This window comes from Nostoc sp. ChiVER01 (assembly GCF_034531155.1).
Classification (GTDB): Bacteria; Cyanobacteriota; Cyanobacteriia; order Cyanobacteriales; family Nostocaceae; genus Nostoc.
Genome location: NZ_JAVRBS010000007.1, coordinates 120,449 through 178,119, shown reverse-complemented (window position 1 = coordinate 178,119; position 57,671 = coordinate 120,449). Strand labels below are relative to the sequence as shown.

Sequence of the window (57,671 nt, the reverse complement as noted above, 5' to 3'; positions counted from 1 at the left end):
GCCCTTTTAAGGTGGCGTTGATTCGAGAAGCTCGGCAGCTACTGTAACTGTCTTAAGAAGTTAAGTTTGCCAGTAAAGTTGGGTGTCATTTCAGAGTGTCAATCGATGGGAGAATGGACGAAGCAGACTAATTCCCCTAGCACTCTAACAGATTGAAAAATTGTTACATAATAATATAGGAAAACCAGGTGAAAACCTGTTAACCAAATACTTTAGCAATCAGAACTAGCAGCGATGGCACCTGAAGAAGAAGGTATAGCTGTTAACAATGTTTTTATTGAAGGTGGCGAAATTGGAAGCCTGATGCGATCACTCGATTGGTCGCAGACTGCTTTAGGTTATGTGGCTGATTGGCCCCAGAGCTTACGGAGTGCTATTAGCATCTTACTAGCTTCTAAAGCTCAGATTTGCCTCTTTTGGGGTTCGGAATTAATCACGATTTATAACGATGCCTATCGCCCTGCCCTTGCCTCAAAACATCCTTGGGCGCTCGGTCGCCCTGCTCATGAAGCGTGGAGCGAAGCCTGGAATGTTGTAGAACCTTTACTTAAGGGAGTTGTTGCCACAGGAATTGCATTTTGGGCGCAAGATCATTTATTTTTCTTAAATCGACACGGTTACATTGAGGAAACTTACTTCGATGTCTCCTATGACCCCGTGCGAGACGAGAGCGGGAAAGTTGGCGGAGTCTTTTGTATTGTTAGTGAAACAACAGGACGAGTGCTGGGCGATCGCCGTTTACAAACTCTGAGCTTACTAAGTAGAGAAACGGCTCAAGCAAAGACCACAGAAGCGGCTTGCCTGTCTGCAATTCAAGCTTTAGCAACTAATTCTCATGACATCCCGTTTGCTATGCTGTATCAGGTTGAGCCAGATGGCAGAAGTGCAAAGCTAGTTGGAACTACTCTAAGCGAGGAAACAGGAACAATTCTATCGAGAGTAAATTTAACTCAACAGAGCGATGCATGGAAACTCGCACAAGTTTATCATACCGGGGAAGCAGCAATCGTAGATGATTTGACAAATCAGTTTGAAGCTCTGCCCACAGGAGCTTGCGACAAACCCCCCTCAGTTGCTTGGGTCGTGCCGCTCATCCCACCTGGACAAAAACAAATTTTTGGATTACTAGTATTGGGCATCAATCCTTACCGGGCTTTTGAGGAGGATTACCGAAAGTTTTTCGATTTGCTGGTAGGCAACATGACGATCGCGATCGCTAATGCCCGTGCTTATGAAGAAGAACACAAGCGACTGGAGGCACTAGCAGAACTAGATCGAGCTAAAACGACCTTCTTCAACAACATCAGCCACGAATTTCGCACTCCCCTAACGCTGATGCTGTCGCCACTGAAAGAGACGTTAACTGAATTAGAATTAGACGGAATTCTTCCAGCCAAAGCCCAAGCGCAATTAGAGATGGTACAGCGCAATGGTACACGGCTGCTCAAACTAGTCAATACGCTGTTAGATTTCTCGCGCATTGAAGCCGGACGCACCATAGCTAATTATGAGCCAATTGATTTAGCCACCTATACCGCAGAACTGGCAAGTATTTTCCGGTCTGCTGCTGATTCGGCGGGATTGCAATTAATTGTGGATTGTCCTCCCCTAGCAGAACCCGTTTACGTAGACCGCGAAATGTGGGAGAAGATTGTGTTAAATCTGCTCTCCAATGCATTGAAGTTTACCTTCGTTGGAGAGATTGCGGTTTCTTTGCGCCCGGTTGACATGATGGTATCACTGATAGTGCGCGATACTGGTACTGGAATTCCGGCAGATGAGGTTCCTCGATTATTTGAGCGGTTTTATCGAGTTAAAGGTGTCAAAGGTCGCACCTTTGAGGGTACGGGCATTGGGCTGTCGCTAGTGCAAGAATTAGTCCAGATGCATAGTGGGACAATCACCGTTGACAGCACCTTCGGTCAAGGCAGTACATTTACTGTTCAATTGCCAACTGGAACGGCTCACTTACCCCTAAATTGCCTTAATACTAGTCAAAGCAATGTTTCTACTGCTTCTGGAGCAATGTCTTATGTTGAGGAAGCTTTAGGGTGGCTGCCGAAAGAAACTCTTGAAGAGGAAGAATTCTCCCCTGTTTCTTCTGCCCGGATTTTATTGGTGGATGACAACACCGATATGCGGAATTATTTGCGACGGATTCTTAGCGAATATTATAAAGTGGACGTGGCAATTGATGGTGAAAGCGCTCTAGCTGCCGCGTATAACGATCCGCCTGATTTAATCCTCAGCGATGTCATGATGCCAGGAATGGATGGCATTGAGTTGCTGCGGCAGTTGCGGGCTAATTTAAGAACGCGCGAAATTCCCATTCTGCTACTGTCTGCCCGGGCTGGAGAAGAATCGGCAGTGGAAGGATTGGAGTTTGGGGCAGATGATTACTTGGTGAAGCCATTCAGCCGACGGGAATTACTGGCACGGGTTGCTGCCAATTTAGAGTTGGGACGAGTGCGCCTTGCTTCCAGTCAGGAACGTTTTCGTTTTCTGGCTGAATCCATTCCCCAAATGGTGTGGACAGCCGATGCAATTGGTCGGGTAGATTATTACAGCCCTCGCTGCCTTGACTACACTGGGATGACGCTAGAGCAAATCCAGGGGTTCGGTTGGCAGAACCTTATCCACCCAGAGGAACGAGAACACACCATCTCGACGTGGACTCAAGCCGTTCAAATGGGCACAAGCTACGAAGTTGAACATCGCTTGAGACAGGCAGATGGAACCTATCGTTGGCATCTCTCCTGTGCTTTACCAATGCTGAATGAAAACAGTCAAATTATTCGCTGGTATGGCACTTGCACAGATATCAGTGAGCAAAAACTTGCAGAATCAGCCTTACGCCGATCTGAAGAACGCTATCGAACGCTGTTTGAGTCCATTGACGAAGGATTTTGCGTGATCGAAATGCTGTTTGATGAAAACGACACGCCAAACGATTACCGCTTTTTAGAAATCAATGCGTCCTTTGAGAAACAAACAGGACTCAAAGACGTAGAAGGCAAAAAAATACGCGATCTAATTCCGAATCATGACAAGCATTGGTTTGAAATTTACGGCAAAGTCGCCATAACGGGCGAACCCGTTCGCTTTGAGAATAGGGCTGTTGCCCTACAACGTTGGTTCGACGTTTATGCATTCCGCATTGGGCAACCGCAGCAGCGACAAGTCGCCGTCCTTTTCAAGGATATCAGCAATGCCTATGAGCAAGCTACGCAACGCCAAATGGCCGAAGCCGCCCTGCGAGAAAGTGAAGAGTTAAAGCAACGAATTTTGGACAGCAGTCATGATTGCATCAAAGTTTTAACGTTAAATGGGCAGGTACTCTACTTGAATAAAGGCGGGCTGCATCTTCTAGAAATTGATGAGCCTGCGTCCTTTCTTAACGCCGAGTGGATTAGTTTTTGGGAAGGCGAAGACCGAGAAAAGGCCAAAGCGGCGATCGCTACAGCCAAAATAGGTAATGTTGGTCAATTTCAAGGCTACTGTCCCACAGCAAAGGGCAAGCCGAAGTGGTGGGATGTAATTATTACTTCCGTCCGAAATGCATCAGGAATTATTGCACAACTTTTAGTCATCTCACGCGATATTACAAAGCAAAAACAAGCAGAAGCAGAACGCGAACAACTTTTTTTGCGTGAGCAAGCTGCACGTGAACAAGCTCAGACAGCGAATCGAATTAAAGATGAGTTTTTGGCAGTGTTGTCACATGAATTGCGATCGCCCCTCAATCCTATTTTGGGTTGGACTAGGTTGCTTCGCAATGGAACATTAAATGCCGCAAGAACGGCTATTGCTTTGGAAACAATCGAGCGCAATGCCAAACTCCAGGCACAATTAATTGAAGATTTGTTAGATATCTCTCGCATTTTGTCTGGCAAACTCAATTTAGAAATGGCTCCTGTTAACTTGGTATCGACAATTGAAGCGGCTATTGAAACTGTGCGTTTAGCAGCAGAAGCTAAGTCAATTCAAATTGAAAGAGTATTCGACCCAAATATTGGGCAGATTTTGGGAGATTCTGCTCGTTTACAGCAAGTATTTTGGAATTTGCTTACTAACGCTGTAAAATTTAGTTCCACTGGTGGACGGGTTGAAATTCGCTTAGAGTGCCAAGACTCGCAGGCTCAAATTACTGTTAGCGACATGGGTAAAGGTATTAATCCTGACTTTTTACCCTACGTGTTTGAATCCTTTCGTCAGGCGGATGCGACAACAACTAGGAAGTTTGGCGGATTAGGGTTGGGGCTAGCGATCGTCCGTCATCTAGTTGAACTGCATGGAGGTACTGTTCAAGTAGACAGTCCTGGAGAAGGACAGGGAGCCACCTTTAATGTCAGGTTTCCTTTGATGAAAACACTAGGTTCTAGCCAGAAAGCAGAAGAAGACTATTCATTATTGACTTTTAACACCTCACCTCTGACAGGAATACGGTTACTAATTGTTGATGATGATGAAGATATCCGTGATTTTTTGGGCTTTGTTCTTGAGCAGGCGGGAGGAGAGGTTTGTATTGTGACATCGGCAATAGAAGCACTGCAAGCGGTAGAGCAATCACCACCAGATATTTTGTTGAGTGACATTGGAATGCCAGAGATGGATGGCTATATGCTGATTCGACAAATTCGAGCCATGCCACCCGAACAAGGTGGGCGAATTTTGGCTTTAGCTTTGTCGGCTTACGCTGGAGAAGTTAATCGCCAACAAGCTCTAGCCGCCGGATTTCAGGAGCACGTTCCTAAGCCAATAGACCCAGACACATTAATTACAGTCATTCTAGATATAATCGCCAAGAGAAATTAAACCAATTCGCAATTCGCAATTGCATTTTGTAACAGGGATTTAGACCCCGACACTTTCACGCGCTGCTTGATAGAAGTAGGGGACTTAAACCCCTGAACCTCGTTAAATTTTTATTGGAGCAAAGTGACTATGACTGCTGCTGTCTTTCTAGAAAATGTCTACAAGTTTTACAACAATATACCTGTAGTAAATGATCTGTCATTCCAAATTGAAGCGGGGGAAATATTTGCTTTACTTGGCCCAAACGGTGCGGGTAAATCCACCACAATTCGGATGCTAACTACACTAACTAAACCCTCCAAAGGACGGATAGAAGTAGGCGGATATGATGTGATGAGCCAAGCAATGCTGGCAAAACAGAGTATTGGCGTAGTCTTGCAGCAAGTAAGTGTGGATAACGATTTAAGCGTTTGGGAAAATATGGAACTGCATGGGAGGCTACATCACATTAGCAACCCACAGCGACAAAAACTAATTAATCAATGGCTAGAGTATGTTGAGTTAGCAGAAAAACGTAATGATTTGGTAAAAACTCTGTCTGGGGGTATGAAACGAAGGTTGCAGATTGCCAGAGCTTTATTGCATCAACCGCAAATTCTGTTTTTGGATGAACCGACGGTAGGACTAGACCCCCAAACTAGGCGACGGCTTTGGGAAATTATTCGAGATTTGAATAAGCAGGGAATGACGATGTTACTAACGACCCATTATATGGATGAGGTCGAATTTTTGTGCGATGCTTTTGGTTCTACCAAGCCAGGACGCATCGGTATTATGGATAGTGGTAAGCTAATTTCTTTAGGAACTTTACAACAACTGCGTTCTGCTCACGGTGAAGGTTTGGTGATGAAACAATTAGGTGTATCTGAAGTGGGAAGTGATGGTGCTCGTAGTTGGGAATATTTGTTTTTCCCATCTTTGTCAGCAGCAAATATCTACTTGAATGAACAGCCTGATAAAACCGGAATGATGGTGCGTCCCTCTAACCTGGAAGATATTTTTGTGGAATTAACGGGACGCCAGTTAGATTAATCTCATCCTCCTAACTGTCGCAGCATGGCTTCTACTCTGTTGACGCCATCTGAGTCATTACGCCGCTTGTATAAATCACGGGCTTTCTGAAGCAAGCTGTTTGCTTGTTTGGTTTGTCGGCGCTGTTTATACATTGAACCCATTAACTCATAAGTCTGAGCGTTGTTCTTATCCAATTCGATCGCTTGTTGGTATGCCCAGCTAGCAGCATTATAGTCTCCCATTCGAGATTGCGTCACAGCCAATCCTAAATAGGCGTTAACGTTATTACGGTTCAGCTGTATGGCCCGACGGTAGCCTTCTTTTGCCCCACGGGTGTCGCCCAAATTCGCTTTGATGTAACCCACCGCGTAGTAAAAATCACTATTGTTAGGATTGATGGCGATCGCACGACGATAAGCTGTTAATGCTGCCTGGTAATTTCCCTGTTGTGCGTATAAATAACCAATACCTGAATGAATTTTAGCGTTTTTGGCATCTAGCCTAGCTGCTTGCTGATAAACTGCGATCGCACCACCATAATCGCCCGTATCCACTAACCTCCGTCCTTCTTCTAGTAGTTGCTTTAACTCTGGGTTTTTGCCTTGCGCCACTAATACCTGAGCCTGAGCTACTGAAGGTATAGTTAAAGAAAAACATCCTAATAACAACACACTCAGCACAATTGATGTTGGCTTGTACACAGTAAATTTCCTGAAATTTTTGAGGACTTTTTTCTTGTACATTAAAACAAAAATATGGACTTTTGAAAACTGTATTTCTTCGTATTGATTAAGATGTTAATAATTCATTGATTCTTTCCTTTACATTAGTCGCCACCTACATTACAGGGTTTTTACTGAATGAGGAAGTGTAAGATATCAAGTTTAGATGAAGTTACTTACATATAAATTCGTAGACTAGCAAAATAACACTTTTTTCTCAGTAGTTATACGTGCCACTTATAAAAATTTAACAGGCATCTGGCTTAATTTTAGAAAGCGAGCTACCAATTTTAGAAAATTTAAGATTTATTTCTGTTTATTGTTTTCTGGAACAAATGGCTGACTCTGTATCCAATTATTCACATTTTTATACTACCCTGTAGGAAGTCGCAATTTAGGCATTTATATCCTTTTCTAGACATTACACGGTAAGATAAATTTAACAAGCTAAATATTTTTTTAAATGCTAGTTTTTAGCCAGAGAGTAAGAGTACAAATATGTTCACAATCTAAAATTATGTGAGAGCATATTTATTAAGCTTGTATGAATACAAACTAGTTTTGTATATAAATTTTAATAATAAGTATCAACCTATATACAATCTGGGAGGCTAATTTATGATTATAACTACCACTGATGTAATTCAAGGAGCCGTTATTGAGTCCTATTTAGGCGTTGTGACAGCAGAAGTAGTCTACGGTAGCAATTTCTTGCGGGATTTTCTGGCGGGTATTCGAGATATTATTGGTGGACGCACTGGTAGCTATGAGCGTCTATTTGAGCAGGGTCAACGCAAGGCATTAGAAGAATTAGAACAACGAGCACAACGTTTAGGAGCAAATGCTGTGATTGGTATTGAAATTGATACTGGCACAATCAATCTTGACCAGTCAGGAGTTCTTTTATTGATTACTGCCACAGGTACTGCTGTGAGGATGCGTTAATTTTTGATTCTTCTTAACTTTTGACGATTGTTACAAAGTTTTGTCTTAAGTCTAATTGCTTACAAAATTAAAGCTAGTTTCTCATAATAGTTAATAATTAATTGTGTTTTAATATAAAAATTTAATGAAAATTTCTTTTCTAAAAAATTATTTAGATATTAAAATTTTTATATTAAAGTTTATTATGATCTGCTTTTTCTGACTAAAGATATACTTATAAAATCTTTCTATTGATAGATATAAAAGTAGATGATTTAGCTATTTAATTTTAAGCATAAACATGAATATACCTGAGAGTAAGCTTTGCTGAAACAGCACTGGAGAACATAAGTTATGTCATACGTAAATCGGACAGGTAATGACGTTATTCCTACTGAGTCTGTGGTAGCAGGCCGAGTAAGTGAGTATCATGATCTTGTTCGCTGGGGGCCGATTATTTCTGGTTTGTTGGTTGCTTTAGCTACTCAATTAATTTTGAGCGCTATAATTGGTGCTTTTGCAGCAGGCGCAGTTGAAGGTTCAGGCGCACCCAGAACAATCGCCCCTAACGCTGCGGGTAATGCGGGGCTTTGGTCAACTATCGCTTTACTAATTTCCCTATTTACTGGTGGTTGGGTTACAGCTCGTGCTTGTGGGCCAATGAACCGCAATACAGCTCTTCTTAACGGTGCAATTCTTTGGGCAACGACTTTAGCAGTTAGTTCATGGCTATTAGCAAGCGGAGTATCTGGTGCTTTTGGTGTTGCTGCTTCTAACGCTGGGGAAGTTATAAATCAGGTACAACAACAAGGTGGTGTTAATGTACCACAAGCAAATATCAGTGCCCAACAAGCTCGTGATGCAGCAGCTAATTTACGTTCGGGATTGTGGTGGTTTGTGTTTGGTTCTTTGTTGGGTTTAATAGCTTCAATGATTGGAGCCGCAACTGGTGCTCGTAGTCCTCGGGCTAACAATTACAATGCTTAAATAATTGTTTGATAAACAAAATAGTATCAACTGTAAAAGCACCTTAAAAAAGGTGCTTTTTGTTTTTATAGTGGTTCCTACATACTGGAGTTTAGACTAAAAGCGATATGAGAGAACGCAAACCAAATGGAATTAGAGGTTAAAAATATTATCTTGTCAGCCTCAAAGCATCCGCGACCTTGAACAATTATTGTGTAGTATGCTTGCAGAGAGAATAATACAATAATGATAATCATGAAAAAAGGGGTGTCTGATTGAATACAGCCCCCTTTTGGCAGAAAGTGAGAAAAGAACTACCATTACTCACCTGCCAACATGAAAAATGCCAGACTTGAAGAGTTTCGTCAAGTAGCTTACAAATATTTAGGTAGAGCTAAAGATGCGACGTTTGAATTAACAGATGCCATATTGCTGACTCGCAATGTTTATTCCTTAGCAGATTTATCCTTATCACCAGTATTTAGACGCAAGTGGTCAAGTATTTATGAAGCGCTACAAGATAGTAGACCACAGCGACAGAAATTGATGCAGCTATATATCAAACAGATACCCCTCAAGGGACGACCCTTGTTAGCAGGAGATCACACAAACTGGTCACGCCCGGATGCAGTAACGCTACAAGAGAGGACTTATGAATATAGTGGCACGTCCATAGCCGGAAATAAACCAATTACCGTTGGTCAAGGATACAGTACAATTGCTTGGATACCAGAAGATTCAGGTAGTTGGGCATTACCCTTGAGGCACGAGCGGATCACCAGTTGGGAAAATCCGATTGAAAAAGCAGTTTGGCAACTAAAACAGGTGTGTGAGCATTTACCGACCAGACCGATTTCAGCTTGGGACAGTGAATATGGCTGCGCTCCTTTCATTTTGAAGACGGTCAACATTCCATGTGACATTCTTGTACGGTTGCGTTCAAATCTTTGCTTATGGGGCGAACCAGGAGCTTATACAGGCATTGGCTGTCCGAGAAAACATGGCAATCAATTCAAGTTGAATGAACCAACAACATGGGGTGAACCAGCATCTGTTTTCGAGGTAGATGATCCGAAACTAAAACGGGTACGGGTTAGCCTGTGGAAAAAACTGCATTTCCGTAAAGCGGCGACACGTTCGATGTCAATGATTAGAGTTGAACGTCTCGATGCACAAGGTAATGACCGAGTGTCGAAACCCTTGTGGTTGGCTTGGGTAGGAGAAGAAATGCCTCCAATAGAAGAAGTTTGGCGACTTTACCTGCGTCGCTTTACCATTGACCACTGGTATCGCTTTTTAAAGCAACGTCTGCACTGGACTGTTCCCAAGCTAGGTACCCCCAAACAATGTGAAAGGTGGAGTGACTTAATGCCCCTGATGACTTGGGAGTTGTGGTTAGCCCGTGATATTGTGACTGACAATCCTTTACCTTGGCAGAAGTCTTTTGACAAATTGACCCCTGGACGAGTCGCTCAAAATTCCCATGTAGAGCCGCGTTAGGCAGTGGTGTGACCTACCCTTATAAGCCCTACGACGCGCTATTTTTGGTTTGCTGCTAATTTGTACGTTCTTAGGTGCTATTGCCCTGTGTGGCGGCGTGGCGTGGCTATTGTGTGTCGTGGTGTATCTGTGTTCTCGTGTGGCGATCATATCTAACCACGTAAAATACCCCGCAGCCACAAGAGATGCTACGGGGTGAGAATTGGGGGTGTAAGATATTGCCGTTGTTAATCGACTTCGTATAATCCAGCTTCTTTTAGCGTCTCCTGTAGCTTCTGATATGTGGTTAGGGACGAATGTGACAGTGAGAGAGGTTTAGGCTGTTCTTTACTTTCTACAGGATTTTTAGAACACTTCTCAGTTCGTTGTCTGTGGTGGTTGTAGTCTATAACGACATTGGGGTTAAACAATCGCCCTCCGTACCCAATTCTTACAAGAAAATAAAGTGCGATCACTCCCCACCCAATTCTTAGAGTAAACAAAGTGGATGCCTATACCTGGTATTCTGGTATTAAAGTGCTAAAAAAATAGAATTTCGCCTATAGTTTCAATCTATATTTAAAGCACAAACTTGAAAGGGTTTATTAGCACCCTTCGGATTTCCAATATACAAACTCCTTTGATTTGGATTTTGCTTTGTAGTATCGTTAGACACATTATACCAACCACGATCTCTTCCACCGGAGACATCTTGTATAATATCAACATTAATACCGTCTGGAAGTTCCCATTTTAGACTAGTTGTACAACCTTGAGTCGAAAAATTTCCGCTTGACCGAGTACTTTGACCAATTTGGGGTTGTGCTTCACTTGTTACGCAAGCACAATTAGAAAGTGCTAATGCAGAATTAGAGGGTAGTATAACTACTCCCATGACTATTAGTGTAATTAAACCCATCAAGCTAAGTACTAATACGATTTTTTGATTAAACTTCAAAAACATAGTTGATTCTCCTTCTAATTAAATGTACATAGAATTAGCCTACCTTTTATACTGATTTCGGCAAAATTTAGTAGACCAAAATTTTTTGCGAGTACTCTGTAATGAATAGCTATTTCAGTTGAATTTTACTTAATTATCTTTAAATTCTATTTACTATTATTTCGCCATTTTCTATGACTGCTTGGTATGTACCGTCCTCTCCATCTGTAGTATCAGAGGGTTGTAGTGCATTTTTTAATTCATTGTAAGCGACTGGTAAGTTCTCTTCCCATAAGTAATTATGCCCTACGAAAACCACTTTACGAGGGTCACTTCTTACTAAAGAGGTAACAAGTGGTACAACAGTAGGAGAAAAAGCATCACCATTTTCATCAACAACACTAAGATGGATACCAATTAGCTTACCCTCATTATTTATAGCCACTATTCCAAGGCATGAAGTAAACTTTGTGAACTTAATCATTTGATCGGCAATACCGTATTCCCGTTCTTTGATCTCTTGTGCATTTTTAGCTTTATGTATGCTATAAGCCATACTATTTACTCCATTGTTGAATCAAAAAAAGTTATTAATGTGAGCTACGTCATGATAAGTCCGATGAGCAGTAAGTAGGTGAGTCTAGTTTGCTTTAATTGTGCTTATCTACTTACTCTCTTGAACCCCTATGTGGTTCTTTGGATGTGCTGACAAGACTGCTATTCATGTGAATGTGCGATTGTTTGGCAGCGGTAATTTGACTGAGTTTAATCCAGTTTTCATAATCCAGATAAGGTTTCTATAGTTTAAGTTTATAAAAACGAACAAACTTAACTACAAAATACTTTATAGCTGTTTCGGAAAAAAAATTTAGCAGTTTCCGTTTAAACGATTGTCACAATTTGTCAAAAATAGTAATATATTTGACATCTAATAGCTAGATATTACATGGATAATTGGAGTTTATATGTAATACTATAAGTAAGGAGCTAGTATAATTTTATTAATTATTAACTGAAAAAATCAGTATATTTTTTTAAATATTTTCTTTAGATAATCATTGGACAGTGTTCCTGATTCTTGACATCCGGTGAAAAGCATCCGTAAGAGGTTAGAATAAAGCGCCTTTTGTCAATCAGCTAAAATACTCAAAATAGTCTTAATAAGAATGATAATCGTGTATGGGGAGAGGGGGAGGAGGCAAGCTACGCTTGCCTCCTCCCCCTCTATTTGATTATCATTATTTTGAAGGTAATTGATAACTTACTGGAGTTTAGACTAAATGGCAGGCAGTCAAAGAAAAAATAGGGGGTGTGCTTGAACACAGGCCCCCTATTAGCAGAATCTGAGAAAAGAACCACCAATTCTCATCTGCCAATATGAAACGTGCCTTACTAGAAGAATTTCGTCAAGCAGCGTATAACTATTTAGGTAGAGCGCATGATGCAACTTTTGAACTGATGGATGCAATATTGCTGACGCGAAACGCTTACAGTTTGGCAGATTTATCGCTATCACCAGCATTTAGACGTAAGTGGTCAAGCATCTACGAAGCACTACAAGATAGCAGACCACAGCGACAAAAATTGATGCAGTTATACATCAAACAGATGCCAGCAGAGGGTCGTCCGTTATTGGCTGGCGACCACACAGCTTGGTCGCGCCCAAATGCAGTAACTTTGCAGGAAAGGACGATTGAACACAGTAGTGTCTCAATGGGGGGAGACAAACCAATTACTGTTGGTCAGGGGTATAGTACGATTGCATGGATACCGGAAGATTCGGGTAGTTGGGCATTACCCTTGCGACATGAAAGAATTACTAGTTGGGAAAACCCAATACAAAAAGCTGCTTGGCAACTACAACAAGTCTGTGAACATTTACCTACAAGACCAATTTCAGTTTGGGATAGTGAGTATGGCTGCGCCCCTTTCGTGTTGAAGACGACTAATATCAAAGCAGATATTTTTGTGCGTTTACGTTCAAACTTATGTTTATGGGGCGCACCGCCACCATATTCCGGGAAGGGAAGACCCAGAAAACATGGTGATAAATTTAAATTGAATGATGCTTCTACATGGAGTGAAGTTGCTCAAAGTATAGAAGTAAATCATGCCAAACTAGGCCGAGTCAAGGTGAGCCTGTGGTTAAATTTACACTTTCGTAAAGCCGCTATACGCCCGATGTCTCTGATTCGGGTTGAGCGTCTTGATGCGGAAGGCAACTTGCGGGTGTCAAAACCTTTGTGGTTGGCTTGGTTTGGAGAACAAATGCCAACCTTAGAAGAAGTTTGGCAACTTTATTTGCGGCGCTTTACTGTTGACCACTGGTATCGATTTTTGAAACAACGTCTACACTGGACTCTTCCGAAACTAAGTACCCCGAAGCAATGTGAGCGTTGGAGTGAGTTGATGCCAATCATGACTTGGGAATTATGGTTAGCGCGTGATATCGTTGCAGATAACCCTCTACCTTGGCAAAAGTTATTGGTTAGTTTGACCCCTGAAAGAGTTGCCCAAGCAATGGAGAGCATTTTAACGACGATTGGTACTCCTGCCCGTCCGCCTAAACCTCGCGGAAAGTCTCCAAGTTGGAAATTAGGACAACCACGACAACGTAGAATACGTTATCCTGTTGTCAGAAAAACTACAACTAAGCCACGTAAACAACAACCAGAATCTGCTTAATATTGCCGATTTTCATGCCTGAAGCCTGCTTGTTTTAAACTCAGCGTTCCTGGGTCGTTTTTTGCTGCTTAGTCTAAACTCCAGTACATAGGTAAGGTACAGAAATAAATTAACCACAGATAAAGATAGAAGAGGAGGTGATTACTGTTGGCGTTATGTAAAGTTACTTTTAGGCTATACCCGAAATGCAAACTTTAGTACCACAGTTCACCATTTCAGGTATGAATCCTCAATGCCTTGTTCACGTCGAATTTTGCCATCTTTTTCAAACCAGGCAATTACCTGCTGTGCTGTCAAATCTTCAATAGCAACGCCGTACTCTTGGGCGATATGCTTCAAAAGCTTAAGTGATGAAATTGTTAATCTTGTTAAAAATTTTTCTGGGGAAGACAACAAAGCCGCATCTACTTTTGCTGACTCTTCCAGGGTTAAAAATTGTGTTGATGGTTGCTGTGGTGGTACATCCATAAATGAAATGCTATCTCAAATTTAGTTGATTATTAAGTATTGGGTATAGGGGATTAGTTATTAAAAAAACTAAGAACTAATGACGAATTTGCACCAAATAGCCACAACGGTGTTCGCCATCAATAATCCAGTGGGTGCGTTCTACGGTACAATCTGGTAAGACAGCTGCAAACATTTCTAATTCGTGACCACAGATGCTGGGGAAAGACTCGGCAACGTTAGAAATAGCGCAGTTATGCTCCATTAAGATAAAGCGATCGCTCTCAAAAGAGTCATTCACATCAACAGGGTGATACTCCGCCATGAAGCCTTCCGCTTTTCTCAACTCTACTAAGTTGGCTACACGTTCTCGCAACGAACCATTACCCACGCGATCGCGGTATTCTTTAGCTTTGCGCTGCCACTGTTTCTCTAAAATCGATTTAAATTGGTCGTGTCCTACTGTTTCGGCTAAGGTGTCTAGCAGCGAAACCGCAAAATTCCCGTGGCCATCACCAAAGCGATCGCTCATTGTTCGATGCAAGCGATCGCGTCCTTGACGACTCAGTTGATAAAGATGCTGCGGCCGCCCCATCCCCGCCGCCTGCACTGATGTAGAATACAAAACTAGCTCCTCCGTCTCCAAATCTTTGAGATGGCGACGAATAGCTTGAGGGGTAACGTCTAAAACTTCAGCTAGCTCCAAAGCCGTTGCTTTTTCGTGTTTGTGCAGATACTCTAGGATATCTTGCTTGGTTGAGGACTGGTGGGTAGTCGCCATCTTCATGTGGTGCGAGACGTTCAGCGAACGCCCCAAAAATTAATTTCTTTGAAAATTTGACCGTGCCGATTTTGGATTTTGGATTTTGGACTTCGACTTCGCTCAGTCGAACGATTTTGGATTAAAAAAGTTTTCTGGTATGTAGCCTGCTACGCGATCGTCAATCTAAAATCCTTGAGCCAAGCACCTTTGTGGTCTCTTTCAATCCCAAATTGCAAATCTAAAATCCAAAATTGTTTGACTTTGACAACATTGTTGTTGTTAATTTAGCGTAAAATGAAGATAGATTAAACAACATAACTGTTGTTTTACTCTCCACCACTATTCTAGCAGCCGTGTAACCATTCCGTAACGGTAGATGGGAATCGGCTAAAGAAACCCCGTCTCCCATCCTTATAGAGAGATTCAAGTTCCGAACACGAGAGATTATTACTGATGAGTGCCACTGTCAAAACCTTAGTCAACCAACCCTACAAGTACGGCTTTGTCACGGACATTGAGGCCGACACTATTCCGCGTGGACTAGACGAGGACGTTATCCGCTTGATCTCCTCTAAGAAGAACGAGCCGCAATTCATGCTGGACTTTCGCCTCAGAGCTTATCGCCAGTGGCAAAAAATGACGGAACCAACTTGGCCGAATGTCAAGTATCCGCCAATAAATTATCAGGATATCATTTATTACTCAGCGCCAAAACGTAAGAAAGAAAAACTAAACAGCTTGGATGAAGTTGATCCAACCCTTTTAGAAACTTTCGAGAAGTTAGGCATTTCCCTATCTGAACAGAAGCGGCTGGCAAATGTCGCCGTTGATGCAATTTTCGATAGCGTTTCTGTCGCCACTACATTTAAAGAAAAGCTAGCGGAAGATGGCGTTATTTTCTGCTCAATTTCGGAAGCGTTGCAAGAACACCCAGAATTGATCCAAAAATACTTGGGTAGCGTTGTTCCTGTAGCTGACAATTATTTTGCTGCCTTGAACGCCGCCGTATTTAGCGATGGTTCTTTTGTCTATATTCCTAAAGGCGTAAAATGCCCAATGGAACTATCTACCTACTTCCGCATCAACTCTGGTGATACGGGACAATTTGAGCGGACTTTGATTGTCGCCGAAGAAGGTAGTTATGTTTCTTACCTCGAAGGTTGCACCGCACCGATGTATGATAGCAACCAATTACACGCCGCCGTTGTGGAACTCGTTGCTCTGGATAACGCCGAAATTAAATATTCCACCGTGCAAAATTGGTACGCTGGCGATGCTAACGGTAAAGGCGGTATTTACAACTTTGTCACCAAACGCGGTTTGTGTCAGGGCGTTAATTCCAAGATTTCCTGGACTCAAGTAGAAACAGGTTCGGCAATTACTTGGAAATATCCTAGCTGTGTTTTGGTGGGTGATAACTCTGTGGGTGAGTTTTACTCGGTGGCGCTGACAAATAATATGCAGCAAGCTGATACGGGTACAAAGATGATTCACGTTGGTAAGAATACCCGCAGCACAATTATTTCTAAAGGAATCTCCGCAGGTAATTCTAGTAATAGTTACCGGGGTTTGGTGAAAGTAAATCCGACGGCTAAAGGCGCGAGAAATTATTCTCAGTGCGACTCGATGCTGATTGGGGATAATGCTCATGCGAATACTTTCCCTTATATCCAGGTACAAAATAATACTGGGAAGGTGGAGCATGAAGCTTCTACTTCTAAGATTGGGGAAGATCAATTATTTTACTTTGCTCAACGAGGCATTTCAGCAGAAGATGCGATTTCGATGATGGTTAGCGGCTTCTGTAAGGATGTTTTTAATCAGCTACCGATGGAGTTTGCTGTGGAAGCTGATAAGTTGTTGAGTTTGAAGTTGGAAAGCAGTGTTGGATAAATGGAAGGAAGGATAAACACAGGGACATCGGCGTTCTGTGTTTATCTTTTGGAAGAATGACGAACCGCAGAGGCGCAGAGAGCGTAGAGAGAGAAGGGAGAGAAGATGATTATTGAAAATAGTGAAGTTGTGCTGTCAGTACGGAATCTGACGGCTAATGTTGATGGGACACCGATTTTGAAGGGTGTGAATCTTGAGGTGCGATCGGGTGAAATTCATGCGATTATGGGGCCGAATGGTTCTGGTAAGAGTACTTTTTCTAAGGTGTTGGCTGGACATCCGGCGTATGAGGTGACTGGCGGTGAAGTGATTTTCCAGGGGCAAAATCTGCTGGAATTGGAACCGGAAGAACGCGCAAGAAGTGGTGTATTTTTGGCGTTTCAGTATCCGTTAGAAATTCCGGGTGTGAGCAATTTGGATTTCTTGCGGGTGGCGTACAATTCCCGTCGGAAGGCGCAAGGTTTAGAGGAAATAGACGCTTTTGATTTTGACGATTTGATTGAGGAAAAGCTGGATGTGGTAAAGATGAATGCCAGTTTTCTCAGTCGCAGTTTGAATGAAGGGTTTTCTGGTGGTGAAAAGAAGCGAAATGAAATTCTGCAAATGGCGCTGTTGGAACCAAAGTTAGGAATTTTGGATGAAACTGATTCGGGTTTGGATATTGACGCGCTCCGAATTGTGGCGAATGGGGTAAATCAACTGGCAAGTCCAGACAATTCGACAATTTTGATTACTCACTATCAGCGATTACTTGATTACATTGTGCCTGATTTTGTGCATGTGATGGCGCAGGGGCAGATTATTACGAGTGGTGGTAAGGAACTGGCGTTGGAATTAGAGTCTCGCGGTTATGACTGGGTGCTGGCAGAATTTGCAGCTGCTGAGGTGGGTGTGTAATGACTATTCAAGTATCTCCTAGTCCAATTCCTAATTCCAATGTAGTTAGTTTGACATCAATGTTAGATAGAGATGATTATCTGACTGGGTTGTTAAATCAAGTAACTGCAACGAAAACAGAAGGTTGGTTGCAGGAATTACGCCAAAGTGCTGCGAATTGGGTACGTCATGCGACTATCCCGACTACCCGCGAGGAAGAATGGCGGTTTACTGATTTATCGTCTTTGCGAAAGGTGCAATTTAATGTAGAGACGGGAAATTTCGCGTCTGTCGCGTCTGTAGAATTTGATATTTTGCCAGAGACGGCTAATAGTCGTTTGGTATTTGTTAATGGCGTTTTTGCGCCGGAGTTATCAGCAGTTTCAGATTTGCCATCTGGAATTGTGGTAAGTAATTTGGCTGGTTTGTCTGCGGTTGAGCAGGAAGGTGTACAACAGTATTTAGCTCAAGCTGAGGGAGCGCAGGAGGTTTTTACTGCTCTCAATACGGCTGGAATAACTGATGCTGCTGTGGTGTGGGTGAAGAAGAATGTGGTAGTTGAAACGCCAATTCATTTGGTGTTTATTTCAGTTGCGGGTGAGACGGCGACGATTTCACAGCCGCGTTGTTTGGTGGTGGCGGAAAGTGGTTCGCAGGTGACGTTGGTTGAGGAGTATGTGGCAGGCAAGATGCCTACCCCACAAGAGGGAGGAGTATATTTCACCAATGCGGTTACGGAAGTTTGGGTTGGTGACAATGCCCAAGTGAGTCACACTAGGGTTGAATGGGAAGGTGCAGAGGCTTTTCATATTGGGAAAACTGCGATCGCACAGTCCCGTGATAGTCGATATACTTGTCATGCCATAACTCTAGGTGCAAAGTTGTCACGGCACAATTTAGAAATTTTGCAAACTGGTGAGCAGACAGAAACTACTCTCAATGGTTTGACGATAATTTCTGGTAAGCAATTGTCTGATACTCACAGTGCGATCGCACTCAATTATCCCCACGGTACAAGTGACCAATTGCATAAATGTATTGTAGGCGATCGCGCTCATGCGGTATTCAATGGTAAAGTTTTTGTACCCAAACCAGCGCAGTTGACAAATGCATCCCAGTTGAATCGCAATTTGCTGCTATCGTCTAAAGCCAGAGTTGATACTAAACCCCAATTGGAAATTACTGCGGATAATGTCAAATGCGCTCACGGTGCTACCGTTAGCCAATTAGAAGATGACGAAATATTCTATCTGCAAAGTCGGGGAATTGATGAAAACGATGCTCGAAAGTTGTTAATTAACGCCTTCGCTGCTGAAGTTATCAACAAAATACCAGTCCCCTCTCTGCGAGAAATCCTTTTAAACACAGTGAATAATCTCAAGTCCCTGACTAATGAGTAATAACTAATCTACCAATGACTTTTACTCCTACCAAAACCCTTGCTGATAAAGTTCGCGCTGACTTCCCGATATTGCATCAGGAAGTCAATGAGAAACCCTTGGTTTATCTCGATAATGCTGCGACATCGCAGAAGCCTTTGTTCGTATTAAATACCCTACGGGATTATTACGAGCAATATAATGCTAATGTGCATCGAGGTGCCCATTCTCTGAGTGCTAAAGCTACTGATGCTTATGAAGGCGCTAGAGATAAAGTTGCCAAATTCATCAATGCTGCATCGCGTCAGGAAATTGTCTATACCCGCAACGCAAGTGAGGCGATTAACCTAGTAGCTTATAGCTGGGGAATGAACAATTTGCAGGCGGGAGATGAAATTATTCTGTCGGTGATGGAACACCACAGTAATATTGTACCTTGGCAATTGGTGGCACAAAAAACGGGTGCAGTATTAAAGTTTGTAGAATTAACATCAGAAGAAACTTTTGATTTGGAACAGTTTAAAAAACTGATTTCTGAAAAAACAAAGTTAGTGTCGGTGTTGCATATTTCTAATGCTTTGGGTTGTATTAACCCGGTGGAAGAAATTGGTGCGATCGCACACAAATACAGTGCTAAATTTTTAGTTGATGCTTGCCAAAGTGTTCCTCATTACCCTGTCAATGTGCAAAAAATAGATTGTGATTGGTTGGTAGCATCCGGTCATAAAATGTGCGCTCCAACTGGGATAGGATTTTTGTATGGCAAGTTAGAATTACTAGAATCAATGCCCCCATTTTTTGGTGGTGGTGAGATGATTGCAGAGGTGTATTTAGACCATTTCACCTATGCAGAATTACCACATAAATTTGAAGCTGGTACACCTGCAATTGGGGAAGCGATCGCACTTGGTGCTGCGATCGATTATCTTAGCAGTATCGGCATGGATAAAATTCACGCCTACGAAGCAGAATTAACGGCTTATTTGTTCCAACAATTAGAGCAAATTCCCCAAATTAGAATTTATGGTCCCAAACCAAATGCGAAAGGTGAAGGAAGAGCCGCTCTTGCGTCCTTCACAGCCGGAGAAGTCCACGCCAACGACTTATCTACATTATTAGATCAAGAAGGCGTTGCCATCCGTTCTGGACACCACTGCACACAACCATTACATCGTTACTTAGGTCTTGCTGCAACCGCACGAGCAAGTCTATCTTTCTACAATACCCGCGAAGAAATTGATATTTTCATCAAAGCACTAAAAGAAACTCTCGACTTTTTCGCAGGTTTACTTGCTTAAAGTTACAAAATATTCAGACAGTAATTGTGCCAAATATCAGTAACATATCTATGCTAATAGTTGGCACAATTTAATTATCTGGATTATTTACAGGAGCAACTAAAGTGTCATACAGCGACTTTACTTTAGACAGAGTTAGAAAAACCTTTGACCTAACTATTTCTGATAAAGTTGATATATTTGCATCTGTACATGAAGTAGAGTGTCCACCATTACTTGTAGAAGTCTTGCGGGAAAATGTACCTTTAGCTCTTGCTAGTAATACTGAGAAATCCCGTTCAGAAATGATTATTGCGCCTATTTTAATTGCTGTAAGAAAATATTTAAATAATCAAATAAGTCTATTTTCTGGTATCGATTTTACAGTTGATTCCGCACAAGGTTTAAACGGAAATTGCGATTTTATTATTAGCCGTTCACCAGAGTTACTAATTCTGAATGCACCAGTTGTCACAATTGTAGAAGCTAAGAAAGAAAATATTAATGCAGGATTAGGTCAGTGTGTAGCAGAAATGTTAGCAGCTAAATTGTTTAATGAACGTGAGGGTAATAACATTCAGGCAATTTATGGAACTGTCACCACTGGAACTAACTGGAAGTTTTTAAAACTTATTGGGCAAGTGATTGAAATTGACTTGAGCGAATATTATATTAATGACATAGGTAAAATTATCGGGATTTTATCTAATATCCTGACAGAAGAAGTATTGTAATATGCTTGTAAAGTCAACGCCTGCTGAACAAAGAACAGTGCTACACAACGTTAGCTGGGAAACCTTTGAAGCCTTGCTGAGAGATACAGGTGAGCATAGAGGTTCTCGGTTTGCTTATGACTGCGGTGTTTTAGAAATCATGACTCCACTTTTTGAACACGAAAATCCTAAAATTCAGTTTGACCGATTGATATTTGCTTTAGCAGTAGAATTAAAAACTAAAATTAGAAGTGCTGGTTCTACAACATTAAAACGTCAACCAATAACAAAGGGAATAGAACCCGATAGTTGCTATTATATTCAAAATGAGCCACTAATTAGAGGTAAACAAGAATTAGATTTAAGAACAGACCCGGCGCCGGATTTAGCAGTTGAAATTGATATTACTAGCAGTTCTGTTAATAAATTTAATATTTATGCGGCTTTAGATGTAGGAGAACTATGGAGATATGACGGTGAAGTTTTAAAATTTTATCAACTAACAGAAAGCAACTATATTGATATTAAATTGAGCATAGCTTTTCCTTTAATTTCTGTTAGTGATATGAATAGATTTATCCAGCAAAGTAAAACTATGGATGAAATTGATCTGGTGCAATCCTTCCGTACTTGGGTGCAGGGAAAGATAGGGTAAAGCGTACCTCATTGATAAATATAATTACTGGCTTATTTTTGATATATGCTTGTCAAGTCAACGGTTAGTGAACAAAGAACAGTGCTACATAACATTAGCTGGGAAACCTTTGAAGCCTTGTTGAGAGATACAGGTGAAGATAGAGGTTCTCGGTTTGCTTATGATTGCGGTGTTTTAGAAATTATGACTCCACTTTTTGAACACGAAAACCCCAAAAGTAATTTTCATCAATCTACTCTCTTAGTCAAATTTATAGAAAAATTGAGGTGGCAGACATAGTATTTCCAAGCAAATTAAAAACTAATTAAAAAACAAGAATACATTTTATGGCTGAAAATTCAATCAAATCTGTCATAACATATAAAGTTGATTGTGCAAATGCTAATGCTACGCAAAAAAGATTCGTATAACCAAGCTAGGATGACTTTGAGCAAACAGGGACTAGCTACTAAAATAATGATTCAGTAATAAAAAACGAGTAAGCTTATATACAAGCAATTATATTAACAACAACTATGCACCCTATATTAAAAGTCGATATTTGCAAACGAAGTGTATCTGAACGTATACAACTTGCCGAGGACTTATGGGACAGCATTCTTACCACACCAGATAAAGTTCCTCTCAACGATGAGCAAAAACAAGAATTAGATAGACGCTTGGAGATACATGGCCAAAACCCAAACCAAGGTTCAACCTGGCAGTCCGTGAAGCAAAGACTAGGTTTATTTGAATGAACTATTAGTTAATAAAAACGATCGCACCACGCAAAATTAACTCAAAGAATCTGGATCTATCCCTAACTTTCGCAATTATTCTGCCAACCTTTGAGCGCGTTGTTCAGCAGCGATCGCTCGTTCTTCTGTTATTAGATATCTGACTCCTTGTTTGTCATACCAATACAACCAATCCCGCGTAATTCCCTGATAGGTTCCCCGTTCATAACCAATTGCTAAACCTATCTCTGATAACCAAACTAAATTTCCTGGCTGCAATACATATTCACCATTTACAAAGCGATAAACTTCTAAAGGTGGTTTTCTCCGACGTTGGGGATTGTAAACAACATAATATAAAATCTCCATCTCAGCATAAAGTTTCTTTTTGCTGGTGTATTCCCCACGCCGTCTGTGAGAAACAACTTCTAATGCCATAATTGGTATCACCTTTTCTTCCCACAACACATAACTTAAACGCAAGTTCTCATCAAAAACTCGCTCGACTCCTAAACTTAAAAACCCATCAGGGACAATCGGCGGTAATTCGGGATCGTAATATATCCCCATATCAACGCCAAAAAACCAGTCCATCCGACTTGTCCACAGCCAAGCTAAGATGGCTTCTAGCAAGCCAGGAATCAAATGTTGTAGTTGATTATCCACAGGTTCATCGTCAGAATCTGGCAGATCCTCGGCGGAGGGTAAGCAGTGCAATGGGTTGTAATTTAACATGGTGGGTGCGATTGCAAACTTATAATATTGATGATATCTATCCACCTCTGACTTTTTCTTGCGATAATTCCCAAGGGGGACGCGCTCTCCATTGGCTACTAAAAGAGGGATAGATGACACTCAAGCGATTAGTTTTAATTTTTATACTGACGCCGATAGCAGTTCTCTTGGCAGTTTCGGCTTTATTCAGTAGTTGGCAAGAACCTCAGTTTCAAAGTCGCCTGGAACTATACCAAACTAATATTGCTCTACAAGCCCAGGCTTGGCAATCAGAAAATAACAGCGATAACAATCTCAAAGCAGTTCAAGAAGCAATACTTGGTGAGCAACCCCTGGAGGGCGCTACAAAGCAATATGAAGAGGCGCGTCAATCAGTTGCAGCTAATTTAGACAAAGTTAACAATAAACTTACACAATTACGCTCTCAACCTGAAATAACTCCCATACCTCCGAAACCTCTACCGGACGTTCCTCCCACTACTAAAACTTCTAAACAGGGACAGCAACAGTTACAGGAGTCCCTCAAGCAATTACAAAAATTACTGGCTGAATTAGACTTGCGTCTGGGAATTTTACAAGCACAGCAAGGACAGACGGATACAGCTCTCAAAACTTGGAGTGAATTACAACAACGCTCAGATATCAATCCAGAATTTGGAGAAACCGCAGCTGTATTAAGTGGACTGTGGAGCAATCCTCCTCGTCTGCTCCAAAATTCTCAAGAACGGATTCAAAAGAATTTAGAAGGTTGGTTTCGCTCTACTGCTTTGGTTCAGCTATACCAACTCCAGCAACGACAAGACGCTTTATCAGCAGTTAAAGCTGCACAACAAGAAGCTGCTGCTCAAGCAGTGATCAAATTAGCAGTTATTGGCACTATCCCCACTTTGGCAGCTTTAACTGGTCTAATACTGCTGATTTTCTTAGTTGCTCAACGCTTGTTGAAAGGAAAAACCTCGTTACTCGCTCAAAATGCTGATGTCCCTTGGTCAACACCCTGGGATGGTGAAACGATTTTGCAGGTTTTTATCGTCGGCTTTTTCTTCATGGGGCAAATTTTTGTCCCTTTATTGCTATCGCTGCTCCCCATCCCTCGTCCTGTGGGTGATGTGCGACTTCAGGCTTTTTATGTTTTAGTTAGTTACTTACTGGTAGCATCGGGGGCGCTGTTAGTGCTGTATTTTTCTCTCAAGCGCTTTTTTCCATTACCAGAATTTTGGTTTCGCTTCCGTTTTCAAGATAATTGGTTCTTGTGGGGATTAGGAGGCTATTGCGCGGCTTTACCTATAGTTGTGATAGTATCTTTAATCAATCAACAGCTATGGCAAGGACAGGGTGGTAGTAACCCTTTGTTGCAATTAGCCCTAGAAAGCCAAGATGGTGTAGCACTTGGCATATTTTTCTTTACAGCAGCGATCGCTGCTCCATTTTTTGAAGAAATTCTGTTTCGCGGCTTTTTGCTACCCTCTCTGACTCGCTACTTACCCGTGTGGGGAGCGATTATTACAAGTGCTTTGTTGTTTGCGATCGCTCACCTCAGCTTGTCGGAAATTCTTCCTCTGACTGCATTGGGCATTGTCTTAGGAGTAGTTTACACGCGATCGCGCAACCTCCTTGCTCCTATGCTCCTCCACAGCCTCTGGAATAGCGGTACATTATTAAGTCTATTTGTTTTAGGTAGCAATTAATACTAATATATTACAGTTGCCAAAAAGATAGATATCTGATTCTATCTGCATAGGTAAGAACAATTTACTAGTCATATCTCGTTATTAGTGCGATCGCGTTTCACGCCTAATGAAAGCGATGTCTACGACGGGCTATTTGGTGTCACAAAAAAATCCGGAAATAATACTGAGGGCTATGTAAAAAGTGGTGTAGCAGTTTTCGCTAACTATGAAGGTTTATTCTTTTCAAGATAAAGCGAAATTGCCGCACCAGAGTTTGCAATTGTCAAATCTACCAAAAGTTATTAAGGAGCGTCAGATTTCCCGGCTATGCTGGAAAATACTTTAGCGTCCCATCTGGAATAGAAGTACGCTGATTTTGCTTATTTCTGTTGAGTTTTACTTGTACTTAAAAAATTAAAAATATATGTATTAAGCAAGTAAATGTATTTGTTTTGATTAAAATAAAGATTTTATTTTTATACCTCACTTATCAAGGAGCAGCACTATGTCAAATTTCAACCCCACTCACCCTACAAAACAACTTCTAGCTGGTTACTGTGCCATCATCCTTGGAGGATTTGGGGTTCATAAATTTATTTTAGGATACGCTCCACAAGGCTTTATCATGTTGGTGATTTCTGTAGTCGGAGGTTCTTTCACCTACGGAATTGCCTTGTTAATTATGGTACTTGTAGGTTTAATTGAAGGCATGATTTACTTGAATAAGTCTCCTGAAGAATTTGTAAATACCTACTTTGTGAATAAACAGGGCTGGTTCTAAAAACTTATAAGTAAGTGGATTAAATTAAATATAAAATTTCAGCCATTGCCCAATTGCGGTATGAATCCAGATGTAGAGACGTTGCATTGCACACGTCTCTACAAAAATTTTGATATCATACAGAATTATTTTCATTAACTCCCCTTTGGGTAAACTTCTTTTTGAATAACTATTAATCGAAATTATTGCGTATTCTGTAGAGATTTATAGGTATAAATAGAGATTTTGGCTAAAAATTTTTGAATTATATTGCTATGCTAACCATCAAACGTAAACAGTTAATCTGGATACTTTTCTTGTTATTGGGCTTTGGTTATTTCAGCGCCATGTCTAATTTGGAAATTCACAATTTTTGGAAAAGCCTGATTGTCCTCATGCCAATGCAGGTTGGAGCTATCATTTATATGACTTATTTACGCTGGAGCCGGCATTGACCCTCAGCGAGATACGATAAATTAAGAAATTTAATAGGGTTGACATACAGTCGTAGTTCCATATTTCGCCTACGCTCAAATTAGAGACGCTTTTACTCAGGCGTTGAATTTCTGTAGCGAATCTAAACACTTGCCATGCAACTTGTCCCGAAAACTAAGCTAGCCCCAGAACTTGACCCAATCCTAGAGAAAATTATTCTTGATGTTGGGGGTATGAAGTGTGCGGGGTGTGTGAACGCAGTAGAACGACAGCTAACCCAACATCCAGGAGTCAAGAGTGCCTGTGTGAACCTGGCCACTGAGGTAGCAGTTGTAGAGTCAGAAACTGGTGCGGTAGATGCAGATGCACTAGCACAGCGATTAACAGCTGTTGGATTCCCAGCTCAACCCCGAAAACCTAATGGCACGGTAGCAGGCGAGATATCTACCTTACCAGACCCAGCAGAACGACAACGCCGAGAAATGCGCTCTTCTTTTAGGCAGTTAGCGATCGCTGCAATCTTACTATTATTGTCGGGAAGTGGACATTTTGGTAATCTTGGTAGCTCAATGCTACCAGTGCTAAATAACATCTGGTTTCACTGTGGACTGGCGACAGTAGCCCTATTAATTCCCGGTCGCCAGATTATAGTAGATGGCTGGCTGGGCTGGCGGCGAAATGCACCTAACATGAACACGCTGGTAGGATTAGGAACGCTGACTGCCTACATTGCTAGTTTAGTAGCGTTGCTCTTTCCGAAAATGGGTTGGGAGTGTTTCTTTGACGAACCAGTGATGATGCTGGGCTTTATTCTTTTAGGAAGGACATTAGAGCAACAAGCTAGAGGTCGTGCTGCTGCTGCATTTAGGAAATTGCTTGCACTCCAGCCACAGGTAGCGCGATTGATTGCCAACCCAGAGAAAGGAGGAATGGGATCTTCTAGCGTAGAGATTCCTGCTGAACAAGTACGTGTTGGTGAATGGGTACAAGTGCTGCCAGGTGATAAAATCCCTGTCGATGGTGAAGTGGTGGTTGGTAAAACAACGGTGGATGAATCCATGTTGACTGGGGAATCTGTACCAGTGATTAAGCAACCAGGCGATATGGTGACAGGAGGGACGCTAAACCAGTCAGGAGCGATCGCTATTCAGACAACCCGGACTGGAAGTGATACAACTTTAGCTCGAATTGTCGCCCTAGTAGAAGCCGCCCAAACTAGAAAAGCCCCAGTACAGAAATTAGCAGATACAGTAGCTGGTTACTTTACTTATGGAGTGCTGACAGCATCTGTATTAACATTTGTCTTTTGGTACTTTTTCGGTACTCACATCTGGGCTGATGTCAGCATGTCTGGTGGCATGGAAATGATGGGCCACGCTACACATGAAGCTCCCCACTCTCCCCTATTAATTAGTTTAAAACTAGCGATCGCAGTTATGGTAGTTGCCTGTCCCTGTGCTTTGGGACTTGCCACACCAACAGCCATTCTTGTCGGGACTGCTATGGGCGCAGAACGGGGTCTGTTAATCAAAGGCGGCGACGTTTTAGAAAAAGCACACAAGTTAAACACCGTGGTTTTTGATAAAACTGGCACTTTGACCACGGGTAATCCCATCGTTACAGATTGTCTATTAATTGGAGAAATGGGAAGTGGGGAAGGTGGGGCCCCCTCTGGGGATAAGGGGGAATGGGGAGTAGGGAGTAAGGAACCGCACTCCCCACTCTCCAGTACAGACGCGATTAATCGCGTCTGTACCTACTCCCTAATTCAACTAGCAGCAGCCGTAGAAAGCGGTACTTACCACCCCCTAGCAAAAGCGATTCAGCAAGAAGCACAGCAGCAACAGTTATCTATTCCAGAGGCTGTGGACTTTCACACAGAACCAGGGCTAGGAGTGTCTGCTGTCGTAGAAGGCAAAATTGTACTATTGGGTAACTGGGACTGGTTGAGTTGGCACGGCATTGCTATTAACGAAACTGCACAACAGGTAGCACAGGATTTGGCAACAGATGGTAAAACAGTCGTTTGCGTAGCTGTTGGGGGAGCTTTAGCTGGGTTAATTGCTGTTTCTGATACGCTCAGACCAGATGCCCAATCTACCGTAGACAAATTGCGTCAGATGGGCTTACGGGTAATGTTGCTCAGTGGCGATCGCCAAGAAGCAGCTAACGCCATAGCCAAACAACTAGGATTAGATAGTGCTGATGTTATAGCAGGTGTTCCCCCAGCCAAAAAAGCGGCTGCAATACAAGCACTCCAGTTAGAAGGGACAGGGAGACAAGGAGACAAGGGGACAAAGAAAACTCCTAACTCCTCACCTCCCACTCCCCACTCCCCATTACCCCTTATCCCCAGAGGGGGCCCCACCTTCCCCACTCCCCACTCAGTAGTCGCAATGGTAGGAGATGGAATCAACGATGCTCCAGCTTTATCCCAAGCAGATGTAGGCATTGCTTTACACTCCGGGACAGATGTGGCAATGGAAACTGCTGAAATTGTCCTAATGCGCGATCGCTTAAACGATGTCGTCGAATCTATTCAGCTTAGTCGCGCCACTTTCAACAAAATCCGCCAAAATTTATTCTGGGCTTTTGCATATAATACACTTGGGATTCCTTTAGCAGCAGGTGTTTTGTTCCCTAGTCTGGGTTTTGTTCTTAACCCCTCTGGTGCTGCTGCATTAATGGCTTTTAGCTCTGTTAGTGTCGTCACAAACTCAATATTATTACGGCGATTAGCTCATCACCTGTAGAATTTGCATCTCAACCATCTCAAGTTAAGCTGAGTAGCCCCGCCAGCTTTTACGCAGCCCATAAAGCCTCTTGAAACACTTAGCAAAGCTATCATAGCTAGTGGAGTAGAACGAATATGTTCTACTCTTTCAAGGTATTATGCAACTTTAAAGCTTATTTAGATCAGCACCACAGACTGATGGTGCCCGAAAATGGCAAGATACGATACTAAACAAATATTGATTCATCACAGTTCCACCAATTTGTCAATGGCAGCAGAAACCAATGAAAACCATCTACTGATTATTGAAGACGATCAAGGTCGCAAAGAATTTTCTCTAGAGCACCCCGTCTACTCTATCGGTAGAGATCGTGAGTGTAATATCCGCTTGATGTCGCAGTTTGTCTCCCGCCGCCATGCTACATTAGTGAGATTGCCACGAGATCAAAATAGTCATAGCTATTATTACCGGATTGTAGATGGCGATGCCAAAGGCAAGCCTAGTTCCAACGGTTTGATGATTAATGGACGTAAGATCCCAGCTCACGATCTCAGAAATGAAGACGAGATCGTTTTTGGCCCTCAAGTACGTGCTATTTATTACCTTTTAAGAAACACTCAGCGTTTGGGACAAACGGATTCGAGTGAGTACGATATTACACTAATAAACCCCGGTATGGCCGAGGATTTAGAGGATGTGGAAGAGTGAATTATAACTACCAATAACACTTTGATAATCCCACGTCTTGAAGTCGTGGGAATGTCAATTTAATCACCAAACCTATCCTGCAATACTTTCAATCAAATGCCAATGGCGGCTACTTTCAATAGCCTGCTTGATAACTTCAAACATTTGCCGACAGTAATTATCTAGGTGAAGTGGTAGTTCTTCATTTTTAATCACAATGCTCATCCGGGTTTCTGTTTCAGTAGATTTTGATTTATCAATCAATACTTCTACTGTGATCAATTTAGGAAAAGGAACATGGCCCGGAACCTCACGAGCGATAATATAATCGCCAGTGTAGTATTGAATATCCAACTGACAGTCTTGTAGAAGTTCTACAAGTAACGGTAACAGATGGTCACTCTTGACAGAAACAGTAAATGAACAGGTATAGCGAGCCATAATAGCCCCAAGCCTTGCAACACTCTGTCCATCCTATAATACCGAAGCATCTAAACGAAAAGTGATTCAAAAAGCAAAGTTTTTTAGATTAGGCATTACGAGATATACAGTCACATCTGTTCTATCCTCAACAAAAGTGCCGTAAGCTGAAGTTTGATTAAAAACTTTACAATAAAGTTTTGGCTGAGGTAGTAAATGAAAGTAGCAATTACTGGAGCAACAGGATTTGTCGGTAGTGGTTTGGTACAACGACTCCATGCAAAAGGTCATAAAATAGTAGTATTAACTCGGAATACCACCTTTGCTCAAAAGGTTTTTCCATCTGAGACGTTCCCAAATGTAGAAATTGTTGCCTATACACCAAATACATCTGGTTCTTGGCAAAGTGTCATCGCTAGTTGTGATGGCGTAGTTAATCTGGCAGGAGAACCCATTGGTGAAGGACGTTGGACACCAGAACGCAAACAAGAAATCCTCAATAGCCGGAAGCTAGGTACACAAAAAATAGTTGAAGCAATAACCAACGCTAACCCCAAGCCAACAGTGTTAATTAACGCTTCGGCTATTGGCTACTACGGCACCAGTGAAACGGCAACCTTTGATGAAACAAGCCAATCTGGTAGCGATTTTCTTGCCCAAGTCTGCCAAATCTGGGAAGCAGAAGCTAGAAAGGTAAAAGACGCTGGTGTAAGGCTAGTAATTCTGCGTTTTGGGATTGTTTTAGGTAATGGTGGTGCTTTGGATAAAATGATTACGCCTTTCAAACTCTTTGCTGGTGGGCCTATTGGCAGTGGTAGGCAGTGGTTCTCATGGATTCACGTAGACGATTTAGTTAGCCTGATTCTGGAAGCTTTAACTAAACCGGAAATAGAAGGTGTATATAATGGCACTGCCCCTAACCCAGTCACGATGGCAGATTTAAGCCAAACCTTGGGAAAAGTAATGAATCGCCCTTCTTGGTTGCCTGTTCCTAGTTTTGCGATCGAAGCTCTTTTAGGAGACGGGGCTATGGTAGTCTTAGAAGGTCAGCAAGTCCTTCCCAAACGCACCCTAGAAACAGGTTTTGAGTACAAATATCCTAATTTGCAATCAGCGTTAACACAAATTATTGCATAAATCAAAAGGGAGTGGGGAGTGGGGAATAGGGAAAGATGTGATTAAACCAATGCCCCATGCCCAATGCCCTATGCACAATCTATTGACTAGATAGAAATTTTTTGGAAACCCAACTGATAATACCACTGAGAATGGCACCACCCATAAGGATACCGATCGCTGGGTTAAATACAGGTTGCCACAGTTTATGCCACAAATCCAAACCCAAGTTTACTCCTACAGAATCACCGATCGCTGCGATCGCTAACCAGATAAAGCCAAACAAAACCAAAAAAACATCAGCGACTAAAATCGTGTTTAGCCAATTTAACAATTTATCTTTCATGATTGGAATGGGGAATGGGGAATGGGGAATGGGAAATGAGGAATAGGGAGTTGGTATTAATAAGAGACTAGGTAGACAAGGGAGAAAATTTATTCAATAAATTATCCTTGTTTTCTGACTCCGTACAGACGCGATTTATCGTGTCTCTCCCGGCTCCCCATCCTCATTCTTCAAACAGCCACTTTTTGACTTTTGTCAAACTCTGCCAATCTGGTTTTCTACTGAAACCGTCTTCAATACTGGTTTTTATTTCATCGCGCCATTCTTCATTGACAAACATTAGCTGCTGTGCTATGTCAATATGTTCTCGTAAACCTTTTTGACCTGTTTCCAGCATTGCTAAGGCCAGATTGACTCTAGCCTGTGGATCTTGGGGATTTAACTTGACTGCTTTCTGTGCAGCTTTGTAAGCCAAGTTGGGTTTGTTATCGAGTAGATATAACCAGGCTAAACAAATCCAAGCAGCACTAGTTTTAGGAGCGCGATCGCACACTTCTTTAAACACAGGGATTAAAGAATCTACTGGTTCTCCTGCTTTATAGCGTTCTAAACCTGTATCAAATAGGGATTCAACTGTATTAGTCATTGGTCATTAGTCATTAGTCATTGGTGAGCCAGTGCGGTCTTGGGGGTTTCCCCCATGAGCAACTAGTGAACCCGAAGGGTTATTAGTCATTTGTCTTTCGTCCAATGACAAGGGACAAATGACAAATGACAATATTACACCCCAAACGACTTACCGCAACCACAAGTTTGGTTGGCATTGGGGTTAGTGAATTGAAAGCCACCGCCAATCATGGCATCGCTGTAATCGAGCATTAAACCGTAGAGATATAATAAACTCTTGCGATCGCTGACAATTTTGAAGCCATCATAGTCAAAAACTTCATCCTGTGGGGTGATCTTGCTAGTGTCTTCAAAGTCCATCATGTAAGACATCCCTGAACAGCCACCCTGGCGGACTCCTACCCGTAAGCAGAAATCTGTGCCTTGCTTGTCCCGGAGGGATTTTACCTGGTGCAATGCGGCTTCGCTCAACAGAATTCCGCGTTGTTGAGGCTGAATTGCTTGTGTCATCTGCTTTTTTAACTCCTTAATTAGTCTAAGCTTTACCCTATATTCAGCTTGTTAATGCCTTTGGGTTGCCGTTAGTGTTTTTGTATTCATTCTAGCGGCTTAGATGTCGTTAGATGCCAAATTGTAAACACTCCGTTAAAAGCAGCCAAACATTTTTATTCTAGAATTAGAGACTCAGTGTGTTTAGAGATTCGGTATTTTTGGAGTTCAAACCTGGCGGCAGTCACCAGAAGCAACTATCTTTCAGGTGCAGCCATAAAAACCTAATCCGAGGCTAGCTATCCCCCAAAGTCTACTTCCAAATTGCTTCTTTTGATTAACTTACTCTATGACAAGTTTTAATCGCTCTACCAGTCGTCGGTTGAAGAAATTAACTCAAATTCCTTCTGTATGGGAGGGCGATCGCCGTCCGTTGTCATCACCAAACCAGCATTCAGACTCAGAAGGAAAGGGAGAATGCATCCTTTGGGTAGATTACTCCCAAGGCGTGGTTCGAGGAATGGACGTGGTAGCTTCAGATATCGGCCCAGAAGCAATAGTTCGGACTTTAATGCAAGCAATGGAGCATCCCCACAGTCCGGCAAGACCTGCCAGACCCCAAAGAATTATAGTCAAAGACCGGGAGATCCAATTTTACCTACGGGGGGTGCTGCAAGATTTGGATATTGCCATTGACTACGCACCAGAACTGCCTTTAATTGACGAACTGTTTCGCGGGTTTGCTGACATTCTCGATAGTCAAACCCCCGACTTACCCCCACAGTATGCACAAATCTTGCGAGAAAAAGCATTTGCAATTTGGCAAGCAGCACCTTGGGAATTTTTGGAAGAACAGCAAATTTTGTCAATCGAGATTAATAAGTGGGATGTTGGCACACTCTACGCCTCAGTCATGGGAATGCTGGGAATGGAGTATGGGATTTTGTTTTATCGCTCAGAAGAGTCTTTAAAACAGTTTCGCGCCGCCGTTTTAACAGATCAAGAATCAACGGAGCATCTAGAAGAAGCGTTCCTCAAGCAAGATTGCCTGTTTCTCACCTTTGAGAGTAGTGATGAAACCGATGAAGATGAGGATGAAGAAAGTGATTTGGCGGATCTGCCATTATCAGAAATTGACCCCACCTTCGGTAATATCCACCCCTTAGAAGGACTACGTTCTGTTTTGTATGACGAAGAAGCACTGGTAATCTTGGTTGCGATCGAAAGCTTGATCCGCTTTATTCGCGATCACCGTCGCCAGCTTCATGAGGACATCTTCCCTCCCCTTAGCCGCCGCTATCGCATTTCTCTGCCGCAGTCGGAAGAATCAACTAAATCTCTGCCTGTTACAGTCTCTACCATGCCGCAGTTAGCAGCAGAATTAGAGGAAATGGCAGGCTTTGATGTCGATGACGAGGAGAGCGAAAACCTTAACTCTCTAAATTTCCAATCATTGCAAGATGACTTGATACCAGAAGATTCCTTCCTCAGCTTAGGTGTAGTGTCTTGGGAAATGTTGGAGTCCCTGCGTAAAGGGGTTAGCTACCATCCGGCTGGTGAAATCAAACAAGTGGGTGACGGTTTGCCGGTGATTTTAATTCAAACTTCCCGGCCCAAGGCTAAGACTGTAATTGAAAGAATTGAAGCAACAGGCGGACTGAGAGCTATTTGTTTTAATCCAGGTGCTGATCCCTTCGATGGCGATCGCTACGACCTGGGTTTATTACAAACTCAAAATGGCGAATTGTTCCTATTTGGTGAATTCTTAGATGAAGATCCGATTCATGTAGAAGCCCGGAAAAAATGGAATCAGCGCTGTAAAAATACTAAGGGCTATTGTGGCTTAATCATTGCCAAAGGGCTAACCGGAGCCTCTCGTGGCAATCCTCAGTTACGAGATATGATGGCTTTGTTTGAAGCGCGATCGCTTTCACCTAAAGATTTAGGTATTGGCACTCTTCAACTGATGCCCCAACTTAAATTTGAATAGTTGCACGAATTTCCCCAATCCTCAATCTCAAATTGTAGTTATAACAAATTACAAGCAGTTTTCTTTTGCATGAAGTATGAAGCTAAGGGTTTTGAGGCAAGAGGTACAAACTCTTTATTTCTGATGCGTGAATCTTGCATTTTGTACCTCACTTCCTTGCAAAGTGCTGTAAGTTGATAGATATTTGATTCACATATTGACAAAACTGTATTCGGCATAAGAAAAAGGAAAGCTTGATCTTTTTCCAAGCGTATGGCTTTCTAACTCTTCAAAATTCTGATTTTAAGAAAGCCAAAGATTGGAAAATCCAGAGAGGAGAAAATATCCGCTCTGGATTTTCCTTTAGCTCAGAGTTCTCTCTGAATTCTGCTATATATCAACAGCAGTAGGTAACCAATGATTAGAACCTAACTTTACCTCAATTTCATGAAGGAGCTGTATTTTGAAATTTTTCCAGCCTTTCTATATGAAGATTTACTAGTATAAATCAGTACAAACAACTAAAAAAAGTTCCGCAAAGTTCTGTTTCATAAAATCTAGGTGACGTACCTATATATAGAAATATTTTTTAACTATTTACTGAGTTTTCTATATTGTTATATATCAATATAATTAAGCAAAATCTGAGAATATATCTTTTTCTTTGTAATTTTTTTATAAAGAATGAAAATGAGTTTATTTAGTCTCTAAATGAAGATTATTTAAAGCGTATAAACAATAGCTATAATGAATACATAATTGAAAAAAACGGAATGTATAATTATTTCTATGAGTATACTTACTAAATAATAAATGTTTGCAAATTAAAAGTATATTAGCAGTAATTTATTTTTGAAAAAATTTACTGCCTAATTTATGGTACAAAAATTTGCAAAAAAAATAATTTGTCTAATCTTTCAATGGATACATACTATGAATGGGAAAAAAAGCACTGAGTCTAAGACAAACTATATCACTAGAGAGAAGATAAAACACATCTTAGATTGCATCGTATTTTTACGGCGAGTTAGTGTAAAAGAATGAAGCAAAAATAAAATATTGTTTTCGGCAACAGTCAAGTAACACCATCTCTGTTTTGCAAGCATTTATCTGTGTAAAATTACAGATAATGCTGTTAAAATTTACCAAAATTTTAGCGATTTACACCCAGGAAACCGAGTTTTATAAGTTTTTTGGTGGTTACTATATTGACGCAAAGAAGCAATCAGCTTGATAGAAGATAGCCAAAATTCATAAACGTTCAAGTAGCTTTTAACTTCATGGTTAAAGTAATGGGTTTAGATGGGTGTTTGTTTTAGAGCGAACGCTTATTTGCCTACTTTTAAGTGATTATTCACAACCTCTATAGGCGATGGTAACTCGCCTGTCATAAAGCATTTCGGCATGATAATGATTCTGAAGCTTTATTTTATGGTGTTATCTGAGATGTTCTCTTCAAGTGGGTTTGGCGAACTTGGTTAAGAGATAAGGTCAAATACTTCCGATGGAGAATAACTTTGGAAATCTTGATTGAATCAACAGTACGTGTCTCAAATTCATTTATAAAATTTCATTGTCAGGCTTTACTCATGATGTTAGTAGCGTTATTATCTTCAAAAGCAACTATGTGGTCTTTATCCTGTCACCAGAGTAACAAATAAAGCGTAGTTTTTTATTTTTTTTAGGAAATGATGAATACTTTGACAAAACGAACATTTTTAATATTAATAATATTACTTGTTTCGTGAGACAAATTCTGATAACCTTATCGGTTCCCTCTTTAATTTAGAATCTTCCGACGATCTAAATATCCAGCAGATAGCATGATAATGACAAATAAAAAATGGGCTGTTAAACGTATAACTGTCAATCTCGCAACACAGGAAGCGGAAAAGCTAGAAAAATATTGTCAACAAACAGGTAGACCCGCAACCGATGTGATTCGCGAACTGATTAGAAGTTTGCCTGTCTCCGATGACGACAAAGATGTAAACAAGTAAGAAGTTGCTTTTACGATTTACCAGATAACTGCTTTGTTACCAAAAAATAGCTATGATATTTTTTTGAGTACGTCGCTATGGACAAGAGTTTGTGTAGCTGATACAGACGCGTTTTTCTCGCGTCTGGTCAATTGCCAGGATTAAAACGAGCGATGAAAAAGATTTTAGTATCGCAATTGCGATGCTTTAATATGTGGTGGAGTTGATATTAAGTAGCAAATTCCGACACCAACGCAGTTACAATCTGTAAAGAAACTGAAAAGGAACGACGGAATGCGTGTTGCAATCGTAGGTGCGGGACTGGCTGGGCTAGCAACCGCAGTAGATTTAACTGATGCTGGTTGTGAAGTAGAGATTTTTGAGTCTCGTCCGTTTGTGGGTGGTAAAGTTGGCAGTTGGGTTGATGGCGATGGCAACCATCTAGAAATGGGTTTGCATGTATTTTTCGGCTGCTACTACCAACTATTTGACTTGATGAAGAAAGTGGGGGTGTTAGAAAACTTACGCCTCAAAGAACATACCCACACTTTTATTAATAAAGGAGGCCGCACCGGTGCTTTGGATTTTCGGTTCCTAACAGGTGCGCCTTTCAATGGCTTAAAGGCATTTTTCACGACCTCTCAACTATCGTTGCAGGATAAACTGCAAAATGCGATCGCTCTGGGTACTAGTCCCATAGTTCGCGGGTTGGTAGACTTTAACGGGGCGATGAAAACCATCCGCAACTTAGATAAAGTTAGCTTTGCCGACTGGTTCCGCAGCCACGGTGGGAGCAATGGCAGCATCAAACGTATGTGGAACCCCATTGCCTACGCATTGGGATTTATTGATTGCGAAAATATGTCTGCCCGTTGTATGTTAACGATATTTCAGTTATTTGCAGTCAGAACTGAAGCCTCTGTTTTGCGAATGCTGGAAGGTTCTCCATCTGAGTATTTGCACAAGCCCATTCTGGAATATTTAGAAGTTAGAGGCACGAAAGTTTATACGCGTCGGCAAGTTCGAGAAATTCAATTTACTGAGTTAGACGAACAAACGCGCGTCACTGGTATAGTAGTTGCCCAAGGTGATACATTAGAAACTATCACTGCTGATGCTTATGTCTTTGCCTGTGATGTTCCAGGAATTCAACGCATCCTACCCCACGAGTGGCGTAAGTGGTCAGAATTTGACAATATTTACAAACTAGATGCAGTGCCAGTGGCTACAGTACAGTTACGTTTCGATGGCTGGGTAACTGAACTCAACGATGGAGAGCAACGTAAACAGCTAAATCATGCGGCTGGAATTGATAATTTGCTATACACAGCAGATGCTGACTTTTCTTGTTTTGCCGATTTGGCGTTGACTAGCCCTGCTGATTATTATCGCCCAGGACAGGGTTCACTGTTACAGTTAGTGCTGACACCGGGAGATCCGTTTATTGCACAAAGCAATGAAGCGATCGCCCAGCATGTCCTCAAGCAAGTGCATGAACTGTTTCCCTCGTCGCGGCAGCTAAATATGACTTGGTATAGTGTGGTAAAACTTGCTCAGTCTCTCTACCGAGAAGCGCCAGGGATGGATGCATACCGTCCTAACCAAAAGACACCAGTAGATAATTTCTTCCTTGCAGGGAGTTATACTCAGCAAGATTACATCGACAGCATGGAAGGTGCTACTATTTCTGGACGGCGGGCGGCAAAAGTGATTTTGGAGAATTTGAAGAAATAACTAACCGCGTACTCCTGCAAAAAACAAGCTATGCAAATCATCTCAAAGAGAAGGAAAAAGAGAGAATGTCAGATTGGTTAGAGCATACTGTGCAGGTAGAAGTAGACGCTCCCATAGATTTAGTATGGAGCCTCTGGTCAGATTTGGAGCAAATGCCCCGGTGGATGAAGTGGATTGATTCGGTGAAAATTCCGCCAGATAATCCAGATATATCTCTTTGGAAATTAAAGACGGGCAGTCTAGAATTTACTTGGAAATCCCGAATTCTCAAAGTTATTCCCAACCAAATTATCCAATGGGAATCGATTGATGGTTTGCCGAATCAGGGAGCAATTCGCTTTTACGATCGCCACAATAGTAGCATTGTTAAAATGACCATTTCCTACGCTATCCCCGGCATTCTTGGCAAAATTATGGATAACTTGTTTCTGGGGCGTGTAGTTGAATCGACAATTCAAGCTGACTTGGAAAGGTTTAAAGAATACGCGCTGAATGTTAAAGCTAATTAATTCATATATATAGCAAAAACAGACAGTAGGAAACAATCTGTAAAAGTTTCTTGCTGTCTAATAGGGAAAATATGGATTTTTTAAATACAAAATAACTACAAAAATATTATTTCAAGCAAAATAAGCCGCATTGCACAAATTGTGCAGCATTAATTACCACCTACTCAATCGCGTTAACGCACTCTACTTACTGTTGGTTCTGGAAGTGGATCACCGACAGCTTCGTAAGCAATAATTAGAGACTCTAAAGCTTCAATTCCATTTGCCACAGCTAACTTGTAAGTATCCCCATGAGTCCGCCAGCGTTGTCCTGGAAAATCAGGGAATCCTACCAAGAAGCAATCATCTTCATCAGACCACTGAATAATCATTTGGTACTTAAGCTTACTCATCTTTTTCTTTTCCTTCTACTTCCTCAATTGCCTGTTTCACTTCTTTCTCTTGGTAGCGTTTAGCATCTGCTCCGTCTTTGCCTGAAATCGTGATTTTCCCACTATAGAAGGGATGCACCCAGTTAGTATGACTTCCTTTTCCTGAGACTTCTGTAAAACCTACTTGGGAAAGCATTTGCTTCAGTTCCCGGATTTTCTTTGGCATTAATTTAGTAAAAAATGCGATCGCCACAGTAAGAAACAATAGGTTAAAGTTTCTTGATGTCTATCCAAAAAATCTAATCAATGATTAGGTTTTTTTATGCATTGACTTGTTTTACTATACTAGTCCTTGTCAATAACAAGGGCAATATTACCAAGTTGGGTCACTAAACAAATTAATTGTCAATTCCTGGCGTGGTGGTACTGCGGTGATACAAGCGCGGATGATTTCTCCATCCTCTAATTCGACAGTGCAAGCGTGACAAGACCCCATTAGACAACCGGTGGGAATAAATACCCCAGCCCGGTCTGCTACATCTAACAGGGCTTCTCCCACTTCGGCATCTACTGTGACATCATCTGGTAAAAAGCGGACACGAACAATCATTGGTCATTGGTCATTAGCGACTAATGACACTCTAATCTAAAAAATGTGCGATTTTTATGCACTTACGTTTAAGACAAAAATGGAGTTAAGTCTAAATGGCTTTCTACTTCAGTGGCTAAAGAGTCCAAAATCTGCTCTCGCTGTTCCCGGTAGTTAGCAACTCCGGTGGGCAAAGATTTTAAACCGCGCTGTTGACGGAGGCGATTTAACCAAGCGCGTCGCCAAGGGCCGTTGTCAAAAAGCCCGTGGAGATAACTTCCCCAGACTGATTGACAACTATCCACTAACCCTAAATTAATATCATCAAATAGGGCATGGTACGATTGAGGGTCTATACCTTGCTGTTCGATGCGCGATCGCCCTTGGTGAATTTCAAAGCCATTTACTGGTAAGCCCTGTTGCGGATAATTCGAGCTAACTTGACGCTGGCGAGCGATTTTTTGCCCAGTAATTACGGTTCTGATTGGTAAAAGATTTAACCCCTGATACCTGCCTGCTTGTCCCTCTATCCCTTCCGGATCAGCGATGATTTGACCGAGCATTTGATACCCACCGCAGACACCTAAAACCGTTCCCCCAGAAGCCGCATAGTGTTGGATAGCCTCTGCCATACCGCTTTTTTGCAACAGTAGCAAATCAGCAATTGTGGTTTTTGTACCTGGGATAATCACGGCATCAGGATGTCCCAAATCTTGCTTAGGACTTAAATATTTTACTGAAACAGTGCTTTCTGATTCGAGTGGGTCAAAGTCAGTAAAATTGGCAATTCTGGGTAAGCGGATGACGGCAATGTTGAGGTCAGCTTGGGCTTTATAGGATTGACGTTCTAGCAAATCAAGAGAGTCTTCTGCTGAAAATACTTGTTGTAAGTAGGGTATAACACCAATAACAGGAATACCTGTGCGTTCTTCTAACCATTTTATCCCCGGATCTAGGAGCGATCGCTGCCCTCGAAACTTGTTAATTACTATACCCTTAATTAAGGCGCGTTCATCTGGTTCTAATAACTCTAAGGTTCCCACAACATGGGCAAAAGCACCACCCCGATCAATATCAACTACTAACATCGTTGGCGCATTTAAATGTTTTGCCACTCGCATATTAGTTAAGTCGCGGTGCTTGAGGTTAATCTCTGCTGGACTACCGGCACCTTCACAAACCACCATGTCAAATTCTGTTCCTAAATGCTGTAGCGATTCTTCAATTGTCCGCCACCCCAGGTCAAAATATTGCTCGTAGTAATCTGAGGCACTTACTTTACCAACAGACCTGCCTTTAATAATTACTTGGGAAGTCATATCCCCTTGAGGTTTGAGTAAAATTGGGTTCATTTCTACCCAAGGCACGACTCCCGCCGCCCAAGCTTGCACTGCTTGGGCATAGCCAATTTCTCCACCATTGGCAGTGACATAAGCATTTAAAGCCATATTTTGACCTTTAAAGGGAGCCACTCGCCAGCCACGCCGCGACAGAATGCGACAAATAGCTGTAGTTAAAAGTGATTTCCCTGCATGGGATGTTGTCCCCACCACCATAATTGATTTCATAGTTGCTATTAGTTAGTTTTCAGGATACAGGGTGAATTTTTAGGAGCGAACAATAGCCGAGCAGGGGGAGATCAGAGAGATGAGGGGGATGAGGGAGCAGAGGGAGAAGAACTAATACATCATGCCCAATGCCCAATGACGCCAGTTGCTTCAAGTCGGCAGAGCCGCCCAACGCACTGGCTCCCCAATGCCCAATGCCCCATGCTCACCACAAGCATCACAAATTTTAATTATTAGATGATTATGGTAAAGACTTCATGAATAGATGTGACGTTTCCGTATATATTGTTCCCTTTGATTCCCTAATCCTAACTTTTTAGTTTTTTATTCTAAAAAGGTATCCGTAACCAACGAATCACAATATCGGATAAACGATCGCGCCATGAAGGTGTCCGCCAATTTTTTCCCTGATATTGTTCTACCAACTGACGACCCAAGGGAGTGAGGCGAAAACTATCTGTAATCCCCTGACCATCGACTTCTCGCCGTAATACACCCACTTGAATCAGCCAGCCCAAGGCGTTGTCACAGGCTAATTCTGATAAAGGGCGTTTAGTATAGCCCTGCTTGAGACCATTTTCTAAGGCGATCGCAGCTAATGACACACTTCTTTGTCCCATGACTTCAAATAAAGATAAATTGAAGGGCGAACACACTAGCGATCGCTCGGCTCTGTCTACTGTGCTTTGAGGATAGACAAAAATATTTGGGTTTTGGGAATCAACAGCAGGCATTGTGTATAGGTAGTAATTTTTCTTCTGATAAAAATTAATATAAGAATATATTTTTCCTTGTAGCAACTACCTTATTTAAGCAAAAACTGCTTACCTAAAGTATAGTTATGCTATTTTTTAGTAATTATATTTAATGATTATAAATTAATGTAAAATTTCAAGTGCATCAACAATCTGAAACAGGAAAGGTTTATTATGCCTCTAGCAGTTGGTACGGATGCACCTGCATTTACCGCCAAAGATACAAACGGCAACACAGTCTCGCTATCTGATTTGAGGGGAAAGACAGTTGTTTTGTATTTTTACCCCAAAGATGACACGCCAGGCTGCACCAAACAAGCCTGTAGTTTTCGGGATGCCCAGGCTCAATATCAAGGTAAAGATATTGTCATATTGGGAGTCAGTGCAGATGATGAAGTCTCTCATCAGGCATTCACCCAAAAATATGATTTGAATTTTCCTCTACTGGCTGACACCGACAAATCCCTCATCAAAGCTTTCGATGTGGATGGCGGTGGTTATGCCAAGCGCGTCACCTACGTAATTGACCCCAACGGCAAAATTACCCATGTTGACACTAGTGTAAATACCACCACCCATGCTAGCGATGTTTTAGCTGCACTTGGGCTGTAGTTTTTTACCTGATAACTAAGGATTTTTTAATAGTTTCAGCCCCAAGCCCTGCTTGACAAAGCACTACAAGCTTGGGGTTCTTTATTTGAATTCAGTTACCTGATTGTGGTGTAACTGATGGCGGTGTAGCTGATGGTAGTGTAAACGATGGCAAACTGGGGGTTGCTTGCTGTTGTTGACCCTGAATTAGTTTTTGTTGTCTTGCTTTAAAAGCTGCTGCGGCTGAGTCTAGTTGTTCGTTCTGTTGGTTAGAATTCCAGTTGAGAGTCCCGAAATTTGCCCGATGAATCAGGTCAAACATGTTGAAGTTGTCTGAGTTTGAACGGGAGAAGGGATCGGTATTTTGGTCAGTTGTACTATTACTGGGAAAAGCATCGGCTGGGCTGCTGACTTGAGCCGAACTTGGTTGAGCCATCAGCAAGGAAGCAAAACTAATTCCTGCCAGGGTAGCTACAAAGAGTCTAGGAATTTGTAAAAATGATTTTTTCATGGGATTTTGACCCTAAAATTGCTCTATTTTATCTCTTTAAGCAAGAGTTCGTCGCAGTTGGGGTTGGATACTCAGTAAGGCAACAACGGCAAAGCTAAACAATACCAGCAATGCTCCCCCGAAGGTAACATCACCCCAAGGAGCTTGCATGACTACGCTACTTAGTTCCCAACTACTATGGAGATATAGATAGCGAATAGGTTCGATCGCATAGCTGAGGGGATTTAGGGTAGCTACAACCTGCAACCACCCAGGCATGAAGGATAGAGGAGCCAAAGCAGTACTAGCAAACAATAATGGTAGGTTAGTGACAAAAATCACTGCAATCAATTCGATGTGTCCGGGTAGAGCGAAAGCTAAACCAAGGGAGATTGCTGTTACGCCTAAAGCTAAGAGAAAGACAATTAGAGCGATCGCAAATAAACCCGTTGCATCTGGTAGTCCAGCCCCAATAAACGCTGCTGCTGCAACAATCACGGCTGCTTGCAGCAAACTTTGGCTGATGATAAAGATTGCTGAAGCAAAGACAATGGAAAAGCGTGATGCTAAGGGTGCTACCAGCAAACGATTCAAAAAGCCGAACTCGCGGTCAAACATTACGGGCAAACCAGCATTCAACGCCCCAGCAAAGGCTGTAAACACAATCACTCCAGCAGCCAAAAATTGCCCGTAATTTGTTGTACTTCCGAACAATCCCTTGGGTGCATTTTGAAATAAAGCACCAAATAGCACCAACCACATCATCGGCTGAATAATTCCGGCAACCAATGTGGAGGGACGCCGTTGTAACTGAATAAACAAGCGACGAGTTAAAGCCAACGTCTCTTGTACCAATTCACCGAAAAAGTTAGGTGCAGGATTAACATCTGCTTGTGGCGATGCTAACGGCTGCCAATTGATATCAGATTTAGGAGTAACACTCATAGCAATTTTGGATTTTGGATTTTGGATTTTGAATTTTAGATTGGAGGCTGGGGATTGGTTAATAGTTCGTTCTTCTTCCCCTGCCTCCCCTGCCTCCCCTGCCTCCTCTGCTTCCCCTGCTTTATCTCATATTCTGCTTTTTCTCAGCTTTAGGATCGCGAGTGGCAACGGCTGCTAGTTCTGCATCCATCAGTGTGCGTCCTGTAGCGGCGAGGTAAACATCATCGAGGCTGGGGCGAGATTGGGCTATGCCAAATATGGGCAAGTTAGCGGTATTCAGCGCTTGCTGTATGTTAATCAGAGCATCGTTCTGAGGTGTCACTACTAAGTTGAGGGAATTACCTTGAGCGCTGTTGATGATCACTTCTTGCACAAACGGCAAAGGTTGCAAGAGGTTTTTGGCAATTTCTGCTTCCTCAGTGGGGGAAAACTCGCGGATTCGCAAAGTGATGCGATCGCCCCCTACTTGATCTTTCAATTGTGAAGGTGTGCCAGCCGCAATTACAACGCCGCGATCTATAATTGCCACGCGATCCGCTAAAGCGTCAACCTCTTCTAAGTAATGGCTGGTAATTACTACTGTCGTCCCAGAGGCACGTAATTTTCTCAGGAAATCCCATACCACGAACCGGGTTTCTATGTCAAGCCCTACTGTTGGCTCATCTAAGACTAAAACATCCGGTGAATGGAGTAACCCAGCAGCCAAGTCTAGGCGCTTACGTAAACCGCCGGAATAGGTTCCTGTCTTTTTATTGGCGTATTCTTGCAAACCGAGTAAATCTAATACAGTCTCAATGCGCTGTTTGGCTACTGCGCCTGGGAGGTGATAAAGTGCGGCTTGCAGTTGCAGCAGTTCTCTTCCAGTCAGCACCTTATCTATAGCGACTTCTTGAGCTACGTAGCCTAATCGTTGTCTTGCCACTCTCGGATTATCTAACACAGAGATGCCAGATACTTCGATTTTACCAGCATCCGGTGTGGTAAGTGTACATAAGGCACGCAAGGTTGTAGTTTTCCCAGCACCGTTGGGGCCTAGTAAACCAAAGATTTCTCCTGATTCTACCTGAAAGGAAACATCTTGGACGGCGACCACTGTGCCGTAGCGCTTTTGCAAATTTTGAATGAAAACGGCGGGAGCCATGACAGCTTTTCCCCAACTATACAAATCTCAATAAAGTCTATCTTTATTGTAGAAGGTGAAGAGCAAAGTTGATCTGAGTTTAAAGTTGCTTTATCAAGCAAGTCACAATAGGCACAGAGGGAGCTTTGTATTTCAAAGGACAGCTGACCAATTGACTTAGGACGGTCTGAATGCAAAAATGTACAATTCTTTTCGCGCATCAGTTTAGTGATTGAGTAGAACCTAAAAATTACCCATTCCTAAATTTCAATTAAAATCATACACTGCTTTATTTACTAGGGCGAATATATCCTTCTTCTTCCAATTTTTTTAATGCTCTTTGGGCTGCTGCTATTCCATATTTTCTTCCAACATCATAAGATTCCTGAGAAATTTGGGGAATAACGGTAATTGTTTTTTGTCCTAAAGGTGTCTGATAAAATGTAATAAGTTGTTTTATTTCTTCATTAGTAAAATATTTATTATAAATAGGAATAATCTCATCTACAAGATCATCTGAGTTGAATTCAGTAGCAAACTTATCCCAAAAATTTTGAGGGACTTGAGGGTAATCGGACTTAACATTATTTAATAATTGATTGAGGATCTGTCGAGAAAGATTTTTCACACCAGTTAACTCAAACAATTTCTTGATATTATTAGTTTTTTCTATTTGTTGAGCGTTACTACTTGGTGCAATAAGATTAGGTGGACTTTGAGCAAAAGCGGCTCTATTATAGGTTGTTACCAGAGAAAGTAGAACTGCTACTAACCAAAAATTTCTCTTCATTGATTTAAATTTATTCTTAATAAAGTATTATTTACTAAATTTGAAAAATGAGCAATCATTGTGAGAAATATGTTTAAGCTATTATGCTTAAATTTACCATATAAGTTATTAGTTTACTACCTTTAAGGTTTGTAAACTCCTATCAGCACAACCACTGATCAATCCTCCCATTGCCTGGATTTGTTGCAGATAGTCAAGGACGGGTTTGGTGATGACTTCTCCTGGCATTAATACAGGAATTCCTGGGGGATAGGGACAGACGATTTCGGCACAGATGCGTTGATTGGTCTGTATTAAAGGTAGTATCTCACTGACAGCAAAAAAGGCTTCACGGGGAGAATAACATAAAGCATGACACTGTGTAGTGAAAAGCTCTTGCCAAAGATGGCTTTTAACATTCAAGTTGGTTCGGCGATATTCTTTGGCAAGAGTGGTAAAACTTTGTAGCAGTTGCTCAATATCGGCTAGGGTGTTGCCCAAACTAATGATAAATGTGAGATGTTGCAATGAAGCGAATTCGGCAGTGACAGCAAATTTTTCATCTAGAATTTCATCTGCTTCAAATCCGGTTAAGCCTAAATTAGAAACAGTGACAGTTAGTCGTGTTTTGTCTAAAGCTACAAAACCCGGAGATCCCCCCAACCCCCCTTTTAAAGGCGAGCTTAAAACTGATAATCCAGGAATTTGATTGATTTTTGTTCTAGCTTCATCAGCAAGTTGTAAAGTGCGAGACATCAGCATTTTTCCGTGGAGTGCCATTTGCTGACGCGCCGCATCTAAAGAAGCTAAAAGTAAATAACTAGGGCTGGTAGATTGTAAGAGTTGCAAAGCTTTACTGATGCGATCGCCATCTATCCGATTACCTTGGATGTGCAGCATTGATGCTTGTGTCATTGCACCAAGTACTTTGTGGATGGATTGTACAGTTAAATCAGCACCTGCCGCTAAAGCTGGAGTGGGTAATTCTGGATGAAAGGCAAAGTGGGCGCCGTGTGCCTCATCTACAAGTAGAGGAAGATTATATTGATGTGTGATGTTGGCGATCGCACTCAAATTTCCGCAAACGCCGTAATATGTTGGGTAAACTGTCAACACTGCTTTAGCGTCGGGATGCTGTTGCAGTGCAGATTGTACAGCATTAGGCGTGATGCTGTGGGCAATATCTAAAACTGGATCGTATTCAGGATTGAGAAAAATTGGTATTGCACCAGAGAGAATTAAACCAGCGATCGCAGATGAATGAACATTGCGAGGCAGAATGATTTTATCGCCTGTGCCACAGGTAGCGAGAATTGCTGCTTCAATGCCACAAGTAGAACCATTGACAAGGAACCATGTTTGTAATGCGCCAAATGCCTCAGATGCTAGTTGTTGTGCTTCTTGAATAACGCCTTGGGGCGCAAAAAGATTATCTAAATCTGCTAATTCGGTTAAATCAGCGCGAAAGACAGCTTTACCAAATAAGTCAGCTAAGGGTTGAGAAATTCCCTCACCTTGTTTATGTCCTGGGGTGTAAAAAGGTGCATGGAATCTTGCTGCATTGGCTTTTAAGGCATCTAATAAGGGTATTTGATTTTGATTGAGCATTAAAATAATTCGTAATTCGTAATTCGTAATTCGTAATAAAAAAACCGGAAATTTGACCAACAGTTTAAGGTAGATTGGATAGTACCTAATACAGATAGAATCAGGCTGCGGACAATCTGGGAAACTACCGCTAATAAACCCTATCCATGTTTGATTATTGCATTTTTGAAGTTAAATGAAAAAAGTTAAACTTTTGGATAGTATTGCTACACTAAAGCCTATTCCAATTGAGAGATTACAACTAATAGAAGAAGATTATACTTCTATCGCAAGCTTACCTAGTGGGCAAGTTGGAACAATTGTAGAAGTGTATGAGCAAGAAGAATATCATTATTTAGTCGAGTTTGCTGATACCCAGGGCTGCGAATATGCAATAGCGACTTTGAGAGCAGATGAAATCTTAGTTTTACATTATGATTTGGCAATTGCCTAATGTACAGCATGAGGTAATAATTACGAATTACGAATTACGAATTACAAATTATTTACATGAGACCTTATCATCAAATCCCGATTTTCGAGTGTGGTGAACCGATAATAGCGATTCCTTTAGAATTGTTTGCGGTGGAATCTCCTCATCCTTATGAAAAATTAGGTGCGCCTTATGGCGATCGCTCCCCTTATTATCTCCGTCAAAGCGTCATTGAAAAATTGCTCCAAGCACAAAATTATCTTGAACTGCTGCATCCAAACTGGTGTATACAAATTTTTGACGCTTATCGCCCAGTAGCAGTCCAGCAGTTTATGGTAGATTACAGCTTCGCTCAAGCAGTGCAGGATAGGGGATTAACTGATGTGGAATTATCCCCAAACCAACGCCAAAAGATTTGGGAAGCGGTTTATGAAATTTGGGCTGTACCAAGTTTGGATGAAAAAACTCCTCCTCCTCACAGTACAGGTGCGGCGGTAGATGTGACGCTAGTAGATGATGCAGGGCAAATAGCAAATATGGGTTCGCCGATTGATGAAATGTCAGAGCGATCGCATCCTGATTATTATGCCAATAGCGATCGCCCAGAAGCCCAAAAGTATCATGCTCACCGTCAGCTATTGCAAGATGTAATGTTAAAAGCTGGTTTTCAACGCAATCCTAGAGAATGGTGGCATTTTTCTATTGGCGATCAAATGTGGGCTTGGCTGAATAATCAATCCAATCCAGCCAAGCCTGTCACAGCACGTTATGGGCGACTTGTATAGGTGCGTTATGCATCTAGAGGATTCAACTCTTTTAACTCGTCGGTAGTGTAAGTACCAATAGGAGTCCAAATTAGATACGGAAGGAGTAACAGCGCCGCCATTAGAGAAATCGGCAAAACGCAGATTGCGAGGACAACGCCTGAAATCAAACCGATTAGCCCAAGAACTTCCCCAATTTTCAAGCTGCGAAACCTCAACATTGTAGGTATATAGGCAACGGTGATAATTTCCACCAAGAGGTACAAAGCCATTAGTAGCCAAGTAATTGGGCTTCCGGGATTTTTTTCCCAGACAACATAAGCTGAAGCTGCACCGCAAATAAAAATTACAGTCCAGATGATCGGAATCAACGGCTCAAAAACTAGCCAACGCGGGCGACTTAAATTTGCAAACCATTTAACATCACGCGGTGTGATGAAGAAACTACCAAGGGCGACGAAGAAAGTTACAGCCCCAATTATTATCCAAGATGGAATCATAATGCACTCAAGTTTTGTGTATTTTGTCAAGTCATACACTGCAAGTTTGACAATTTAGGCTATATGTTTAATCATTCCCTGGTGCGAATCTTAGGCATCTTGAGGATTGAGACGGATCATCTGCCAAGTGGTATAAGTACCAATGGGACTCCACAGCAAATAAGGAACTAGTAATAGTGCTGCCCAACCAGAAAAACCTAAAACTGCAAGTATCAATAAAGCATTAATGATAAAACCTGTGCCACCAAGAATTGTACCGACCTTCAGGCTGCGAAGCTTAAACATTACAGGTGTATAGGCAATGGTTACAATTTCTAAAAGCAAGTATAAACCCATGATTAACCAGGTTGAGGTGCTTCCTGGATCTTTTTCCCAGACAATATAAGCTGACCAAGCACCGCAAATAAATATTACAGTCCAGATAATAGGAATCGCACCCTCAAAAGTTAGCCATCTCGGTCGTTGTAAGCGCTTGAACCATTGGCGATCGCTAGGTGTAATTACGTTAGCTGCTAAAGCAACTAAGAAAGCGACACCCCCAATCACCATCCAAGATTTAATCATGGCCATTATTCCTTTACAAGCGCTATCTATCGCTTAATATCACTCTTTATAGTGTGATTTTGTCAATTTAGTTGCTAATTACTCATCATCCCTGAGTTTGAAACCTTCACATCGTTCGGCAGGATTTTAAATTATAGGCATTGGGAAAGAGGCAGGGGGGCAGGGAGCAGAGGAGAAAGAGATAATTTTTTATTCTTTTCCTTCCCCCACCTCGGGAGCAACGCGAAAATGTGAGATCATCGCTTTTTGAAGCAGGGGGAGCAGGGGGAGCAGGGAGAGTAAAGAGAGAATTTAGTAACATGCGCTACTATAAATACTTCAAAATACACTTAATTTATTTTTCCTCCCCTGCCTCCCCTGCTTGCCCACCTCACAAAATCGCATTGCTCCCCCCACCTCCTTCAGCATTCCCCACTCTCTAGTAAATTATGTCTGGGGGTGGGGGTATAGGGTGAAGCGTGGAAATATTCTTAGTAATAAAGGGATAAGGCAATTAAAGTAATTTATATGCAAACTAAATCAGAAACGCGTTCGCCAGCACCAGAAACTCGAGGAATTGGTAACACTATACGGCTTACAGGCTGGATTTCTTTCTGGATACAATTGGGACTTGCAGTGGTTTCTGGTTTAGCTTTGTTATTTGCCGCTACTGGTCGTGGCTTTGTGGAACAACCGAATGCCGGTCTTGGGGTAGCTGTGTTTTGGGCTGCGTGCGGTATTGTAGTGTTGTTGTTCTCTGTGTATTGGGATTTTCGTTACACTCGCATAGGCAGAAGTCTAGAAAATCCTAATCCGGCGTTGCATCTGAGTAAGGCAGATACAACTAAAATCATCCGATTGGGAATAATTGCAGGTTTGGTGGGAATATTATTAACTCTCTTGGGTGCTGGATCAACTGTGTTAGTGCTAGTGGCAAAATCTATATCCCAACCTCCAGGAGTGGCAATCACCGATCCCTACAGAATTATTCGAGCGCTGGATGTTTTTGTGGCTGTAGCAAACATCAACGGGATTGCTGCTCACTTTGTGGGTACTATCGCTTCATTATGGTTGCTGGAGCGAGTGCATCAACACTAGTACCGCTACGCAAAATTTAAAAAAGCTGTTGAGTAGTGAATTGTGACTCATGAGTAAATCCAAATTGGATCAAAATTTTGCTGATGAGTCTTTGATTAGGGCTATTTCGTTCTAGACATAAACCGCTCATAACTAAAGTTCACAGGCTTTTAGCCCAAGTCCACTCAAGTGGACTAAAAGCCTTTATTAGTCGTCTTTAGACGAATGAGTGCTATTAGCCTCAGAATAAATTCTGAGACGGGCTAGATGACAATACAGTTCAGTTAAGCTTTTATTCTCTCCCCCTGCCTCCCCTGCGTCCCCTGCTTCTCCTGCCTGCCTTAACAGATAAATTTCCTTAACTGAACCGTATTGGGCTAGATGAGAATGAAATAGCCCTGAGTCTTTGATACTCGTGAACGAGTCTTTGAACTCCGTTCATCCACCTCAGATAAGTAAGTCGGTAAGAATAAATGAAACTAAATCAAGTAATGTAAAAAAAGCTTGAGATTAGTTTGTATTGAGGATTTTAGTCCTCAAATGATGGCTGGAGCCGCTTACTACAAACCTTGAATTATTCACGCCGCTCTACTTACTCGTTGGTCTTTAAACTCCGTGAGCCTTTAAAAATGAGAAGTTTAGACTGGCTTCTGCCATGTCTTTAGGTTATTTCTAATTTTTACCTAAAGATTCAGTTTAAAGGCACTTTCTTATTACTTATGACAGTTACTTTAAATCATTCTGATGAGTGAAAGTATATATACTTAATAATTGAGGTTCAAAGCATGGACTCAACAGGTAAGGTTCAAACTGGGGACTCCTCCTGGTCTCTTCCACTGCCGTTGAAAGAGTATGCAATGAGCCGAGTAACTGTCTACTTTTATAGCGACAGATGGGTTCCAATTAAATATTGTTCTTTGGGAAAAGCAATTTTGCTTCACCAGAAGGCAAACTCAGAAGGCAAGGAAATTTTCTTATTTCCTACTAATCTAGACCCTAATCAACCCTCAAACTCTTTTAACTAAAATGGACTGAGTAGACTATTTTTCAAACATCTTGGCAACAAATGAATCGGCTATAGAGGCGTACTTATATAGGTACGCCTTTATTTTTAAATGAGAGTGAACTAAGTAATACCGTTTCTTTGTGAGGCTGCGCCGTAGCCTGTGGTAAGTCTATGCAGCGTCTACATTAAAAAAATTGCCTTTGATAAAGAGTTTTAGCCTGAACTGAAGCGTATTTACTTATAGACGAACATAGTTGCAATTCATCGGCAATAGCCAAGAGAACTCTTTTTCAAGAATCGCAAATCTTGTGGTTCAATGCAGTATTATGGCATAATTCGATTTTATAATTTTAAACAATAAAATTGTAAATTACTTATGCATTGTACTGCAACCCTAAACCAACTGGTTGAAATTCTTTTGGCCAGTTCTGTAAACTTATCTGAAAATGTTTTAAAACAAGTAAGTTACGGTATACAAACAGATAGCCGTACCCTGAAGCCGGGTGAAGTATTTCTAGCTTTAAGAGGCGATAAGTTTGATGGACATGAATTTGTGCAAACTGCGATCGCAAAGGGTGCTTTAGCTGCAATTGTAGATTTTGAGTACGAAAATCCAGGGCTTCCTGTATTACAAGTAAAAGACACCCTCAAAGCATATCAGAAAGTTGCCAGATGGTGGCGCGATCGCTTTAACATCCCTGTAATTGGTGTCACAGGTTCAGTAGGTAAAACTACAACTAAAGAACTAATTGCGGCAGTTTTAGGAACAAAAGGAATAGTTCATAAAACTTTTGGAAATTACAATAACGAAATCGGTGTCCCGAAAACTCTCCTAGAACTTGGCCCAGAAAATGACTACGCCGTAATTGAAATGGCAATGCGGGGTAGGGGACAAATTGCCGAACTGACACAAATAGCACGTCCAACAATTGGAGTGATTACCAATGTGGGGACAGCACATATTGAATTACTAGGTTCGGAAGAAGCGATCGCTGAGGCGAAATGTGAGTTATTAGCCGAAATGTCTGCTGATAGCGTGGCAATTCTCAACCACGACAATCCTTTATTAATGACCACAGCAGCAAAATTTTGGCACGGAGAAGTTTTAACTTATGGCTTTTCTGGTGGAGATATCCAAGGGCAATTAATTGATAACGACACTGTAGAAGTTGCTGGAATCCAACTACCTCTACCTTTACCTGGTCGTCACAATGCAACAAATTTCTTAGCAGCTTTAGCGGTGGCAAAGGTGTTGGGGATCGATTGGGCAACCCTTAAAGCAGGTGTAATGGTGGATATGCCCACAGGGCGATCGCAGCGATTTACCTTAGCCAACGATGTGGTAATCTTAGATGAAACTTATAATGCTGCACCAGAAGCTATGATTGCAGCCTTGGAGTTATTGGCAGAGACACCCGGAAAGCGGAAGATTGCTGTGTTGGGTGCAATGAAAGAATTGGGAGAGCGATCACAGCAGTTGCACCAACGAGTGGGAGAAACAGTGAAAAAGTTGAATTTAGATGGCTTATTGGTTTTGGTAGATGGACAAGATGCCGAAGCGATCGCTATTAGTGCCGAAGGTATCCCATCGGAGTGCTTTGCAACTCATGCTGATTTGGTGGCTAGGTTAAAGACATTTGTGCAAACAGGCGATCGTTTATTATTCAAAGCTGCCCATTCTGTGGGACTAGATCGGGTAGTCAATCAGTTACGTGCAGAATTTTCCAGATGATACGACTAGAAACCCAACGTCTTATACTGCGAGACTTTGTAGAATCAGATTGGCAAGCGGTTTATCAATACGCTAGCGATCGCAAGGTTGTAATTATTGGCAGACACACCCAAAAAGGGCAAAATTGCCCTCTTGGGTGCTATGAAAGAATTCTAAAGAGTTATGTCTAACAACAAACCGAAGAAGCATCTATGCACTAGTGAGTTGAAGAAATAGTGCGATCGCTACTATGTGTAGATTTTAGGCGTTGTTGGAAAGACTAGGGTTATTGCTGTAGCGTCTTTGAAAAAGAATTGCTGCCGAATTAGTCACTAAACAGGTGATTGCTAGCCACATCAAGATGTAAGTAGGAGCCATCACCACGCCAATGTGGAACCAAGTATATACATGCAGTATCATTACAGAAGCGAAAAAGCTAGCAATTCCAGCAGATTGCCACACTTGATACGATGGACGACGTAAAGCTACTAGGCTCATCGTTAAAATTGTGACAAGTAAGTTTGCTGGGACGAGAAATGCACAAATACTAACGCAGTTGCCACGAGAGAACTCAGCTAAGGTGTTTAAATCGAGCATTAATTTGTTGGGATAGGTGTTAGCTTTTTAAGAATTTAATTTATTGTATTTTAAAATAACTAAATCAACATTAATATATGAGTGAGTAATCACATTGCAAATATAACATAAATTAAACTATTGAGTTACCTTTTGATACTCCCAATAGTTAGTTAATTATAAAGATTTTGGATCAGTAGGGTGGAAAATACCCACCCTAGCTAAATTAACCCGGTAAAATCACCGTATCGATAACGTGTACCACACCATTATCTGCTTCGATATCTGCTGCTAAAACTGTGGCATTTTTAACTTCAAAACCATCAGAAGAACTAATTTTAATCGGTGAACCTTCCACAGAATTAACCGTACCAAGTTTTGCCAAATCAGCCTTTAGAAGCTTTCCTGGAACGACATGATACTTTAATATCCGCGTTAACTGGGGAATATTCTGTAACAAAGTTTGGATAGTTCCCGGTGGTAACTTGGCAAAAGCATCGTCATTTGGTGCAAAGACAGTGAACGGGCCAGGACTTTTTAATGTTTCTACTAAACCAGCAGCTTGTACAGCTGCCACCAGTGTTTTAAAGGACTCAGCCGTAACTGCAATATCAACAATATCAGCCATATATCTTACCTAGAATCTCTGCAAAAGATTTTAAAGGATAATAAACCTATTTGAAGTTTTATTAAAAAAATAAATTTAAAATCAGATGTTAAACAAGAGGTAGGGGAGGCAGGGGAAGATAAGGGAGAAGAATTAATAACCCATGCCCAATACTTCGACTTCGCTCAGTACAAGTGCCCCATGCCCAATGCCCATTAATTATGATTAACTTTCCAGTTTGCTAAATCAGTTAAAGAGCGATCGCGGTAACGTCCATAACGTTCCTGCTTACTTTTGATTTTCGCACCCAGTTCGGGAAAAATCCCAAAGTTGGGCGGCATTGGTTGGAAATGCTTCGGCGAAGCGGAACTAATAAATTCAAATAACGCACCCATCATTGTTGTTGGGGGTAAAACCAAAGCTTCTTTACCCAAAGCTAGCCGCGCTGCATTAATTCCCGCCAAGCAGCCACCCGCAGCCGCCGCAGTGTAGCCTTCAGTACCTATCAACTGTCCAGCAGCTAGCAATGTTGGACGCTCTTTAAATTGCAAAGTCGGATGCATTAGCCCAGGAGCATTAATAAAAGTGTTGCGGTGCATCACTCCCAAGCGCACAAACTCTGCCTTTTCCAAACTTGGGATTAACTGAAATATTCGCTTTTGCTCACCCCAACGCAGATTAGTTTGGAATCCTACCATATTCCACAGTTGACCGGCTTTATCTTCTTGTCGTAACTGCACCACAGCATAAGGACGTTCCCCGGTGCGAGTATCTGACAATCCCACTGGCTTTAGGGGGCCGTAGCGCATGGTATCTTCCCCACGCTGTGCTAGTTCTTCAATGGGTAAACAAGCTTCAAAAAATTTTGCCGTTTCCCGTTCAAAACCTTTAAGTTCTGTTTGTTCTGCTTTACAAAGTTCTTCTCGAAACCGCAAGTACTGCTCTTTATTCATTGGGCAGTTGAGATAAGCAGCTTCACCTTTGTCATAACGTGATGCCATAAAAGCAACGTCACGGTTAATCGATTCTCCCACAATAATCGGACTAGCGGCATCGAAAAAGCTCAGGTATTCCATCCCGGTAAAGCGCTGCAAATCTTCGGCTAAGTCGGGACTCGTTAAAGGCCCAGTTGCCAAAACCACAATTCCTTCAGGAATCGCAGACACTTCACCCCGGCGAAATTCAATTAAAGGATGGCTGGCTAAAGTTTGAGTCAAGTCTTGGCCAAATTGTCCCCTGTCTACCGCTAACGCCCCACCCGCAGGTACGGCGTGTTCATCAGCTTTCGAGATGACAATAGAACCCAGTTGGCGTAACTCTTCGTGCAATAATCCAGCTGCGCGATCGCTTGCCATTGCCCCAAAGGAATTACTACACACTAGTTCTGCTAAATGTTCTGTATGATGAGCAGGGCTGAAGCGTTTTGGACGCATTTCATGGAGAATTACCGGCACTCCAGCTTGGGCTATTTGCCACGCTGCTTCTGTCCCAGCTAGTCCACCTCCAATTACTTGTATCGGTTGTTGTTCCATAGTTAAATTTTTAATTCCTGTATTATAAGTATCTATCAGCATCACAGAAGTAAATTAAATAAAAAGTCATGCTGACTATACAATTAGCGTAAAACAAGGTGGAGCAACAACACTAGATAATTTCTGCTATGCCTGTATTCTATGTAACCTTTAAAAAATTAGAAATTATCTGTATCAATTCCCTTTTCTTTGAGTTTAGCTAACAATTCTTGATAGCGATCGCGCTCTTTTTCTAATTCTTGTAAAGCCGCTTCCTTTGCTTGACGTTCTTGTTCCCGTAACTGGTCAATTTCTACAGGTGACAAAAACTTTTGTCCGGTGGGAGAAACAATTTCCAAAGTATCCGGTGTCAGTGTAAAACGGATTCCCAAACGCGGACTTACCCAGCCATTCATCTCTTCGATGACTTCAAAACTATCTCCAGAACCGAGCAAGCCATTTAAATCGTTCTTGGCTGGATCATAAATATAATATTCTTCCACGCCATAACGCTGGTAAAACTGCAATTTTTTGGTCATTTCTTTAAGGGTGTTACCTGGCGATAGAATTTCAAATACTACCTGTGGCGGGATATTATCTTCATCCCATTGTAAATAAGAACCCCGTTTTCCTTTTGGTCTGCCAAAGACTACCATTGTATCCGGCGCTTGTTTAATATTTGGGCTTCCTTTAACTGGATACCAAAATAAATCTCCGGCGATAAATACATCAGCTTGCGATGCAAATAAAATTTCTAAATTTTCTTTAATTTTGACAATCCATGTAAATTGTTCTGTATTATCCGCCATTGGCTGTCCGTCGCTTTCTGGGTAGATGACTTCGATGGTGGTTTCTGGTGTAACTTGTTGTACCATTGCTGCACCTCTAAGTATGGGGTTTTTAGCTGATATTTCTATTTGAGATGGCGATCGCATTAATCTAAAATTCTTAAAAGCAAAAAGGCTTGGCGCCAAACATCACTTATCTGAATTTATTCATTTAGAGGCGTTTGCTGTATTGCTTGCTGGACTTGTGCAACATCCAAATCTAACGCCTGTGATATCTGTTCTACACTTAAACCTAGTGCTAGCAGTTTAGGTACAGCTTCTAACTTTGCCTCAAAACGACCTTCTTGTTTACCTTCTTGTTTAGCTTCTTGATAAACCCGTGTTTGCTTCAACTCACTTAACCCAAACATTGCTTCTATCTCCTCTCGACTTATGTTAGGCAGTTTATAAACTAAGATTGTCTCTATTAATTCTAGTAATTGTTTTTGTGGTAGTTGCAAATTTACCGCTTGTTTAGTACGGTTAATTAGAACTCTTGCGCTAGTAATAGTTGTATCTTCATCTTCAATTACTAATTTTAGGGTAGCAATACCTATTGGTAGTGATGCAGCTTCGCCTAATTCATCTAAGTAAATTATACTAATACGATTGCTGTTGAAGAATTCGTGGCAATCTTGTCGTTCACCAGTATCTATATTCCTTCTAGGATAAATCACCACTCCTCGCCAAGAATTTTTAGATTTCTTTTGCCGCAAATAGAGAAATACTTCTGAAACTAGGCGCAAATAAATATCTGAGTCTGGTTGAAATTGAACTTCAACGAAATAAATCGGATTTTCTTCGTTTTGAGTCGGAAGAAATACACCATTTATTCTAAAAGCAGTTTGTTTGATTTCAACTGAAGAGAATTGATAGGTATTGGCAGTCTCAGGAGGATTGCCAATCAGTTCAA

Annotated in this window: 55 protein-coding genes and 3 pseudogenes (1 of these 58 cut by a window edge); 30 read left to right on the top strand and 28 right to left on the bottom strand. The window is 41.7% G+C overall.

Translation table 11 applies throughout. The features are described 5' to 3' along the window. Positions 1–234 precede the first annotated feature (234 nt). Positions 235–4,815 (top strand): ATP-binding protein, encoded by a 4,581-nt coding sequence (locus RMY00_RS12145; protein WP_322647777.1) that lies wholly within the window; start codon positions 235–237, stop codon positions 4,813–4,815. Positions 4,816–4,944: 129 nt separating this feature from the next. Then, positions 4,945–5,847, top strand: coding sequence for an ABC transporter ATP-binding protein (locus RMY00_RS12140; RefSeq protein ID WP_322647776.1), 903 nt, complete (start codon positions 4,945–4,947; stop codon positions 5,845–5,847). Between the two features lie 2 nt (positions 5,848–5,849). On the opposite strand, the gene RMY00_RS12135 is transcribed toward RMY00_RS12140, so the two are convergent. After that, entirely contained in the window at positions 5,850–6,530 is a 681-nt protein-coding gene (locus tag RMY00_RS12135) for a tetratricopeptide repeat protein (protein ID WP_322647775.1), read from the bottom strand. A gap of 639 nt (positions 6,531–7,169) precedes the next feature. Here RMY00_RS12135 and RMY00_RS12130 point away from each other — a divergent pair. The 3 genes and pseudogenes from RMY00_RS12130 to RMY00_RS12120 form a co-directional block, all read left to right on the top strand. Then, positions 7,170–7,496, top strand: a complete 327-nt coding sequence (locus RMY00_RS12130; RefSeq protein ID WP_322647774.1) for a YbjQ family protein — start codon at positions 7,170–7,172, stop codon at positions 7,494–7,496. A gap of 333 nt (positions 7,497–7,829) precedes the next feature. Then, positions 7,830–8,462 carry a hypothetical protein gene (locus RMY00_RS12125; protein WP_322647773.1) on the top strand — a complete coding sequence of 211 codons (633 nt, stop codon included), beginning with the start codon at positions 7,830–7,832 and terminating at the stop codon, positions 8,460–8,462. A gap of 315 nt (positions 8,463–8,777) precedes the next feature. Continuing rightward, positions 8,778–9,920: pseudogene (locus RMY00_RS12120) on the top strand (NF041680 family putative transposase); the annotation flags it as partial. A gap of 248 nt (positions 9,921–10,168) precedes the next feature. Here the strand turns inward: RMY00_RS12120 and RMY00_RS12115 are convergent. The 3 genes from RMY00_RS12115 to RMY00_RS12105 all read right to left on the bottom strand — a co-directional run bounded on the left by RMY00_RS12115 (position 10,169) and on the right by RMY00_RS12105 (position 11,419). Continuing rightward, positions 10,169–10,423, bottom strand: coding sequence for a hypothetical protein (locus RMY00_RS12115; RefSeq protein ID WP_322647772.1), 255 nt, complete (start codon positions 10,421–10,423; stop codon positions 10,169–10,171). A 65-nt stretch (positions 10,424–10,488) separates the two neighbouring features. After that, positions 10,489–10,884 carry a hypothetical protein gene (locus RMY00_RS12110; RefSeq protein ID WP_322647771.1) on the bottom strand — a complete coding sequence of 132 codons (396 nt, stop codon included), beginning with the start codon at positions 10,882–10,884 and terminating at the stop codon, positions 10,489–10,491. 139 nt (positions 10,885–11,023) lie between these two features. After that, positions 11,024–11,419: a hypothetical protein gene (locus RMY00_RS12105; RefSeq protein ID WP_322647770.1), complete on the bottom strand. Its 396-nt coding sequence runs from the start codon at positions 11,417–11,419 to the stop codon at positions 11,024–11,026. A gap of 821 nt (positions 11,420–12,240) precedes the next feature. Between RMY00_RS12105 and RMY00_RS12100 the strand changes: the two genes are divergently transcribed. Continuing rightward, complete coding sequence (locus RMY00_RS12100; protein ID WP_322647769.1) at positions 12,241–13,548, top strand: NF041680 family putative transposase; 1,308 nt, start codon at positions 12,241–12,243, stop codon at positions 13,546–13,548. Between the two features lie 207 nt (positions 13,549–13,755). Here the strand turns inward: RMY00_RS12100 and RMY00_RS12095 are convergent, their stop codons facing one another. Both RMY00_RS12095 and sufR read right to left on the bottom strand, forming a co-directional pair. Further along, a complete protein-coding gene (locus RMY00_RS12095) occupies positions 13,756–14,016 on the bottom strand; it encodes a hypothetical protein (RefSeq protein WP_322647768.1) in 261 nt (86 codons plus the stop codon). A gap of 76 nt (positions 14,017–14,092) precedes the next feature. Continuing rightward, positions 14,093–14,776, bottom strand: a complete 684-nt coding sequence (gene sufR / locus RMY00_RS12090; protein WP_322647767.1) for an iron-sulfur cluster biosynthesis transcriptional regulator SufR — start codon at positions 14,774–14,776, stop codon at positions 14,093–14,095. A 435-nt stretch (positions 14,777–15,211) separates the two neighbouring features. On the opposite strand from sufR, the gene sufB reads away from it, so the two are divergent. The 8 genes and pseudogenes from sufB to RMY00_RS12050 all read left to right on the top strand — a co-directional run bounded on the left by sufB (position 15,212) and on the right by RMY00_RS12050 (position 22,288). Continuing rightward, entirely contained in the window at positions 15,212–16,651 is a 1,440-nt protein-coding gene (gene sufB, locus RMY00_RS12085; protein WP_322647766.1) for a Fe-S cluster assembly protein SufB, read from the top strand. 105 nt (positions 16,652–16,756) lie between these two features. After that, a complete protein-coding gene (gene sufC / locus RMY00_RS12080; protein ID WP_322647765.1) occupies positions 16,757–17,548 on the top strand; it encodes a Fe-S cluster assembly ATPase SufC in 792 nt (263 codons plus the stop codon). Further along, positions 17,548–18,927, top strand: a complete 1,380-nt coding sequence (gene sufD, locus RMY00_RS12075) for a Fe-S cluster assembly protein SufD (protein ID WP_322647764.1) — start codon at positions 17,548–17,550, stop codon at positions 18,925–18,927. The genes sufC and sufD overlap by 1 nt, the downstream gene beginning before the upstream one ends. A 14-nt stretch (positions 18,928–18,941) precedes the next feature. Beyond that, entirely contained in the window at positions 18,942–20,204 is a 1,263-nt protein-coding gene (locus RMY00_RS12070) for a SufS family cysteine desulfurase (protein WP_322647763.1), read from the top strand. A 104-nt stretch (positions 20,205–20,308) separates the two neighbouring features. Next, positions 20,309–20,917: a hypothetical protein gene (locus RMY00_RS12065; protein WP_322647762.1), complete on the top strand. Its 609-nt coding sequence runs from the start codon at positions 20,309–20,311 to the stop codon at positions 20,915–20,917. 1 nt (position 20,918) lies between these two features. Beyond that, complete coding sequence (locus RMY00_RS12060; protein WP_322647761.1) at positions 20,919–21,551, top strand: Uma2 family endonuclease; 633 nt, start codon at positions 20,919–20,921, stop codon at positions 21,549–21,551. A 45-nt stretch (positions 21,552–21,596) separates the two neighbouring features. Further along, positions 21,597–21,815, top strand: a pseudogene (locus tag RMY00_RS12055) (Uma2 family endonuclease); the annotation flags it as partial. Positions 21,816–22,066: 251 nt separating this feature from the next. Next, positions 22,067–22,288, top strand: coding sequence for an addiction module protein (locus RMY00_RS12050; protein WP_322647760.1), 222 nt, complete (start codon positions 22,067–22,069; stop codon positions 22,286–22,288). 75 nt (positions 22,289–22,363) lie between these two features. Here RMY00_RS12050 and RMY00_RS12045 read toward each other — a convergent pair whose 3' ends face one another. Beyond that, positions 22,364–23,002: a Uma2 family endonuclease gene (locus RMY00_RS12045; RefSeq protein ID WP_322647854.1), complete on the bottom strand. Its 639-nt coding sequence runs from the start codon at positions 23,000–23,002 to the stop codon at positions 22,364–22,366. 113 nt (positions 23,003–23,115) lie between these two features. Between RMY00_RS12045 and RMY00_RS12040 the strand changes: the two genes are divergently transcribed. The 4 genes from RMY00_RS12040 (at position 23,116) to RMY00_RS12025 (ending at position 29,310) form a co-directional block, all read left to right on the top strand. Continuing rightward, positions 23,116–24,690, top strand: a complete 1,575-nt coding sequence (locus RMY00_RS12040) for a CPBP family intramembrane glutamic endopeptidase (protein ID WP_322647759.1) — start codon at positions 23,116–23,118, stop codon at positions 24,688–24,690. 487 nt (positions 24,691–25,177) lie between these two features. Next, complete coding sequence (locus tag RMY00_RS12035; protein ID WP_322647758.1) at positions 25,178–25,453, top strand: TM2 domain-containing protein; 276 nt, start codon at positions 25,178–25,180, stop codon at positions 25,451–25,453. Positions 25,454–26,022: 569 nt separating this feature from the next. After that, entirely contained in the window at positions 26,023–28,620 is a 2,598-nt protein-coding gene (locus RMY00_RS12030; RefSeq protein ID WP_322647757.1) for a heavy metal translocating P-type ATPase, read from the top strand. A gap of 192 nt (positions 28,621–28,812) precedes the next feature. Then, a complete protein-coding gene (locus RMY00_RS12025) occupies positions 28,813–29,310 on the top strand; it encodes an FHA domain-containing protein (RefSeq protein ID WP_322647756.1) in 498 nt (165 codons plus the stop codon). Between the two features lie 72 nt (positions 29,311–29,382). Here RMY00_RS12025 and RMY00_RS12020 read toward each other — a convergent pair whose 3' ends face one another. Next, positions 29,383–29,730 carry a hypothetical protein gene (locus RMY00_RS12020; RefSeq protein ID WP_322647755.1) on the bottom strand — a complete coding sequence of 116 codons (348 nt, stop codon included), beginning with the start codon at positions 29,728–29,730 and terminating at the stop codon, positions 29,383–29,385. A gap of 195 nt (positions 29,731–29,925) precedes the next feature. Here RMY00_RS12020 and RMY00_RS12015 point away from each other — a divergent pair, with 195 nt between their 5' ends. Then, positions 29,926–30,846: a TIGR01777 family oxidoreductase gene (locus tag RMY00_RS12015; protein ID WP_322647754.1), complete on the top strand. Its 921-nt coding sequence runs from the start codon at positions 29,926–29,928 to the stop codon at positions 30,844–30,846. 79 nt (positions 30,847–30,925) lie between these two features. Here the strand turns inward: RMY00_RS12015 and RMY00_RS12010 are convergent, their stop codons facing one another. From RMY00_RS12010 to RMY00_RS12000, 3 genes are all read right to left on the bottom strand, one after another. After that, positions 30,926–31,171, bottom strand: a complete 246-nt coding sequence (locus RMY00_RS12010) for a hypothetical protein (RefSeq protein ID WP_109009489.1) — start codon at positions 31,169–31,171, stop codon at positions 30,926–30,928. A 163-nt stretch (positions 31,172–31,334) separates the two neighbouring features. After that, the gene (locus RMY00_RS12005) at positions 31,335–31,757 is read right to left on the bottom strand and encodes a hypothetical protein (protein ID WP_322647753.1); all 423 of its coding nucleotides are present in this window, start codon (positions 31,755–31,757) and stop codon (positions 31,335–31,337) included. 134 nt (positions 31,758–31,891) lie between these two features. Next, entirely contained in the window at positions 31,892–32,248 is a 357-nt protein-coding gene (locus RMY00_RS12000; RefSeq protein ID WP_190894026.1) for an iron-sulfur cluster assembly accessory protein, read from the bottom strand. 328 nt (positions 32,249–32,576) lie between these two features. Between RMY00_RS12000 and RMY00_RS11995 the strand changes: the two genes are divergently transcribed. The 4 genes from RMY00_RS11995 to RMY00_RS11980 all read left to right on the top strand — a co-directional run bounded on the left by RMY00_RS11995 (position 32,577) and on the right by RMY00_RS11980 (position 38,418). Then, positions 32,577–34,217, top strand: a complete 1,641-nt coding sequence (locus tag RMY00_RS11995; RefSeq protein WP_322647752.1) for a DUF6930 domain-containing protein — start codon at positions 32,577–32,579, stop codon at positions 34,215–34,217. Between the two features lie 1,802 nt (positions 34,218–36,019). Next, the gene (locus tag RMY00_RS11990) at positions 36,020–36,196 is read left to right on the top strand and encodes a CopG family transcriptional regulator (RefSeq protein ID WP_181985004.1); all 177 of its coding nucleotides are present in this window, start codon (positions 36,020–36,022) and stop codon (positions 36,194–36,196) included. Positions 36,197–36,469: 273 nt separating this feature from the next. Continuing rightward, complete coding sequence (zds, locus tag RMY00_RS11985) at positions 36,470–37,909, top strand: 9,9'-di-cis-zeta-carotene desaturase (RefSeq protein WP_322647751.1); 1,440 nt, start codon at positions 36,470–36,472, stop codon at positions 37,907–37,909. 65 nt (positions 37,910–37,974) lie between these two features. Beyond that, positions 37,975–38,418 carry an SRPBCC family protein gene (locus RMY00_RS11980; protein ID WP_322647750.1) on the top strand — a complete coding sequence of 148 codons (444 nt, stop codon included), beginning with the start codon at positions 37,975–37,977 and terminating at the stop codon, positions 38,416–38,418. Positions 38,419–38,591: 173 nt separating this feature from the next. Here RMY00_RS11980 and RMY00_RS11975 read toward each other — a convergent pair whose 3' ends face one another. The 5 genes from RMY00_RS11975 to RMY00_RS11955 form a co-directional block, all read right to left on the bottom strand. Continuing rightward, positions 38,592–38,810 carry a type II toxin-antitoxin system HicB family antitoxin gene (locus RMY00_RS11975; RefSeq protein WP_322647749.1) on the bottom strand — a complete coding sequence of 73 codons (219 nt, stop codon included), beginning with the start codon at positions 38,808–38,810 and terminating at the stop codon, positions 38,592–38,594. Beyond that, positions 38,803–39,015, bottom strand: a complete 213-nt coding sequence (locus RMY00_RS11970) for a type II toxin-antitoxin system HicA family toxin (RefSeq protein ID WP_322647748.1) — start codon at positions 39,013–39,015, stop codon at positions 38,803–38,805. The genes RMY00_RS11975 and RMY00_RS11970 overlap by 8 nt, the downstream gene beginning before the upstream one ends. 147 nt (positions 39,016–39,162) lie before the next feature. Further along, positions 39,163–39,399, bottom strand: coding sequence for a 2Fe-2S iron-sulfur cluster-binding protein (locus tag RMY00_RS11965; RefSeq protein WP_322647747.1), 237 nt, complete (start codon positions 39,397–39,399; stop codon positions 39,163–39,165). Positions 39,400–39,467: 68 nt separating this feature from the next. Then, the gene (gene cobQ, locus RMY00_RS11960) at positions 39,468–40,946 is read right to left on the bottom strand and encodes a cobyric acid synthase CobQ (protein ID WP_322647746.1); all 1,479 of its coding nucleotides are present in this window, start codon (positions 40,944–40,946) and stop codon (positions 39,468–39,470) included. A gap of 329 nt (positions 40,947–41,275) precedes the next feature. Then, positions 41,276–41,680, bottom strand: a complete 405-nt coding sequence (locus tag RMY00_RS11955; RefSeq protein WP_322647745.1) for an Npun_F0494 family protein — start codon at positions 41,678–41,680, stop codon at positions 41,276–41,278. Between the two features lie 195 nt (positions 41,681–41,875). On the opposite strand from RMY00_RS11955, the gene RMY00_RS11950 reads away from it, so the two are divergent. Continuing rightward, positions 41,876–42,313 carry a peroxiredoxin gene (locus RMY00_RS11950; RefSeq protein WP_229454613.1) on the top strand — a complete coding sequence of 146 codons (438 nt, stop codon included), beginning with the start codon at positions 41,876–41,878 and terminating at the stop codon, positions 42,311–42,313. 91 nt (positions 42,314–42,404) lie between these two features. Here RMY00_RS11950 and RMY00_RS11945 read toward each other — a convergent pair whose 3' ends face one another. From RMY00_RS11945 to RMY00_RS11925, 5 genes are all read right to left on the bottom strand, one after another. Next, positions 42,405–42,803 carry a hypothetical protein gene (locus RMY00_RS11945; protein ID WP_322647744.1) on the bottom strand — a complete coding sequence of 133 codons (399 nt, stop codon included), beginning with the start codon at positions 42,801–42,803 and terminating at the stop codon, positions 42,405–42,407. Between the two features lie 36 nt (positions 42,804–42,839). Beyond that, positions 42,840–43,727 (bottom strand): ABC transporter permease, encoded by an 888-nt coding sequence (locus RMY00_RS11940; protein WP_322647743.1) that lies wholly within the window; start codon positions 43,725–43,727, stop codon positions 42,840–42,842. 121 nt (positions 43,728–43,848) lie between these two features. Beyond that, positions 43,849–44,868, bottom strand: a complete 1,020-nt coding sequence (locus tag RMY00_RS11935; RefSeq protein WP_322647742.1) for an ABC transporter ATP-binding protein — start codon at positions 44,866–44,868, stop codon at positions 43,849–43,851. 268 nt (positions 44,869–45,136) lie between these two features. Continuing rightward, positions 45,137–45,637 carry a DUF2059 domain-containing protein gene (locus tag RMY00_RS11930; RefSeq protein WP_322647741.1) on the bottom strand — a complete coding sequence of 167 codons (501 nt, stop codon included), beginning with the start codon at positions 45,635–45,637 and terminating at the stop codon, positions 45,137–45,139. A gap of 108 nt (positions 45,638–45,745) precedes the next feature. After that, on the bottom strand, positions 45,746–47,224 hold the full coding sequence (locus RMY00_RS11925) for an aminotransferase class I/II-fold pyridoxal phosphate-dependent enzyme (RefSeq protein ID WP_322647740.1): 1,479 nt from the start codon (positions 47,222–47,224) through the stop codon (positions 45,746–45,748). A 175-nt stretch (positions 47,225–47,399) separates the two neighbouring features. On the opposite strand from RMY00_RS11925, the gene RMY00_RS11920 reads away from it, so the two are divergent. Then, positions 47,400–47,657, top strand: coding sequence for a DUF4926 domain-containing protein (locus tag RMY00_RS11920; RefSeq protein WP_322647739.1), 258 nt, complete (start codon positions 47,400–47,402; stop codon positions 47,655–47,657). Between the two features lie 56 nt (positions 47,658–47,713). After that, a complete protein-coding gene (locus tag RMY00_RS11915) occupies positions 47,714–48,421 on the top strand; it encodes a M15 family metallopeptidase (protein ID WP_322647738.1) in 708 nt (235 codons plus the stop codon). A gap of 5 nt (positions 48,422–48,426) precedes the next feature. Here RMY00_RS11915 and RMY00_RS11910 read toward each other — a convergent pair whose 3' ends face one another. Together RMY00_RS11910 and RMY00_RS11905 are read right to left on the bottom strand one after the other, a co-directional pair. After that, on the bottom strand, positions 48,427–48,900 hold the full coding sequence (locus tag RMY00_RS11910) for a TspO/MBR family protein (RefSeq protein WP_322647737.1): 474 nt from the start codon (positions 48,898–48,900) through the stop codon (positions 48,427–48,429). Positions 48,901–48,990: 90 nt separating this feature from the next. After that, positions 48,991–49,464, bottom strand: coding sequence for a TspO/MBR family protein (locus RMY00_RS11905; protein WP_322647736.1), 474 nt, complete (start codon positions 49,462–49,464; stop codon positions 48,991–48,993). Between the two features lie 507 nt (positions 49,465–49,971). Between RMY00_RS11905 and RMY00_RS11900 the strand changes: the two genes are divergently transcribed. The 3 genes and pseudogenes from RMY00_RS11900 to RMY00_RS11890 form a co-directional block, all read left to right on the top strand. Next, complete coding sequence (locus tag RMY00_RS11900) at positions 49,972–50,541, top strand: DUF3611 family protein (RefSeq protein WP_322647735.1); 570 nt, start codon at positions 49,972–49,974, stop codon at positions 50,539–50,541. Positions 50,542–51,902: 1,361 nt separating this feature from the next. Next, on the top strand, positions 51,903–53,258 hold the full coding sequence (locus RMY00_RS11895) for a UDP-N-acetylmuramoyl-tripeptide--D-alanyl-D-alanine ligase (RefSeq protein ID WP_322647734.1): 1,356 nt from the start codon (positions 51,903–51,905) through the stop codon (positions 53,256–53,258). Further along, positions 53,255–53,350 (top strand): annotated as a pseudogene (locus RMY00_RS11890) (N-acetyltransferase); the annotation flags it as partial. The gene RMY00_RS11895 and the pseudogene RMY00_RS11890, both read left to right, overlap by 4 nt. 148 nt (positions 53,351–53,498) lie before the next feature. Here the strand turns inward: RMY00_RS11890 and RMY00_RS11885 are convergent. The 3 genes from RMY00_RS11885 to trmFO form a co-directional block, all read right to left on the bottom strand. Continuing rightward, positions 53,499–53,834 carry a hypothetical protein gene (locus RMY00_RS11885; RefSeq protein WP_322647733.1) on the bottom strand — a complete coding sequence of 112 codons (336 nt, stop codon included), beginning with the start codon at positions 53,832–53,834 and terminating at the stop codon, positions 53,499–53,501. A gap of 205 nt (positions 53,835–54,039) precedes the next feature. Then, positions 54,040–54,441 (bottom strand): fasciclin domain-containing protein, encoded by a 402-nt coding sequence (locus RMY00_RS11880; protein WP_322647732.1) that lies wholly within the window; start codon positions 54,439–54,441, stop codon positions 54,040–54,042. A gap of 194 nt (positions 54,442–54,635) precedes the next feature. Then, complete coding sequence (trmFO, locus tag RMY00_RS11875; protein WP_322647731.1) at positions 54,636–55,952, bottom strand: FADH(2)-oxidizing methylenetetrahydrofolate--tRNA-(uracil(54)-C(5))-methyltransferase TrmFO; 1,317 nt, start codon at positions 55,950–55,952, stop codon at positions 54,636–54,638. Positions 55,953–56,010: 58 nt separating this feature from the next. Between trmFO and RMY00_RS11870 the strand changes: the two genes are divergently transcribed. Further along, positions 56,011–56,106 (top strand): HNH endonuclease, encoded by a 96-nt coding sequence (locus RMY00_RS11870; protein ID WP_322647853.1) that lies wholly within the window; start codon positions 56,011–56,013, stop codon positions 56,104–56,106. A 4-nt stretch (positions 56,107–56,110) separates the two neighbouring features. Here the strand turns inward: RMY00_RS11870 and RMY00_RS11865 are convergent, their stop codons facing one another. Next, a complete protein-coding gene (locus RMY00_RS11865; RefSeq protein WP_322647852.1) occupies positions 56,111–56,806 on the bottom strand; it encodes a Uma2 family endonuclease in 696 nt (231 codons plus the stop codon). A 116-nt stretch (positions 56,807–56,922) separates the two neighbouring features. Next, positions 56,923–57,671: the 3' portion of an Rpn family recombination-promoting nuclease/putative transposase gene (locus RMY00_RS11860; protein ID WP_322647730.1), read on the bottom strand. The gene runs 55 nt beyond the window's last position; only the last 749 of its 804 coding nucleotides appear in the window; the start codon falls outside the window, past its right edge; the stop codon is at positions 56,923–56,925.

What these genes read in the sequence shown, in the direction of transcription:
- RMY00_RS11930 (WP_322647741.1), bottom strand. Translation starts at nt 45,637, where the DNA reads ATGAAGAGAAATTTTTGGTTAGTAGCAGTTCTACTTTCTCTGGTAACA.
- RMY00_RS11910 (WP_322647737.1), bottom strand. Translation starts at nt 48,900, where the DNA reads ATGATTCCATCTTGGATAATAATTGGGGCTGTAACTTTCTTCGTCGCC.
- sufR (WP_322647767.1), bottom strand. Translation starts at nt 14,776, where the DNA reads ATGGCGACTACCCACCAGTCCTCAACCAAGCAAGATATCCTAGAGTAT.
- RMY00_RS11955 (WP_322647745.1), bottom strand. Translation starts at nt 41,680, where the DNA reads ATGCCTGCTGTTGATTCCCAAAACCCAAATATTTTTGTCTATCCTCAA.
- RMY00_RS12045 (WP_322647854.1), bottom strand. Translation starts at nt 23,002, where the DNA reads ATGTTAAATTACAACCCATTGCACTGCTTACCCTCCGCCGAGGATCTG.
- sufD (WP_322647764.1), top strand. Translation starts at nt 17,548, where the DNA reads ATGACTATTCAAGTATCTCCTAGTCCAATTCCTAATTCCAATGTAGTT.
- RMY00_RS12140 (WP_322647776.1), top strand. Translation starts at nt 4,945, where the DNA reads ATGACTGCTGCTGTCTTTCTAGAAAATGTCTACAAGTTTTACAACAAT.
- RMY00_RS12025 (WP_322647756.1), top strand. Translation starts at nt 28,813, where the DNA reads ATGGCAAGATACGATACTAAACAAATATTGATTCATCACAGTTCCACC.
- RMY00_RS11975 (WP_322647749.1), bottom strand. Translation starts at nt 38,810, where the DNA reads ATGAGTAAGCTTAAGTACCAAATGATTATTCAGTGGTCTGATGAAGAT.
- zds (WP_322647751.1), top strand. Translation starts at nt 36,470, where the DNA reads ATGCGTGTTGCAATCGTAGGTGCGGGACTGGCTGGGCTAGCAACCGCA.
- RMY00_RS11885 (WP_322647733.1), bottom strand. Translation starts at nt 53,834, where the DNA reads ATGCTCGATTTAAACACCTTAGCTGAGTTCTCTCGTGGCAACTGCGTT.
- RMY00_RS12035 (WP_322647758.1), top strand. Translation starts at nt 25,178, where the DNA reads ATGTCAAATTTCAACCCCACTCACCCTACAAAACAACTTCTAGCTGGT.
- RMY00_RS12010 (WP_109009489.1), bottom strand. Translation starts at nt 31,171, where the DNA reads ATGAAAGATAAATTGTTAAATTGGCTAAACACGATTTTAGTCGCTGAT.
- RMY00_RS12020 (WP_322647755.1), bottom strand. Translation starts at nt 29,730, where the DNA reads ATGGCTCGCTATACCTGTTCATTTACTGTTTCTGTCAAGAGTGACCAT.
- sufB (WP_322647766.1), top strand. Translation starts at nt 15,212, where the DNA reads ATGAGTGCCACTGTCAAAACCTTAGTCAACCAACCCTACAAGTACGGC.
- RMY00_RS11920 (WP_322647739.1), top strand. Translation starts at nt 47,400, where the DNA reads ATGAAAAAAGTTAAACTTTTGGATAGTATTGCTACACTAAAGCCTATT.
- RMY00_RS11965 (WP_322647747.1), bottom strand. Translation starts at nt 39,399, where the DNA reads ATGATTGTTCGTGTCCGCTTTTTACCAGATGATGTCACAGTAGATGCC.
- RMY00_RS12105 (WP_322647770.1), bottom strand. Translation starts at nt 11,419, where the DNA reads ATGGCTTATAGCATACATAAAGCTAAAAATGCACAAGAGATCAAAGAA.
- RMY00_RS12100 (WP_322647769.1), top strand. Translation starts at nt 12,241, where the DNA reads ATGAAACGTGCCTTACTAGAAGAATTTCGTCAAGCAGCGTATAACTAT.
- RMY00_RS11915 (WP_322647738.1), top strand. Translation starts at nt 47,714, where the DNA reads ATGAGACCTTATCATCAAATCCCGATTTTCGAGTGTGGTGAACCGATA.
- RMY00_RS11950 (WP_229454613.1), top strand. Translation starts at nt 41,876, where the DNA reads ATGCCTCTAGCAGTTGGTACGGATGCACCTGCATTTACCGCCAAAGAT.
- RMY00_RS11995 (WP_322647752.1), top strand. Translation starts at nt 32,577, where the DNA reads ATGACAAGTTTTAATCGCTCTACCAGTCGTCGGTTGAAGAAATTAACT.
- RMY00_RS11880 (WP_322647732.1), bottom strand. Translation starts at nt 54,441, where the DNA reads ATGGCTGATATTGTTGATATTGCAGTTACGGCTGAGTCCTTTAAAACA.
- RMY00_RS11935 (WP_322647742.1), bottom strand. Translation starts at nt 44,868, where the DNA reads ATGGCTCCCGCCGTTTTCATTCAAAATTTGCAAAAGCGCTACGGCACA.
- RMY00_RS11900 (WP_322647735.1), top strand. Translation starts at nt 49,972, where the DNA reads ATGCAAACTAAATCAGAAACGCGTTCGCCAGCACCAGAAACTCGAGGA.
- RMY00_RS11945 (WP_322647744.1), bottom strand. Translation starts at nt 42,803, where the DNA reads ATGAAAAAATCATTTTTACAAATTCCTAGACTCTTTGTAGCTACCCTG.
- cobQ (WP_322647746.1), bottom strand. Translation starts at nt 40,946, where the DNA reads ATGAAATCAATTATGGTGGTGGGGACAACATCCCATGCAGGGAAATCA.
- RMY00_RS12130 (WP_322647774.1), top strand. Translation starts at nt 7,170, where the DNA reads ATGATTATAACTACCACTGATGTAATTCAAGGAGCCGTTATTGAGTCC.
- RMY00_RS12040 (WP_322647759.1), top strand. Translation starts at nt 23,116, where the DNA reads ATGACACTCAAGCGATTAGTTTTAATTTTTATACTGACGCCGATAGCA.
- RMY00_RS11990 (WP_181985004.1), top strand. Translation starts at nt 36,020, where the DNA reads ATGATAATGACAAATAAAAAATGGGCTGTTAAACGTATAACTGTCAAT.
- RMY00_RS11925 (WP_322647740.1), bottom strand. Translation starts at nt 47,224, where the DNA reads ATGCTCAATCAAAATCAAATACCCTTATTAGATGCCTTAAAAGCCAAT.
- RMY00_RS11895 (WP_322647734.1), top strand. Translation starts at nt 51,903, where the DNA reads ATGCATTGTACTGCAACCCTAAACCAACTGGTTGAAATTCTTTTGGCC.
- RMY00_RS12145 (WP_322647777.1), top strand. Translation starts at nt 235, where the DNA reads ATGGCACCTGAAGAAGAAGGTATAGCTGTTAACAATGTTTTTATTGAA.
- RMY00_RS12050 (WP_322647760.1), top strand. Translation starts at nt 22,067, where the DNA reads ATGCACCCTATATTAAAAGTCGATATTTGCAAACGAAGTGTATCTGAA.
- RMY00_RS12095 (WP_322647768.1), bottom strand. Translation starts at nt 14,016, where the DNA reads ATGGATGTACCACCACAGCAACCATCAACACAATTTTTAACCCTGGAA.
- RMY00_RS12060 (WP_322647761.1), top strand. Translation starts at nt 20,919, where the DNA reads ATGCTTGTAAAGTCAACGCCTGCTGAACAAAGAACAGTGCTACACAAC.
- trmFO (WP_322647731.1), bottom strand. Translation starts at nt 55,952, where the DNA reads ATGGAACAACAACCGATACAAGTAATTGGAGGTGGACTAGCTGGGACA.
- RMY00_RS11980 (WP_322647750.1), top strand. Translation starts at nt 37,975, where the DNA reads ATGTCAGATTGGTTAGAGCATACTGTGCAGGTAGAAGTAGACGCTCCC.
- RMY00_RS11865 (WP_322647852.1), bottom strand. Translation starts at nt 56,806, where the DNA reads ATGGTACAACAAGTTACACCAGAAACCACCATCGAAGTCATCTACCCA.
- sufC (WP_322647765.1), top strand. Translation starts at nt 16,757, where the DNA reads ATGATTATTGAAAATAGTGAAGTTGTGCTGTCAGTACGGAATCTGACG.
- RMY00_RS12015 (WP_322647754.1), top strand. Translation starts at nt 29,926, where the DNA reads ATGAAAGTAGCAATTACTGGAGCAACAGGATTTGTCGGTAGTGGTTTG.
- RMY00_RS11970 (WP_322647748.1), bottom strand. Translation starts at nt 39,015, where the DNA reads ATGCCAAAGAAAATCCGGGAACTGAAGCAAATGCTTTCCCAAGTAGGT.
- RMY00_RS12125 (WP_322647773.1), top strand. Translation starts at nt 7,830, where the DNA reads ATGTCATACGTAAATCGGACAGGTAATGACGTTATTCCTACTGAGTCT.
- RMY00_RS12070 (WP_322647763.1), top strand. Translation starts at nt 18,942, where the DNA reads ATGACTTTTACTCCTACCAAAACCCTTGCTGATAAAGTTCGCGCTGAC.
- RMY00_RS11905 (WP_322647736.1), bottom strand. Translation starts at nt 49,464, where the DNA reads ATGATTAAATCTTGGATGGTGATTGGGGGTGTCGCTTTCTTAGTTGCT.
- RMY00_RS12005 (WP_322647753.1), bottom strand. Translation starts at nt 31,757, where the DNA reads ATGACTAATACAGTTGAATCCCTATTTGATACAGGTTTAGAACGCTAT.
- RMY00_RS12110 (WP_322647771.1), bottom strand. Translation starts at nt 10,884, where the DNA reads ATGTTTTTGAAGTTTAATCAAAAAATCGTATTAGTACTTAGCTTGATG.
- RMY00_RS12000 (WP_190894026.1), bottom strand. Translation starts at nt 32,248, where the DNA reads ATGACACAAGCAATTCAGCCTCAACAACGCGGAATTCTGTTGAGCGAA.
- RMY00_RS11940 (WP_322647743.1), bottom strand. Translation starts at nt 43,727, where the DNA reads ATGAGTGTTACTCCTAAATCTGATATCAATTGGCAGCCGTTAGCATCG.
- RMY00_RS12030 (WP_322647757.1), top strand. Translation starts at nt 26,023, where the DNA reads ATGCAACTTGTCCCGAAAACTAAGCTAGCCCCAGAACTTGACCCAATC.